Raw genomic sequence first — 55,542 nt, forward strand, 5'->3', positions numbered from 1 at the left:
AGGCCATGTCGAATTCCAGATCCAGCTGGTCGACGCTGACGGTGCCCATCACCTCGCGCGAGACTTGCGCGCGCGTCCGCTCGTGACTGCTGCCGATCCGCATCTTCGTGTAGGCCGAGTTCAGCATGGCCTCGGTCGCACCGAGATCCTCGCTGTCGAAGACGAATGTGTCCATGCTTCCCGCCTCGGCCGGGCCCGCTGCGGGCGATTGCATCGGATGGGCCGTCCACGGCGGCTCGGTACGCGAACGTGCCGGGACGGAGACCACCACAGTAGTCCGATTCTGGTGCGGCCGTGCCGGAAGCGCGGCCGAATCACCGGGGCGAACCGGCCGCCCGTCAGGGTTGCGGGTTGTCCGGCGGTGCCGGACGCGGGAGGTCGGGGCGAGCGGTCAGGGCTTCGTCGTCGTCGGCAAGCGGTTCGGGATCGCGCCATTCTTCGGCGCGGCTCGACAGGTTGCCCTGCAACGCGCCGTGCAGCTCGTGCGCGAGTTGGTCGTCGCGCTTGGGCCCGTGCTTGCTGTTTCCGCGTTCCATCGTGTCCTCCTTTCGCGTGATCAGCGGTGCCGAGGCGATGCTTCGGCACTCTCGTTCTCCGTGGCGAATACCCGGAGCCGCATCGCCGCTTCGGTCTGTGTGACGGCGAAGGCGGAAGCCGCACCGGCGCGGACGAATTCGGCCGCGGAGGCGACCGCGTACCGCACCGATTTCTCCGTACCGGCTCCGTCGGCCATCGCGACGGTGGCTGCCGAGGCGAACCGGTCGCCCGCCCCGCAGGTGTCCGCGTTCGCCGCCGCGCGGCGCTCGACCGGAACCGGGACGGGCACGCTGTCGGGCCGTCCATGGCAGTACAACACCGCGCCGTCCGCGCCGAGTGTCACCGCGACGGCCCTGGCCGCCCACCGATCGGTCAGCGTCCGCGCGCGGCCGCCGAATTCCGTGCCGCCGGGCGCGAATCGTTCGGCCTCGTCCCGGTTCGGCGTGACCAGGGCGGCGCCGCGCACCGGCTCCGGACCTCGGGGATGCGGGTCCCAGACCACCGGCGCCTCGCGGGCCCGCGCCTCGACGAGGGCGCGGATCTCCGGGTGCGCCGCTGCGCCGCGGCCGTAGTCGGCGATCAGCACGGCACGGGCCGATCCGATGGCGGTCCGCACATCGTCGTCGAGGGGCTCGTCGGTGACGCGCCCGTCCCCGGAGTCGAGCCGGGTGATCGGAGCGGGGACGCTGTCCACGCTCGGCCCCGCGCACGGGCCCACCGCCCGCACGCGCTCCTTGCACACCGTGCTGCCCGCGAACGGCAAGCGAGCGAGACGAATCCCCTTGGGCAGCAACGCGCGCAGCCGTTCACCCGCCGAGTCGTCGGCGAAACCGGCGACGAGCACGACATCCTCGAGGTCGCTGGCGCCGAGTAGTGCGGCAAGTCCCGCCCCGCCCGGACGAAACGACCGAGCGGTCACGTCCACCACCGGGACCGGGGCATCCGGGCTGTGCCGGTCGGCGCGGCCGACCACCTCGATGTCGAGCAGCGCGTCGCCGACCACGACCAGCGGGGCTCCGGAGATCACGAATCCGCCTCGAACGCGGCCTCCACCGCCGCGCACAGCGAATGCACCAGCACCAAGTGCATTTCCTGCACGGTGGCGACGGTGTCGGCTTCGATCGGTATCGCGTCGTCGCACAGCGCGGCGAGCGTGTTGGGCGAGGGTCCGGTCATCGCCCAGGTCGCCAGGCCGATCTCGTGTCCGGCCTTGGCGGCCGCGATGACGTTGGCGCTCGAGCCGCTGGTGGACATGGCGATCAGGACGTCGCCGGGGCGGCCGTGGGCACGCAGTTGCCTGGCGAACATCTCGTCGGGTCCGTAGTCGTTGAGTATCGCGGTGAGACTGGAGGTTTCGGCGTGCAGCGAGATGGCAGACAGCGGTCGGCGGTCGTCGCGGAACCGGCCGGTCAGCTCGGCGGTCAGGTGTTGCGCCTCCGCGGCGCTGCCGCCGTTGCCGCACGCGAACAAGCGCCCGCCGCGGTCGTAGACGGCGGCGAGCTGCTCGCCCCAGGCCAGCACCCGCGCGACCGCGGGCCGAAGATTGCGACCGAGGGCCGCGACGAGCGCGTCGAAGTGCTCCTCCAGTTCCACCGTAACCGGGCTGTTCTGCCGATACTCTGCGCTGCTCACGACGGCCCCTTCCTTATCCGTGCACGCCCACCAGGACGAAGGTGATCGCGGCGGCGAGAGTTTCCGCAGGGTATGGCGGTTTCGACGCCCACCTTGTCTCGGTGATGCCCAGACCGACCACTTCGAAACAGTCCGGGAGGATCACCGGTCGGATCGTTCGCGGTGTGCTTGCTCCCAGCGGCGGATCTTCGTCAGGCGGTGCGTTCGGTGAGGTCGTCCCTGCCGAGCACGGTGCGCTCGATGGCTGCCAGCTTCCCCACGGCCGCGACGACGGCGTCGTCGGCGATGCCGTCCAGGCACGGATGGCCGGGCACCGGGCAGACCCTGGCGCGTGAGTCCGCACAAGGGGCTGTCTGGTCGCCGAGCACGATCGACGGCACGCCGTGCGGCGCCCAGCGCGGCGCCGGAACCACGGGAGCGAACAGCGAGACGACCGGTGTGCCCACGGCCGCCGCCAGATGCGCGGCCCCGGTGTTGGGCGCGACGACCACGCGGGCGTCGCGCAGCACCGCGGCCAGCATCGGTAGATCGGTCGCACCGCCCAGGTCCTCGGCGACCTCGCCCGCGACGGTCGCGGTCAGTTCCCGTTCCTTTGGTCCGCCCGTGACGAGCACCCGATGTCCCGCGCGGCGCAGCGCCGCGACGATCGACGCCGACCGGCGCGCCGACGGCCGCCGCGCACGGACCGCCGCGCCCGGATGGACGACCACGTAGCCGGGATCGCCCGTCAGAGTGCGTGCGTCCGGCAGGTCGGCGCGGATCCGCAACGATGTGTCGGCGGCCGGATAACCAGCCGCCCGAGCCAGGGATACGGCCCGGACCGGTTCGGGCAAATCCTCGTCCGGCCGGTGCCGCACGTCCAGCAGCGAGCCCGGATAGTCGGTGCTGATCGCGCAGATCCGGCCGACGCCCGCGGTGCGCAGCACCAGCGCGAGCGGCAGCGGCGACTGGTGGAACGAGGTGAAGATCAGCGCCTCGTCCACGGCGAGTGTCGCGATCGAGGAGCGAAGGCGCTCGATCGCGGTCGCGGTCACCGGCGGCGGATCGAAATCCACCCAGCCAGCATGGAATTCGAGCACCCGGTCCACGCCGGGCAGCAGTTCGGCGGCCGCCCGTCCGCGCGGCCCGGCCAGGAACGTCACCCGCTCCGCCCGTGCCGCGACGGCCCGGACGGCGGGGCCGGTGACGAGCACGTCGCCGACGCTGTCGAGCCGGGCCGCCAGTACATGCCCCGTCATGTTCGCACCGGAGCGCTCACGGCCACGACCGCTCCGTCGAATGGCACACGACCATCTCCCTGAGCTCGCAGCCGGGTGGCTGCGACATGGCGAACACCACGGTCGCGGCGACGTCCTCCGGCTTGTTGAGCTGGATGTCCGGCGGCGGAGCGTATTGGGCGGGCCTGCCGTCGAAGAAGGCGGTGTGCATGCCGCCGGGTATCAGCAGGGTGACGCCGACTTCGCCCGCGGTCTCGGCGGCCAGCGCCCTGGTCAGGCCGACCACGCCGAATTTCGAAGCGCAGTAGGCGGTCGCGTCGGGCAGCGCCTTGAGCCCGAGGGTGGAGGCGCAGGTGACGATGGTGCCGCGACTGGCACGCAACGCGGGCAGCGCGGCGCGGATGACCGCGGCGGTGCCGAGCAAGTTGACCCGCACCACGCGCTCCCACTCCTCGACCGCGACCTCGTCCAGCTTGCCGCACGCATCGGTGCCCGCGGCGGTGAACACAGCGTCCAGCCGCCCGCCCGTGCGCGCGACCAACGTCCGCACCGCCCGCTCGGCGTCCTCGGTGTACGCCAGATCCGCGTACTCCCAAGCGACGTCGGTTTCGGGTTTGTCACGGTCGATGACGAGGGCGACGCCGCCCGCGGCGCGTACTGCGTCGACGGTCGCGGCGCCGAGTCCGGACGCGCCGCCGGTGATCAGGACGGTGCCGAGTTCGTTCTTCGTCGGTTGATTCACCAGGGGTCCCTTCGGATGTCGATGACGGAGATCAACCGGCGGCCGCGAGCGTCGCGGTCGCCGCTTCGGGGATGACGCGGTGGTACACGGTCAGCGTCTCGTCGGCGACGCGATCCCAGGAGTATCGGCTGCGCGCCCGTTGATATCCGGCCACGCCCCAGGCGCGGCGCAACTCGTGGTCGGCCAGCAGCGGAGACAGCGCCCGCGCGACCGGGCCCGGCTCCGGCGGACCGACCAGGGTGCCGGTGACGCCGTCGACCACGGTGTCGAGCAGTCCGCCGACAGCGCTGGCGACCACCGGTTTGCCGCAGGCCATCGCCTCGAGCGGGACCATCCCGAACGGCTCGTACCAGGGCGTGCACACGACGACGTCCGCCGAACGCAGCAGCGCGGGCATGCTCTCGCGTGAGACCTGTCCGAGCAGGTGGACGCGCTCGGCGACGCCCGCGTCGACCGCGACCTGGCGCAGTCGCCGCGATTCCGCGCCGGTCGGGTCGTCGCCGTCGGCGGATCCGCCCGCGATCAGCAGTTCGGTGTCGGGCAGCTGGGCGAGCGCCTTGATGGTGGTGTCGAAACCTTTGCGCGGCACCAGTCTGCCCACCGACACCAGCCGCTGGCGGCCGTCACGCTCGTCGGCGGGGCCGTGCGGACCGAACCTGGCGAGGTCGACGCCGCACGGAACGACGGTGGCGCGCGCGTGCGGAAGTCCCATGCGGCTCAGCTCTTCGACTTCGTCGGTGCACGTGGCGATCACATGGTGGGCGCGAGTGGCGACCAGTCTTTCGAGCTCGAGGCGGGCGGGCGGGCTGGTGTCGGCCGCGCCCTGATACCGGCGCTTGACGGTGCCGAGCGCGTGGAAGGTCAGCACGACCGGGATGCGGAGTTCGCGGCTTGCCAGTTCGGCGGCGACGGCGGACATCCAGAAGTGCGCGTGCACCAGATCGGGCCGATTCACCGACCACTGCTCGCGCAGGAAGGTGGCGAATTCGCCGAGATGCGGCAGGATGTCGTCCTTCGGAATGGGTTTCGCCGGACCGGCGGGCACGTGCACGACCCGATAACCCGCGTCGGTGGTGATCGTGGTGTCGAGTGCCGGATCGTCGCGGCGGGTGTACACCGTGACGTCGTGGTCGCGTCGGGCGAACGCCGCCGCGAGCTCGCCGACGTGCACGTTCTGTCCGCCCGCGTCGACTCCGCCGAGCTGGGCGAGTGGACTGGCGTGCTCGGAAACCATGGCGATTCTCACGAGGTGCTCCCTTCCGTCGGCGCGAAGCGGAATGCTCGGCGTCGGGGCGCGGGCGAACTCGCTCGCCGCGCGCGGCGATGATCACGGTGGTGCCATGTGCGGCGCTTACCCGCTTTCCCTTCGGCCAATCGACGCTTCCTCGGAGCCGCCGGTCGGGGCGGGGCAGGTCGCCAGATGCGATCGTTCGAGGCCGTGCCCCGTTATCCGCGTGCGGACAAACCATCGCTCGGTGCGCGCGCACGGATTCGCTCGATCATCGCCGAGGTCGAGCGATCGGCGAGGTAGCCGAGCACCCTGACCTCGCCGCCGTAGGCCCGCACGATCGGTGACTCCGGCAGTGTCTCCGGCCGGTAGTCGCCGCCTTTGGCGTATATGTCGGGTTCGGTCGCGCGCAGCAGCTCGACCGGGGTGTCCTCGTCGAAGATCGTCACGTGATCGACGCAGCCGAGGGCGGCGAGCACCGCGCAGCGATCGCCTTCCGGGTTCACCGGGCGATCCGGACCCTTCAGCTCGCGGACGGTGCGGTCGGAGTTGACCGCCACCACCAGCACGTCGCCCAGGCGCTTGGCCTCGTCGAGGTAGGCGATGTGCCCGGCGTGCAGGACGTCGAAACAGCCGTTGGTGAACACGACTCGCGCCCCGGCCGCGCGGTGGCGCCGGAGCGCCTCGATCAGCCGGTCGCGCGGCAAGATCGCCCCGCCGGTGTCGACGATCGTCGCGTCGACCCGGTCCGCGGCCGCGGGGCCGAGTCCGTCGTCGTTCATGCGTCCTCCCGCCCGGTCGGTGATCGCCTTCGTGATTCCACGCGCCGCGCACGTCAAACACCGAGCGTCGAGCGGACCGGCATACCGCCGACAATCTAAACGGTTCGAATTGAGAGATTAAGCGAGGTCGCTTAACGTCGATTCATGAACGACAGGTGTTTCACAGCAGCCCCGACGGTCGAACGCGGGACTCGGTATGAACTACGCTGATGGCCCCATCACCCAGATCGCCTGGGTGACCGACGATATCGAGAAGGCGGAACGCTTCTTCGTCACGCATTTCGGCGTGCGGAAATGGGCGCGTATCCCCGACGTCGAATTCGGCCCGGACGCCTGCGTCTATCGCGGCCGCCCCGCCGATTTCACCGCGCACATCGCGCTGTCGTACCTCGACGACATCCAGCTCGAATTGATCCAGCCGGTCCGCGGCGAGAGCATCTACGCGGAGTTCCTCGCCCGCCGCGGTCCGGGATTGCATCACGTGTGCTTCGAGCCGGACGATTTCGACGCCGCCGTCGCCGCGGCCGAACGCGACGGGCTCACGGTGGTGCAGCGTGGGAACATGGCCGCGGATATGCGTTTCGCCTATGTCGACGGCGCCTCGGAAGGCGTGCCGTTCATCGAACTGGCCGAGATCGGCCCGACCATGCGGGCGTTCTTCGCCGAGGTGCGGCGCTCGGCGACCTGACTCAGAGTCGCCAGCCTTCGCGCACCGATCGGCGGCAGCGGGTCCGCTCGTCGCCCGCCGCGACGAACAGGGCGGTCAGCAAAGGAACTCCGTTCGACAGCGTTTCGCGGGGGAGGGGGCCGGTGGCGACGAGGGAAGCGAGGCCGTGTCCGATGGTCCAGCTCTGGGTGGCCAGCTCCAGCGGATCGAGGCCGGACCGGAACCGGCCCGCGTCCTTGGCGCGGTGCACGGTGGTCACCACGCGGTCCAGCGTCTCGTCGGCGGCGGCCGAATCCTCGAGCTCGAAGCCCGCGTCGAACATCACCCGATAGAGGTCCGGATTCTCGATGGCGTTGCGCAGGTAGGCGGCGCCGAGCGCCGCGAGATCGCGCACCGGATCGGCGGTCGCCGCCACCTCGGCGAGCCTGGCGGACAGCCGGGTGAAGCCCTCCTGCCGCAGGGCCCGCCACAGACCGTCCATGCCGTCGAAGTAGGTGTAGACGGCCATGGTCGACACACTCGTGCCCGCCACCAGCCCGCGCAAGGTGACCGGCTCCCGCCTGCGCAGCATCAGCGCGGCGCGTTCGAGCAGCATCGAGCGCACGTGCGGATTCTTGGTGCGGGCCATGGCGCAACAATACATAGCATTGTTATGGTTTGGCTGACAGCCGCACGCGCGGAACCGAAGAGGGAGGAGTGGCCATGGCCATCACGCTGGTCAACCCCGAGGGACTGCCCAAACCCGATGTGTACCGCCAGCTCTCGATCGCCCAGGGCAGCAGGCTGGTGTTCCTCGCCGGGCAGGTGGCCCGCGACGCCGAGGGCAACAAGGTGGGGGAGGGGGATTTCGCCGCGCAGGTCGAGCAGGCGTATCTCAACGTGGGCACCGCGCTCGCCGAGATCGGCGGCTCGTTCGACGACGTCGCGAAGCTGACCATCTACGTGGTGGACTGGAACGAGGAGAAGTACCCGCTGCTCGGCGAAGGTGTGGCGCGCGCGGCCGCGAAGCTCGGCGTCGATCCGGTCAAGCCGATCACCCTGCTCGGTGTCGCCGCGTTGGGCGAGCCCGACCTGATGGTCGAGGTCGAGGCCACCGCCGTCCTCGACTGAGGCCTGGGCTCAAAGACGCTGCCCGTGAGCGGACTTCACCGCGTCCACGAGCATGGCGAGAGCATGCTCGATGGTCTGGTCGAGGACCCGATCGGGCCCGCCGTCGAACTGACGGTGCTCGGCACGGACCTCGCTCTCGGTGGCGACGGCGAACCAGACCGAGCCCGCCGGTTCGCCATCCTGCGGATCGGGGCCGCCGACGCCGGTGACCGCGACGCCGGCGAAGGCGTCCATGAGCGCGCGGACGCCGGTCGCCATCGCCCGCGCGGCAGTCTCGGAGACCACCGGCACATCGGGTACGTCGAGCACCCTGCGCTTGATCTCCGGGCGGTAGGCGACCACACCGCCGCGGAACCAGGTGCCCGAGTCCGGCGCGGCGCCGAGCGAGGAAGACAGCCGGCCGCAGGTCAGCGATTCCGCGACCGCGAGGGTGATGTCACGGTCGAGCGCCAATTCGGCGAGCTCGGTGGCTCGCTCGTCTGCTTGCGTCACCGGTCTTCCTCCTCCGTCGGGTCCGTTTCGACGTTACCGGCGCACGCTCGCCTCGGCCATCGATCCGGTCGCTGTTTCGATCGCGGTGGATCGGGAAATCGGCGTGCACTGGCTGCTCGTAGGGGGCGGCTCGGACCCGGAGGTGATGCCGATGACGCCTGCACGGTCGGGAACGGCGAGCTGGTCGCGCGGGAGGGTGGCGTGGTTCGACGCACCGAAAGGGTTCGGTTTCATCGAACCCGCGTCGGATCCACGCGCATTGGTGTACGTAGACTATTCGAGTATCGAGATGGTCGGCTATCGCACCCTCGTGGAGGGGCAGCCGGTCGCGTTCATCCGATCGCGGGAGCGGCCCGAGGCCGTTGTCGTGCGTGTGCTGGCCGAGGGCGTCCGCAAGGGACGAGTGGCGGCCTGAACACGGTCGCGGGCGGGTCGGCGGTTGCCGCCGACCCGCCCGCGACCGTGTGCGATATCCACTGCGGCAAGGAATGCGGAGCGACGTGGCCGACCCGGCGGCACGTCGGTATATCCGGTCGGGCACCTCGGCAGATCCGGTCGATCGCTTCGCGTCAGGGGCGGGCCGGTCCGCCGGACGTGGTCCTCGCCGTTGAGGTCCGTCGTCGCCGTTGACGATGCCGGTAGTGGACAGCCTGTCCCTGTCGTCGTGCCGGGCCGCTGACCAGGCCCTCATCCTGCGCCAGTTGCCGACATAGGGGTCATACCCCGTGCGCGGCAAACGAATCGCGCGCGAGGCACGTTGTCAATGCGCGCAGTCCGGCGGAGTGTCCGGTAGGTCCTCGGCGCGCCGGAAGCCGATCGCCATGGCGATCAGCAGATCCTGGGACTCCGCGGACAGATCGCAGGCGGCGCGGGTCAGCCTGCGCAGCTTCGCGTCGAGCAACTGTTCGACGATCCCGCGGTCGCCGGGGTGGTCGGCGCCGGATGTGCTCGCCAGCAAACCGACCGGGCAGGTGTCGAAGAAGTCGGCGAGCGCGCGCACCGTGCGGACGGTCGGCGGCGTGCGCGTGCCGTTGCGCAAGCGCGCCACATACCGTGGCGAGATGGGATGACCCGCCGCGGTGAGCGCGCGGGCCACCTCCGCGTTGCTGTAGCGCCGACGGAACCCCGGCGGTCGGGCGCTGTCGAACAGCCGGTTCAACCGCTCGGCGAACTCCGATGCCTCGCTGGCGGAGACGCGAGCCCGGTCGCTGATCTCGATGCGGCCAACCAACTCTGGATACCTCCGGTGAGTGTTCCTCCTGGTAGCGGCTGTGGCGCTCGGGATGGTACTCAGCGAAGACCGGTGCCCGGGGCCGACACGCCGCGCCGCCGGGCCCGTCCTGATCTCACCGCGGTGTGTGCTCTCAGCTCGGCGTCGGCGGCTCGCCGACCTTGCGGGTCGGGTCGATGACGGCGAACACCTCGCCCTGCTGCCCTTGCAGCACACCCATCCTGCCGAACGGACTGTCGTCGGGACCGGCCAGCACCGTGGCTCCGAGTTCGGCCGCTTTGGCCAGCGACGCGTCGGCGTCGTCCACCTGGAACCACACCAGCCAGTGCGGCGGCGCCTCGACCTGCCGGCCTTTCGTGTCGTCGTTGATGCCGCCGACGACTTCTCCGCCCGACGGGAGGGTGAAGGTCGCGTAGTCGAAGTTCTGGCCGTCGCCGATCTCCTGGTAGTCGTAGCCGAACACCGCCTCGTAGAACCGCTGCGCATCCCGGTAGCCGGGGGTATGCAGCTCGTTCCAGCAGTACGCGCCGTGCTCGTTGTAGATACGGGCGCCGGTGTGGGCCTTGGACTCCCACACGCCGAAGGCGGCCCCCGTCGGGTCGGTGGCGACGAACATGCGGCCGAACTCGAGCACGTCGAACGGCGGCATCATGACGGTGCCGCCCGCTGCGGTCACCTTCCGCGCCATCTCGTCCGCGCTGTCGGCGGCGAAGTAGGTCGTCCACACCGAGGGCATCGCCATGTTCTCCGGCTTGGGTCCGATGCCCGCCGCCGACGATCCCTTGCGCGAGGCCATCAGATAGCCGCCGGCTTCCGGCGGGGAGTCGTCGATCTCCCAGCCGAACAGCGCCGAGTAGAACTCACTGGCCCGGCCGGGGTCGTCGACCTGGCAGTCGACCCAGCACGGCGTGCCCTGCGGCCAAGCGGTGTCCCGAGTAGGCATATCCGTTCCTCCTACCTGATCGAAGATCGCGAGTGGATGTTCAGCATTGCCTTGGCAACCGTCGATCAACCACGGTAGACCTATCCGTCGCGGCGGCTGGCACGAATGCCAGGGAGATCACCGAGACAGGCTGCGGCGGTTGCCGGGCGCCGAGGCGAGCCGACGGCTCACGCGGGCAGTTCCAAGCCGCGCGCCAGCACCGGCCACGAGGCCTTCAGCGCGTCGAGCCAGTAACCCCAGGAATGCGTTCCCGTCGGCGGGAAGTCGTAGGTCGCCGGTATGCCGAGCGAGTTCAGCTTGGCCTGCAGATTGTGGCTGCAGTAGTTGACGCCCGCCTCGATCACACCGCCGGTGAGCACCTGACTCGCCAGCCCGTCCAGGCCGGGCAGCGCGTACGGGCCGTTGAGCATGTCGTAGCGGCCGGGCAGGCCGCTGCCGCTGGAGATGAAAAGCTCCACTCCGCGCAGCTTCTCGGCGTTCACGTACGGGTCGTTGGCCGCCCACATCGGATCGTCCTGGGGGCCGTACATGTTGTCGGTGTTGCCGCCGCCCCACACTCCGACGGACAGGTTGACGAAGGAATATCCGATCGGATCGCTGATCTGCGCGCACCCGCTGTAGGCCGCCGCCGCGCGAAACAGTCCGGGCGCGGCGATCGGCAGTTGCAGCACCGAGGTGCCCGAAGTCGACAGTCCGGCAATGGCATTGAGTCCGTTGGTACCCAGGGCGCCGTCGATCACCGGCGGCAGCTCCTCGGTGAAGAAGGTCTTCCACTTGTGCACGCCGAGCACCGGATCCGGCGCCCGCCAATCGGTGTAGTAACTCCACGCGCCACCGATCGGCTGAATCACGTTGACGTCCTTGGTGCCGAGGAACTGCAGCGCCTCCGGGGTGCGGTGATCCCAGTTCGCGGTGCCCTCGCCGCCGTCGGCGCCGGAGAGCAGATACAGCGTCGGGCGCGGCTCCGAGGTGTCGGCCGGGCGCTGCACGGTGATGGTGATCGGACGGCCCATCGCCGCCGAGTAGACGCTCAGCGTCAGGTTGCGGTCGTCCTCGATGGTGAAATCGACGATGCGCGAACCATCCGGCGCCACGGGACGCGCGAGCAGGGCGCCGCTCGCCATGATCGGATCGCTGGTCTCGGCGCGCGCCGCGCCAGGGAAGAGCGTGGTGAGTATCGCCGCGGCGGCCGCCGCCAGCGCGATCGCGGGCCTGCCGAGCGCTGGCCGCTCCATGGTGTACCTCCGTGACTCGTTCGGGTCCGTCGCACACTGCCAGGCACACCGTACTGGGTCGGCAATCCCTCGGCTATCGCGACGCGGCCGTTCCGCACGTCCCGTGAGTCAGGGCCCGGTCAGGCAATCCACGAACAGCGCGGTGGCCGACCGGGTGTCGTCGCCGCGCCAGGCGACGGCCAGCTCGGCGGGCTCGAGTCCGTCGACCGGGCGAAATACCAAGCCGGGCCGTCGATAGAGGTCGGCGTTGCCCGCCGCGACCAGGGCGACGCCCAGCCCGGAGACGATCGCCTCGAATGTCTCGTCCGCCCCGGAGGCCTCGGCGCCGACGCGGACCGGGTGCCCGTCGCGCGCGTCGATCGCCAGCCAGTGATCGCGCAGCGGCCCGGCGGCGCGCGGCAGCGCGACGAACGGTTCGTCGAGCAGATCGGTGAACGCGACCGTCGGGTGGTCGGCGAGCGGGTGCCCCTCGGGAAGCATCACGCCGCGCGATTCGCGACGCAGGACCCGGGTGCGCAGTCCGTCGAGCGGGATCGGCAGCCAGACGATGCCGACATCGCTGGAGGCGTCGGCGAGCCCCGCCGTCGGATCGGACCAGCCGACCAGGCGCAGCGAGACGGTCCAGTCCGGCGCCGCCGCACGGAACCGGGAGATGGCGCGGCGCTGCAGATCCCGCCCCACCGCGGTCTGCATGCCGACCACCAGGGTCCGCGGGCGGCCGATCGCCTGGGCGCGCGGGTAGGCGCGGTCCCAGAGCTCCAGCATCTCGCGTGCGGTCGGCAGCAACTCGGCGCCCTGCGCGGTGAGCGTGACGCCGCGCGGCGTGCGTTCGAAGAGTTCGAAGCCGAGGCGGCGCTCCAGCGCTCGGATCTGTTTGGACAGCGCGGGTTGCGAGACGAAGACCCGCGCCGCGGCCCTGGTGAAGTTGGCCTCCTCCGCCACCGCGATCAGGTAGCGCAGATCCCGCAGGTCGACGTCCATAACGTTTGGTTATACCAACATGACTTGGACGGCAGGGTGCACTTCGGCGAGAGTGGTGCCATGACCAAGATCCCCGTGCGCCATCTCGGCGAAATCCCGGTTTCCGCAGTCGGTTTCGGCGCGATGGTGCTCTCGCCCGGCATGTACGGAGCGATCGACGACGACCGCGCCCTCGCCGCGCTGCGCCACGCCGTCGACCACGGCGCCACGCTCATCGACACCAGCGACGGCTACGGCGCCGACGGCCACAACGAACAACTGATCGGGCGCGCGATCCGCGGTCGCCGCGACGAACTCACCATCGCCACCAAATTCGGCTTCCGCGTTCCGGAAGGCGCCGCGGCGCACACGTTCCCGGTCGGCTTCGCGTTCGGCGAGCTCGCCGTCAACGCCGAGCCGCGTTACGTGCGCGGATACGCCGAGCAGAGCCTGCGCAACCTCGGCACCGACGTGATCGATCTGTACTACCCGCATTTCCCCGATCCCGAGGTGCCGATCGAGGAGACCGCGGGCGCGGTAGGCGAACTGGTGGCCGACGGCCTCGTGCGCTACCTCGGCCTGTCCAACGTCACCGCCGAACAGTTGCGGCGCGCGCACGCGGCGCACCCGGTCCAGGTGGTGCAGGCGGAATGGTCGATGTGGCGTCCGATCGACCCCGAATTGCTCGCGGCGGCTCGGGAATTGGGCGTCGGCGTTGTCGCGTGGAGTCCGCTGGGCGCGGGTTTCCTCACCGGAACGGTCGATCGGGTCGGCGCCGACGATTTCCGCGCCAACTTGCCCCGTTTCGACGCCGCCAATCTCGCCGCGAACAACGACTCCTACGCCGCGCTGCAGGCAATCGCGACCGAACTCGGCATCAGCCGAAGCCAATTGGCGCTCGCCTGGCTGCTGCACCAGGATCCGCACGTGGTGCCGATTCCGGGCAGTCGCACCCCCGCGCACATCGAGGACAACCTGTTCGCGGCGAATATCGGCCTGCACGCCGACACCCTGCGTCGCATCGAGCAGGTGCTCGACGGCGCGGAGGCGGTGGGGGCGACGTTGCTGGAGAGCTGACTCGGCGGGGAACCGGTGCGCGTCGATCTGTCCCGATCCGGACGGATCGACGCGTCCCGACAAGCCCTCTGTCGGAACTGGAGTCGGCGAATCCGCGTGATCGGTTTCCGCCTCCGCTATACAGTGTGTCGCGCACGGCGCGCCGCCCGAATCCGCGACGCGGCAAATCTATAGTTTTGCTCGCAACGATGCATCGACTATGAATGTGGGGTGCTGTTCACACTCGTGATCACTTGCCTGCCATCGGATCTCCACGGTCGGAGGTCGATTTGACCATAGAGCACCCCATCGAGGACGAGGTCACGCAGCTGGCGCGGCGGGTCGAAAAGGCCCGCGGACGGCTGGCCTATCAGTTCGACCCGGCTCTCACCGAGGCGCTGTCCGAGGACGAACTACACGCCGAACGCGAACTCGCCGAGCGAATTCGCGAACAGGATCGTGGGCAGCGTTGGAAAGAGGTGCAGGCCGCAGCGGTCGCCTCCGACCGCGCGCGGCACACGGCGGAGGAAATCGCGAAGGCCGATATGCGAGATTTGTTGCTCGCCCGCAAGGCGATCGCCGCGCAGCGGCGCGAATCCAGTCCGCACGCCAAGCTCGCCTCGCTGTACCGGCACCGCGCCTGGTCGCTACGCGCGCTGGCGGGCGTTGTCGGCGCGGGCATGCTGTGGTCCGCGGTGAACGTGCAGCACAACATCGCCCCCGGCGGCCCGAGCGACCCGCTCTACTGGTTCAGCTATCTGCTGGAAGGGATGATCAGCGTCTGTCTGATCATCATCATGATCGGCACCAACAAGGTGGCCGAGTGGGGCGTCATCGACAATCGCCGCCAAGTCGCCGCCGCCGAAATGGCGCTGCTCGCGTTGACCGTCGGCCTCAACACCTACCCGTACCTGCGCTCCGGCCAGTGGTATGAAGTGGCCGTGCACGCCATCGCCCCCGTGATGATCGGTGTGGCCCTGCTGATTCACGATGCCGCGAGCGCGCGGTACGGCCTCGCCATCCACCGGGCCACCGAGCAAGTGCGCGATCTGCCCGATCCGGCCGAACAGATGCGGGCCAGCTTGTCCGCGTTGGTCCGGCGCGAGAGTCTCGCCGTAGTCGCGGAGCGACCGGTGCCCGCGCCGCGACCCGAGCCGGAAGTCGTCGAGGAGCACTACGCGGAGGTCGAGGTCGAGGAGATCGACGCTCCGGAGGTCGCGCCCGAGGACGTGCCGCCCGCGCCGGCCGAGAAGCGCCGCGCGCCCGCCGAACCCGCGCAGCCCGCCACGAACGGCACCAACGGTAAGGCCCCCGAGAAGGCCGAGCCGAGGCAGGCCGAAAAGCCCGCGGCGGCGGTCGCGGTGGACAAGCCGGTCGTCGAGCCCGCCCCGGCGCGCACGCCGGAGCCGGTGGCCGCCAAAGTAGTCGTCCGCCAGACGCCCCCGCCGCCGCCGACCAAGCCGATCGAGATCGACAAGCCCGTCGCGGCGCGCCCGGCCGCCGAGAGCTCGTCGATCAAGATGAGCACGAAGGACTCCCGCATCGCGAAGGACTCGCGCAACGCGAAAGACTCGCGCAACGCCAAGGACTCCCGCAAGGCGGCTCCGCCGGATCCGGACGGCGCCTACCACGAGGTGGTTCGCTCGTCGGGGATCTACGACACCGGGCAGTTCCGCATCGCCGAGGCGCTCGAACAGGAACTCGCCGAGATGCAGGAGGCGCGCAGGCGGGCGCGCACCGGCAGGCAGCGCTGACCGCTCAGTTCGGGCTCGCGGCCGGGGTGAGCGAACCGCGCAGCCGCTGATCGAGCTCGTCGCGATAGAACTCGAGGAAGCCGTCCGGATCCGGTCCGGCGTTCTGCAACACGAGATGGTCGAATCCCGCGTCGGTGTAGGCGCGGACGGCTTCCACGTAGCGTTCCGGGTCGGAGCCGCAGGTGAAGTGGTCGCGGATGTCCTCCTCGCGGACCGTGGCGCTCGCGGCGGCGAAGTTGACCGGGTTGGGTAGCTCGCTCATGACCTTCCATCCGGTGAGCGCCCAGCGGGTCGTCTCCAGCGCCGCCTGCGCACCGGTGTGTTCGTCGGGCGCCCAGGCCAGCGGCACCTCGGCGTAGCGCGGCCCGTCGCCGCCGTGCTCGCGGTACTGCCGGACGATCGAGGGGTCGGCGTCGGTGGCGAACAGGCCGTCGCCGAGTTCGGCGGCCAGCTCGGCCGATGCGGCCCCGCCCGCCGCGACCGCGATCGCCGGAAGCCGCTCGGGCAGGTCGAAGATCCTGGCGTCCGAGAGATGCAGGTACTTGCCCGAATACGACTGATAGCCGCCGCTCCAGAGCAACCGGATGATCTCGAGCGCTTCGCGCAGCATCTCGTGGCGCACCCGCACCGAGTCCGGGAACTCGAGGCCGACGATGTGCTCGTTGAGCCGTTCGCCCGACCCGACGCCGAGCGTGAAGCGTCCGTCGGAGATCAGCGCCATGGTGGCGGCGGCCTGGGCCACGATCGCGGGGTGGTAGCGCAGGATCGGACAGGTGACGCCGGTGGCCAGGCCGATGCGGTCGGTACGCGCCGCGATGGCGCCGAGCACCGTCCAGGCGAACGGCGAGTGGCCCTGGTTGTCCAGCCAGGGATGGAAGTGGTCGCTGATCTCGACGAAGTCGAAACCCGCGCGCTCGGCTTGCACGGCCTGGCGGATCAGTTCGGCGGGACCGAAACCCTCTGCCGCCAGCTTGTATCCGATCTGCATCGCTACCTCCTTGCCGGGTGGTGTCGCCGGTCGATCACCGACCGGCTACCCCCGCCCGCCTCCGGCAAACGACAGCGCGAGTCCACCCGCCAGTGGAATGTGCTCCAGGTTTGCCGGGCGCACGGCCGGGTAGATCCGCATCGTCGCACGTCACCGCAGATCCGCCGGGAGGTCCGATGTACGGTCTCGCGCAATGGACACCGGGGCTCGGCGGCCCGGACCTGGTGTGGTTCGCCATGGCGTATCCGCGCCGACCTCGGCCTCTGCCAGCTCGGGGACCTTGCACGCACCGGGGGGCCGCGTGATCGGTTACTACATCCACCACCACGGCTCGGGACATCTCGTCCGCGCTCGCCGCATCAGCGCCTGTCTAGCGCAGCCGGTCACGGCGCTGTCCTCGCTGGCACTCTCCGACGACGAGATCTTCGACGACGTCGTGCGCCTGCCCGTCGGCAACCTCCCCGCGACGGTCCGCGATCCCACCGCGTCGGGCGTTCTGCACTGGGCGCCGCGACACGATCGCGGTCAGGCCGAGCGGATGGCGGCGGTCGCGGCGTGGCTCGCGGCGACGCGGCCGGACGCGCTGGTGGTGGACGTGTCGGTGGAGGTGGCGCTGCTGGCCCGCCTGCACGGGGTTCCCGTCGTCTACATGGCGCTGCCCGGCGCCCGTACCGATCCCGCCCACCAGCTGGTGCACCGCATCGCCGAACGCCTGATCGCGGCGTGGCCGCGCGAACTCTACGATCCGTCGTGGCTGCGCCCGTACACGGACAAGACCCGCTATGTCGGCGGCATCACCCGATTCGACGGCCGCCCCCCGCTGTTCGCGGCACGCGACGACCGCCCGACGGTGCTGGTCGTCGGCGGCGCGGGCGGTGCGGCGTTCACGGCGGGGATGGTGCGCGCCTGCGCCCTGCGTCACCATCAATATCGTTGGCGCACAATCGCATTGGGTGACTGGGTGGACGACCCGTGGCCGGAGCTGTGCCGGGCCGACGTGATCGTGACGCACGCCGGGCAGGGTGCGATCGCCGATGTCGCTGCCGCGGGCAAACCCGCCGTGGTGGTGCCCGCGCCGCGCCCGTTCGACGAACAACTGGCCACCGCGCGCGCACTCGCGTCGGCGGGCATGGCGCTGACGCTCGACCGCTGGCCCGATATCGAGGACTGGCCCGGCTTGCTCGCCCGAGCCCGCGAGCTGGACACCGGACGCTGGCGCGCGTGGCAGACCCGTGGCGCCGGGGTGCGCGCGGCCGCGGCGATCGCCGAGGTCGTCGCCGAGCGGCTGCGGTCCGCCTCGTGAGAACCGCCTCCGCGGCCTGATCGACCAGGAGCCAGGCGGGCTCACTCGGAAGCCGGGCGATAACCCGGCGCGAGCGGGGTAAACCACCAGCATGACAGCGACCATGGTCCCGAAAGCCCAGCCCATGCCCGAGCCGCGCGGCGAGCTGTCCGCGGCGGTGGTCGAACTCCTGCACGGCACGCCGGGACAGTCCGTACCGGGGGCCGGGTCGACGGACCCGTTCGACGAGGATCTGCTTCTCGCCCTGCACACCTGCTACGAGTTGCACTACTACGGGTTCGCGGAGGTTCATCCCGGCTGGGAGTGGGACCCCGGCCTGCTCGGGTTGCGTGCCGAGATGGAACAGCGGCTGCTGCGCGGGCTGCGCGACGCCGTCCCCGGCGGGACCGATCTGGAAGGGGAACTCGAACAGCTGCTCGTGACACCGGTCGAGGCGAGCGGGCCGAGCCAGTTCCTGCTCGATCGCGGCGAGTGGTGGCAGATGCGCGAGTACCTGGTGCACCGCTCGCTCTACCACCACAAAGAGGCCGATCCGTACGCATGGGCCATTCCGCGGCTGCGCGGTCAGGCTAAAGCGTCGCTGGTCGCGGTCGAGTTCGACGAGTTCGGCGGCGGGCGCGGCGAACGGGTGCACGCCGAGCTGTACGCGAAGCTGATGGCCGCGGCGGGCCTGAATCCGGACTATCTGCACTATCTGGACGTGATTCCGGCGCCGATGTTCGCCCTGATGGACACGATCTCGCTGTTCGGACTGCACCGTGAATTGCGCGGGGCGCTCGTCGGTCATTTCGCGACCGTGGAGATCAGCTCGCCGCCGGGGGCGCGGCGGATGGTGGAGGCGCTGCGCCGCCTCGACGCCGATCCCGCCTGCACGCTGTTCTACCGCGAGCACGTCGAAGCCGACGCGGTGCACGAACAGGTCATGCGCCGCGACGTGATCGGCGACCTGCTCGCCAAGGAGCCCGAGTTGACCGAATCGGTGGTGTTCGGCATTCAGGCCACGAACCTGCTGGAAGACCGGTTCGCCGAGCATGTGCTGGGCTGCTGGGAGGCGGGACGCGGTTCGCTGCGCGACGGTGAGCCGGGTTCTGCCGGACCGCACGATTAATTCGGCTCATTCCGGCTATCCGGCGTACGTGATGTTGATTCGCCCGCCCTGGGTCTACCGCCCGCAAACGGATACCTGGTTGTTGGCCATGGCGCTGTCCGAGGCGGGCATTCCGCGCGGTGGGCACGTGCTGGACGTGTGCACGGGAAGCGGGGCGTTGGCCATCGCGGCCGCGCGCGGTGGCGCCAGGGCGGTCACCGCCGTGGATATCTCCCGCTCCGCGGCGGCGTCGGCGTGGCTGAACTGTCGGATCCGGGGGATCGGGGCCGAGGTGATCCGCGGCGACTTCAGCCGCGCGCTGCGCGGACGCCGCTTCGATCTCGTTCTCGCCAATCCGCCCTACGTCCCAGCGCCCGCGGGCGCTGGCCACCACGGGGCGGCGCGCGCGTGGAACGCGGGTGTGTCCGGGCGCGGTGCGCTCGACCGGCTGTGCCGGATGATGCCGGATCTGCTGAAACCCCGAGGCGCGGCGCTGGTCGTGCACTCGATGCTGTCCGATCCGGACAGCACGCTGATTCAATTACGTGACACCGGTTTGAAAGCCGCGATCGTGGCCCGCCACACCGTTCCCTTCGGGCCAGTGCTGCGCGGGCGCGCCGACTGGCTCGCTTCGATCGGACTCATCGAACCCGGCCAGGACAAGGAAGATCTGGTGGTGATCCGTGCCGATCGAATCCGAAAATGAGCGCAGGCGAGTCACTTTCACCGACGACGGGCCCGTTCTCGTCGAGGGTCCGGTGGAGCTCGTGACCGCCGACGGGAAGACGATCCGCTGCGACCGCTTCCAGGTCGCAATCTGCCTGTGCCGCCGTTCCAAGACCTATCCCTTGTGTGACACCAGCCACCGCAAGCACCGCCGCGCCACCGCCTGAGGACGGATCCCGACAGCGACGCACCGACAGGAGGAACCATGGGTCAACAGGTCGGCGACTACGTCGTGCGACGACTGCGCGAATGGGGTGTCCAGCAGGTCTTCGGATATCCCGGTGACGGCATCAACGGCTTGGTCGCCGCATTCGGGCGAGCCGACGACGACCCCGCGTTCATCCAGGCCAGGCACGAGGAGATGTCGGCGTTCGAGGCCACCGGCTACGCCAAGTTCAGCGGCAACGCCGGTGTCTGCACCGCCACCTCGGGGCCGGGCGCGATCCATCTGCTGAACGGCCTCTACGACGCCAAACTCGATCACGTGCCGGTGGTGGCGATCGTCGGGCAAACCGCGCGCAGCGCGATGGGCGGCAGCTACCAGCAGGAAGTGGATCTGCAAAACCTGTTCCAGGACGTCGCCGAGTACGTGGTCGAGGTCAATGTCGCCAGTCAGTTGCCCAACGCGCTCGACCGCGCCTTCCGCGTCGCCATCACGCGGCGCGCGCCGACGGCGGTGATCATCCCCTCCGATCTCCAGGAGGAGGAGTACGAGCCACCCGAGCACGCCTTCAAGCAGGTGCCCTCCAGCCCGCCGGGCGCGCTGCCGCCCGCGCGAGTGATCCCTGCGAGTGACCAGATCCGGCGCGCCGCGGAGATCCTCGACGCCGGATCGCGGGTCGCGATCCTGATCGGCCAGGGCGCGCGCTCGGCCGCCGCGGAGGTCGTGGAGATCGCCGACCGCACCGGCGCGGGCGTGGCGAAGGCGCTGCTCGGCAAGGACGTGCTCCCCGACGATCTGCCGTTCGTCACCGGGCCGATCGGATTGCTCGGCAGCAGGCCGAGTTACGAGCTGATGCGCGATTGCGACACCCTGCTCATCGTCGGCTCCAGCTTCCCCTACTCGCAGTTCCTGCCCGAGTTCGGTCAGGCGCGTGCGGTGCAGATCGATATCGACGGCACGATGATCGGCATGCGGTACCCCACCGAGGTGAATCTGGTGGGCGACGCGAAATCCACATTGGCCGAGCTGATTCCGCTGATCCAGCGCAAGACCGATCGGTCGTGGCGGGAGAAGGTGGAGAAGAACGTGGCCCGCTGGTGGGAGACGCTCGAACGGCAGTCGATGCTGGACGCGCAGCCGCTCAACCCCATGCGCGTGGTCTGGGAACTGTCCCAACGCATTCCCGAGAACGCCATAGTCACGGCGGATTCGGGCTCCTCGACCAACTGGTATGCCCGGTGCCTGCGCTTCCGCGGCCAGATGCGTGGCTCGCTGTCCGGGACGCTCGCGACGATGGGTCCTGGCGTCCCGTACGCCATCGGCGCGAAGTTCGCCCACCCGGACCGGCCCGCGATCGCGCTGGTCGGCGACGGCGCGATGCAGATGAACGGGCTCGCCGAGCTGCTCACCATCGCCCGCTACCGGCGCCGCTGGTCGGATCCGCGGCTGATCGTCTGCGTCTTCCACAACAACGACCTCAACCAGGTCACCTGGGAGCTGCGCGCGATGGGCGGCGCGCCGAAATTCGAGGAGTCGCAATCGCTTCCGGAGGTCTCCTACGCGGAGGTCGCCCGGGTCATGGGGTTGGCCGCGATCACCGTCGAGGCGCCAGAGGATCTGGGCCCCGCCTGGGATCGCGCGCTGAACGCCGACTGTCCGGTGGTGCTCGACGTGCTGTGCGATCCCGAGGTGCCGCCCATCCCGCCGCACGCCACCTGGGAGCAGTTGAAGGACACCGCCGAAGCCGTACTGCGCGGTGATCCCGATGCCAGGCGCTTCATCACCCAGGGCATGAAAGCCAAAGCGCAGGAATTCATCAGGAGGAGTTGAGCAATGGGTTTTCCGGAGCAGCAGCAAGAGGTCCCCGGCGTCCAGGCCAGGATGACGCCGGTGCCGGACTGCGGCGAGGACAGCTACCGCGGTTCGGGCAAGCTCACCGGCAAGGCGGCGGTGATCACCGGCGCCGACAGCGGCATCGGGCGCGCGGTGGCGATCGCGTTCGCCAGGGAAGGCGCCGATGTGCTGATCTCCTATCTCGACGAGGACGAGGACGCGAAGCAGGTCGCCGATCTGGTGACCCAGGCGGGCCGCAAGGCCGTGCTGGTGGCGGGCGATCTCGCCGATCCCGCGCACTGCCGCGCCGTCATCGATCGCGCCGTACAGGAGTTCGGCAAGGTGGATGTGCTGGTGAGCAACGCGGCCTACCAGATGACCCACGAGACCCTCGAGGAGATCTCCGACGAGGAGTTCGACCACACCTTCAAGCTGAACGTCGGCGCGTACTTCTATCTCGTGAAAGCCGCACTGCCGCATATGCCTTCGGGCTCGTCGATCATCGGCAGCTCGTCGGTGAACTCGGACATGCCCTCGCCGACGCTGGCGCCCTACGCGGCGACCAAGGCGGCCATCGCGAACTTCTCCGCCAGCCTGGCGCAGTTGTTGGGGGAGCGCGGGATTCGGGTCAACAGCGTCGCGCCGGGACCGATCTGGACGCCGCTGATCCCCTCGACCATGCCGGTGGAGAAGGTCACGAAGTTCGGTGACGACACGCCGCTGGGGCGTGCGGGTCAACCCGCCGAACTCGCGGCGGCCTACGTGCTGCTCGCCTCCGACGACGGCAGCTACATCTCGGGCGCGCGGCTCGCGGTGACGGGCGGTCGGCCCATCCTCTGATTCGTGCGGGGCGGTTCGTCGGCCCAGGTGAGACCGATTTCTTTGCGATCACGTTTCGATAACGGGGTCGCGGGTATCCGATCAGTGTCGAATTCAGTGGGAAACGAGGGACATCGGATGAAGCAGGAATCGACCGTGGGCGCCGCGGACGACACCGCCCGTACGGACTCGTACGACAACGTCGAGCCGTGGTTCGAGAAGCTGGCGAGCCTGGACGAGAACGACCCGCACCGGCATCGGCTGCGGGAGGACATCGTCCGGATGTGCCTGCCGCTGGCCGAACACATCGCGCGTCGCTTCGCGGGCCGCGGCGAGGCGTTCGACGACCTGCACCAAATCGCCCGCCTCGGGTTGGTGCAGGCCGTGGATCGCTTCGACGTCTCCCGCGGCAGTTCCTTCCTGTCGTTCGCGGTGCCGACCGTGATGGGGGAGGTGCGGCGGCACTTCCGCGACCGCACCTGGTCGGTGCGGGTCCCGCGGCGGCTCAAAGAGATTCAGCAGCTGATCGGCCCCGCCACCGACACGCTCGCGCAGCGGCTCGGCCGTATGCCCACCGCCCGCGAACTCGCCGCCGAACTCGATGTGGAACTCACCGAGATCACCCAGGCACTGGTCGCGAGCAACGGCTACCAGGCGAGCTCACTGGACGCCACGCCGCGCGACAACGACGACGACAGCTCGCCGCGCGCCGCGGTCGACACCCTCGGCGCGGAGGAACCCTGCTACCGGCTGCTGGAGGACGCGATGGCCGTGCGTCCGCTGCTCGCCGAACTGCCGGAGCGTGAACGTCAGGTGCTCGTCATGCGGTTCTTCGAGAACCGGACCCAGGCCCAGATCGCCGAGCGCCTCGGGGTGTCGCAGATGCAGATCTCGCGCATCCTCGCCAAGACGTTGAAGACGTTGCGCGACCGGGCACTCGGCGACGACACCGAGCATCTGGCGGCCTGACCTTCGGCCGCTTTGGCTCGGTGCAGCTGCCCGCCGTAGCTCGGGTAGATCGTCGGCGCCGGTGACCCGGTGTACGAGAGCGCGGCTCGATCACTACTCGGCGGGTAGACGACAACCCACGACCGCGGTGATCGTCATCGACCGGGCGTCCGCGAAGATCGACAGCTCGGTGTCGCTGTCCCACCGCGCGCCGTCGCCGCCCTCGAAGGTGACGTGCCGGTCGGGTGACAAGCTACCGCCCGGCAGCATGTCCGTCGCGCCGATGGACACGGCCAGCGCGCGCGCCGTCTCCTGGAATCCCAGCCACGCCGCCGCGGGCAGCGAACCCTCGGTGCGGTAGCGCGGCAGGACCACGCGCCGGCCGCCGGTGTGCGCGTAAGGCCCGTAGCAGGGCCCGATCGCGCGGTCTTCGGTCTGGCGCCAGCGCAGCGCGGGTTCGAGCGCCGAGGCGGCGGCCACGATCTGTTCGACGACCGACGCGACCTGTTGTTCGGCGACCTCGGAAGACGGCAATTCGGTCAATTCGGCTGAGACCGCCGCGATCTCGTCGGCGGAAGGCGGTGGGGCGGGCTCGCCGAGCAGAGTCGCGCAGCCGCCGACCGTCAGGCCGATGACCGCCAGTGCGGCGATCGCACGCAGTGCGGCGGGCTGCTGCCACCGTCCAGTCGTCATCGTCTCCCCATGCTTTCCGCGGTCGCGCCGATCGTGAGCGTGCTTCCCGCGCAATCCTATTCGCGACCGGCGCCGCCCAGGCGCGGATCGCGACGCGCCGCGACTATGGCCGCCACCCCGCGAGACTCTGTTTTAGATGTCGATTCCCGAGACATCCGTCGAGGTTTTGGATAGTTTGGCCCTCGTTCAGTGAAGATCTGGCAAACACTATCCCCGGCCCGGCGGCGGAGGTTCGCGCGTCGCACGCGGCCGACGAGAAGGGGTGTGCGGTGACGGGGACATTCCAGGCGGACGAACACATCGGTCGCCCGGCGCAGGGCAGGGAGGGGCCGAGCACGTGGTGACCATCGCGCAGTTGCGGGCCGTCTTGGCGATACTGCACATCGACCCGGACGCGGTGGACCCGCCCTTCGACGGACCGAGGGACGCCGCCGCGGAGCGGGCGCTGCTGGTCGGTCTGCTGCGACACGTGGTCGGCGGCGAACCGCGCCATGCCATTCCGGTGGCCGAGGACCCGGCCGAACGGATGTGCGCCGACGCCGCGGAGCTGCACGACCGCATCGGCGCGATGGCCGAGGACGCGACCGCCGAGCCCGCGCCGGTATTGCTCGCCGCGGCCACTCGGTCGGCCGACGCCACGACGGCGTTGCTGGAGCTGAGCCGCAACCCCGCGGGCAGCGACTCCGAAATCCGTTGGCGGCGTGCGCTGACCGATCTGGGGCAGGCTTATCACCTGCTCAACGACGAATACGTCGGCCGGTCGAACACCACGACGGCCCCGCTACGCTGAGGGGCCGCGCCGGGTCGTTTCCGGGAGGGTCGCTCGTCAGACGGGACGGGCCACGCGACGGTCGCGCCACACGAGAACGGGTTCCACCACACGCGCCGCTATCGGGCCGAGCACCGCCATCAGCAGCACGTACGTCGTCGCCAGCGCCGCGAACTCGGTCGGCACCGCGCCCGCGGTGACCGCCAATCCCGCGATGACGATGGAGAACTCGCCGTGCGCGACCAACGCCGTGCCCGCGCGCGCCCGCCCGTACCGCGAGGTGCCCGCGCGTTTGGCGGCCCACCAGCCGGTGGCGACCTTGGTGGCCGTGGTGACCACGGCGAGCAGGCAGGCCCAGCCCAGCACCGGGGGAATGGTCGACGGATCCGTGCTCAGCCCGAACAGCACGAAGAACAGCGCGGCGAACAAGTCGCGCAACGGCTCCAGGATCTTGGTGGCGTTGTGCGCCGTCGAATCCGAGATCGCGATACCGAGCAGGAACGCCCCCACCGCGGCCGAGACCTGGAGCGCGGACGCGAGACCCGCGACGAGCAGCGCCGAGCCGAGCAGCTTGAGCAGGAAGATCTCGCGATCGTCGCTGTCCACGATCATCGAGACGTAGCGCCCGTAGCGCAGCGCGACCACGAGCACGACCGTGACGGCGAGCAGGGCGATTCCGACGGTGGTGAGACCGGCCAGGAACCCCGCGCTCGCGAGCACCGCCGTCAGCACCGGCAGGTAACCGGCCATCACCAGGTCCTCGAACACCAGGATGGACAGAATCGTGGGGGTCTCCCGGTTGCCTAGCCTGCCCAGGTCGTTGAGCACCTTGGCGACGATGCCCGACGAGGAGATGTAGGTGACGCCCGCCATCGCGATGGCGCCGGTCAGACCCCAGCCCAGGAAGAGCGCGACGAGCACGCCGGGGGTGGCGTTGAGCACGATGTCGACCACACCGGCCGCCCAGGATCGGCGCAGGCCGGTGACGAGTTCGGCGGCAGTGTATTCCAGCCCGAGCAGCAGCAGCAGAAGGACGACGCCGATCTCGCTGGCCAGATGGATGAACGAATCGACATGGTCCAGTTCGACGAGACCGCCTGTGCCGAACATCAAACCGCCGACCAGGTAGAACGGGATCGGCGACATGCCGATGCGCGCGGCGATGCGGCCGAGCAGGCCGAGGCCGAAGAAGACCGCGCCCAGCTGGATCAAGGAGAGCGCGGTTTCGTGTGCCACCACGCCTCAGCCGTCCGTGAGGATGATGGCGGCGGCCGCTAGACCGTCCGCGGTGCCGACGACGATCAGGACGTCGAAGGCGGCGAACGCGAATTCCGGTCCCGGCGAGGCGATCACGTGCCCGGCGCGCACGAGCGCGACGATGGACGTCTTGGTACGCGTCCGCATCGCGGTGTCGCCGAGCGGCCTGCCGTCGTAGGGCGAGCCCGGGCGAACGGTGAGCTGCCGGGTGATCACCCCGTCGAATGCGCGGTGCTCGTCTTGCAATTGAGCGACCACCTGCGGTGCGCCGAGCAAGTTGGCGAGCAGCGACGCTTCGCGCCGGGTGAGCGAGATCTGGTCGGTGACGTCGGGGTTGTCGGGCTTGCTGACGATCAGGTCCAAAGTGCCGTCGCGGTGGTCGATCACGCCGACGCGTCGGTTGTTCTTCAACGGAAAATCTTTGCGGACACCAATACCCGGCAAGGGTGTTACCTCTACGTTCACGACTCCACCCTATCCGGACAATTCGGGCTCGTTCCGCGTCGCGTGAACGGTCGCCGGAGGGCGGCGGCGAATCAGGGGCGATCGGACAGCGCGTCGCGCACCGTGCGATAGCGGTCGCCGAGTCCGTCCAACAGCGCACGCAGCCCCACCTCGAAGGCGTCCTCGTCGATGCGATGTTGCCGATCGGCGAGCAGATGGGCTTCACTGAGGTGCGGGTAGTCGCCGCCGTAGACCGTCGCGTCGGCGGGGAATCCCGCGGCGAACGACGCGAGCGCGGAGCCGGTGATGAAATAGCGCATCAGTGCGCCGACTTTGGTCGCCTCGCGGCGCGGCCAGCCCGCCGCGACCAAGCCACCGAACACCGCGTCGGCGATCCGCAGCGCGTTGGGGCGATGCCCGGGGCCGCCCGCGAGCGCGGGGACGATGTTCGGGTGGGCGGCCATGGCGGCGCGGTAGGAGTAGGCCCAATCCCACAGTGCCGTACGCCAATCCGGGTTCTCCGGGCCGAGCGCGGCGAACATTCCGGTGTCGACCTCGCCGAGCACCGTGTCGGCGATGGCATCGATGAGTTCGTCCTTGGTGCCGACGTGGTTGTACAGCGACGGTCCCTGAACACCGAGTTCGGCGGCGATGCGCCTGGTGGACACCGCCGCCATGCCCTCGGCGTCGAGCAGTGCCAGTGCGGTGGCCACGATGCGCGCTCGGTTGAGCAGTGGGTGGCGGGGTCGGGCCACGGTTTGCCTCCTTGTCCTGTCGCAGCATTGTCGCAGGAGACAAAAACTTGCGCTGCTAGTTTATCGGCCTTACGGTCGCCTTGGAAACTTTCACCGCTAGTTTTGGAGTGTGATTCCATGCGGGTCGCCTCTCTTGCACGAGTCAGACATAGACCTATAGGCCGACTGCGGGGTGTCGTCGCGGCAGCCGTCGTGGCGGGCGTGACGGTTCTCGGCGCGACCCACGCCATCGGTCCCGCGGCGGCCGCGCCCGAGCCCACCGTGGGCGTGTCGGTCGAGCAGCAGCTCGCCGATCTGGTCCGCGCCGGGCTGCGGCCCGCGCCGGACGGCAGGCAGCCGCAGCCCATCGTGGACACCGGAAGCAGCTCGGGCAGCGGCTCGGGTTCGGCCGGGCGCAGCCACGCCTCCCGGGTGGCGGGTGAGGGGCCCGAGGTGTCGGCGTTCCTCGCGGCTTTCGCCCACGGCCTCAGCCATCCCGACGCGGCCCCCGCAGGTGCGAACCAGCCGAATTGTCGTCCCAGTGCGGAACATCCGCGCCCGGTGGTGCTGGTGCACGGCACCTGGCTGAACGCCTACGACACCTTCGCGTACCTGTCGCCGCGGGTCGCCCGCGCCGGGTACTGCGTCTTCACCTTCAACTTCGGCCGCGCGAGCCTGTTCGAGGGCGGCGGCCTCGGACCGCTCCTGCCCGGCCGCTACGGCGTCGGCCCGATGGAGGATTCGGCCCGTCAGCTTCGCGAGTACGTCGACACCGTGCTGGCCGCCACCGGCGCCGAGAAGGTCGACATCATCGCGCATTCCCAGGGCGGACCGGTCTCGAGCCAGTACCTGAAATTCGAAGGCGGCGCGGACAAGGTCGGCAAGCTCATCTCTTTCGGCGGCACCAACCACGGCACCTCGCTGATGGGCATGGCGACACTGGGACGGCTCATCACCAACCTGGGCATCCCCATCCTCGGCTTCTACCGGCCACTGATCGGCGCGGCCAACATCCAGCAGGTCGTCGGTTCGGAGTTCTACGCCCACCTGAACCGGGACGGCGACACCGTGCCGGGCATCGAGTACACCGCGATCGGCACCAGGCACGACCAGATCTCGAACCCGTTCGAATGGACCTTCCTGCAACCGGGTCCGGACGCCCCGGTGCAGAACATCGCGCTGCAGGACGGCTGCGAGCAGGACATGTCCGATCACCTGACGCTGATGTACTCGCCGCGCGCCGCGGCCATCGCGTTGCGCGCCCTGGACCCGCAGGCGTCCATCGAGCTGACGTGCGCGTTCAACCCGTGGATGATCGGCGGCGGCGGTTCGCTCTGACCGGTCGGTGACGCACCGGGATCGGGCGGACAGTGCGGTGCCACCGCGCCGTCGTGTGCCCGGAACGACAGAAGGGACGCCCGGCCGGATGGCGGGGCGTCCCCTTTCGGTTCGATACCGGGTCAGCAGCTGGTCGGCACCGGATCACCGCGGAAGCGCGACTCGACATAGTTCCACGCGTCGGCGAATCCGGCGGCGGCCGCGGTCATGTGCTCCGCGATGTCGTAGGTCACCAGCTTCACCGGGGCGCCCGCCTTGCAGTAGCGATCGGCGACCTCGGCGACCGAGTCGAACGGCGTCAGCGTGTCGTAGCGGCCCTGCCACAGATAGGTCGGCACGGTCGGCACGCCTTCGTAGTGGCGCAAGCTGTTCTCGTGCAGCACTTCTCGCGCCTCGGGGCTGTCCATCAGGCTCTTGGACGCGGCCATCTGGTCGGCGCTGCGGAAGGCGCCGTGGAAGAGCAGGAAGCGGCGGCAGGCGTCGTGGGTGAACTCGCGGAACCACAGGCCGTTCGGGTTCAGCTGATCCGAGATCGGCAGCCGCTCAGGGTATTCCCGCTCCAACCCCATCGCGGCGGCGAAGGCCAGGCCGAAACCGGGGTGCGGTTCGAAGCCGAGGCCGAGCGCCATCTGCTCGAGATCGGCGGGGATGCCACCGGCGACGGCGGCGGTCAGCTTCAGGTCGGGCGCGTAGGTCGGCTGGAGTGCGGCAGCCCACGCGGTGGCCATGCCGCCGCCCGAGTAGCCCGCGATCGCGACCTGCGAAGAGCCGAGGCCGAGTTCGGCGACCTTCTGCACCGCCTTCACACTGTCCAGCGTGACCATGCCGCTGAGCTTGGCCGCGCCGTAGGCGACGGTCGGGCCGAGGTAGTCCGGCAGGGAGACGGCCCAGCCGCGGCCGATCGGCAGCAACGCGCCCGGCGCGTCCTGGAGTTCGCCGTTGAACAGCGAGCGCGACGGATTACACCGGGAGCCAAGGGAATTGATCAATGCCTGGTAGGAGACCAGGGGCGGGTTGCTCACTCCGATGGGGAGCAGGACAGTGGTGATGCCCATGATGGGATTGCCACCGGAATTGGTGGAGCGGAAGGCCACCTGCCAGCCTTCGGTGCCGACGTAGAGGCCGGTGTCGATCTTGCGTGTCCGGACGACGTCGCCGGGCTGCAACGCGGCCAGTTCGGCGGGCGCGCTGTAGAACGGGTCCGGATCGGGTTCGGGATAAAGGGGATCGGCCTGCGCCGGGGCGCACAGGACGCCTAGGGACAGGATGCTCGAGACGAGGATCAATATTCGAGTCGTGACTCTGGACACGGTCTTTCTTTCGTCCATTGGGCATCGCCGATGGACGACCGTGGGATGAGGGGCCGCGGCGGACATCGGTGACGTATTTGACAAGGTGGGAACGACGCAGTGGAGCGACTTCGGTCACCGCGTGAAGCGCGGTCGAAATGGAATGGGTCGCTGGAGACGCGTGCACGCCATCGCCCCTCGCGGCGGATGGTCGTGCGAGGCTTGGCGCACCTCCTTCGTCTCCGTGGCTGCCCGAGGCCGCAGGCGACGGCCACTATCCGCGGCGAACATATCGCAACCAAGATCGAATCGAGGATAACGACACACCGAACTTGGTGATTCTCACAATGGGACGGTAGATCCGTGATGCGATTTCACAGGGGTGATGCTGTCCGTGTTTCCGGTCGCGACCTGCGGGTATGGGTCGAAGATCGTTGCGCCCGAGGAGAATTCGAACCCAACATAGCCTCGTCGATGTCTGCTTCGAACCGGCCGTGATCAGCGGGAACAATCATGCTCGGGGGAGTGCCCCCGCTCGGAACGAGCGGTAGCGATCATCCAGCATCGGGGATTCGCCCGCGTCCCGCGGAAGTGACCATCATCGTTGTCATGGCGACGATCGGGAAGAACAGCAACCAGGCGTTCGGTATCCACCATGCCGGGTCGAATTCGCAGCGCACCAGGTAGAAGTTCAGGGCCATCAGTCCCGCGGCGGCCGTCGCGGTCAGCGAGACGAGCATCATCCGCTCGGCCAGCGCGGGCTGCCTGCCTGCGACGGCCAGGCTCGCGAGTCCGATGCCTATGGCGGCGAGGTCGAGCCCGAGGAACGACCAGTTCCATTGGCGCAGAAAAGGATCGGTACCGACGCTGAGCGCGCCGAGCGCTGTCGCGACCCAGTACGCGAGGAAACCGAGATCGGTCCAGAGCATGATCCGCTTGGTGCGGGCGAAGCGGGCGTCGGCCATGGGAAATGCCTCCTGCGGCGGGCCATCCGGAGCGGGGCGGGCGCGGGGAGGTGCCCCGTGGCGAGCATAGTCGAGGCCGGACGCGGCGGCGCGCCGTCACCGATCTTGCTCGGTGACGGCGCCCCGCGAATGTCGGTCAGGGCGTGGAGAAGCCGATCAGTGCGCCGATGCCCGCGCCGATCGGAACGGTGACCAGCGCGCCGACACCGCCGAGGAAGAAGCCGAGCACCGCGCCGATACCCGCGCCGATGAGCGCGCCGACCACGGCGTTGTGCTGCTTGCGCGCGACCGTCTCGTCGTAATCGACCAGCTGGCGCAGGTGCTGCGTCGTCGCGGCCGGGGCGCCGACCGGCGTCAGGGTGAGGGTCCGGCCCGCGTCGGTGATGCGCGGCGTCAGGCCGAAGGTCTGGCCGTGGGCGGTGAAGCCCATCGGCAGGGTCGCGACGATGCGGCCCGAGGCGTCGGCGAGGGTGACCGTCCGCGCGTCACCGGCGAGCGTGAACGCGCCGCCCTCGACGGTGGTGACGATGCCGCTGCCGTCCGAGGTCGGCCCGGCGGTGTAGCCGATGCCCTGGTCGGCGCCGCGCACGGACACCTCGGCGGCTGGACCGGTGGGCTGGGCGTTGACGGCGCCCGCGGATATGCCGATGGCCCCGATCGCGAGCAGGGCGGAAGCGGCGAATTGATTGACTCTCATCGTGTTTCCCTACGTGTGTCGTTCGGGCAAGACAGCCGATGCGTCCCCAAGAGGCCGGTTCTCGGCCGTACTCATTCTCGCGTCCCACCGTGCGAAACGGGCGGTTTTGCGAAATCTCCACTCGCGAAACGCTTTTGCTGCGCCGGGTGAACGGTGTAGACCAACGACCACGGTCCGGTCGGCGTCTCCGGTGCGGGCACCGGAAGTGGCCCGGCGCCTTCGCTCAGAACTTCGGCGGCGACCTGCGCGAAGCGCGGCGCGGCGGGGTGCGGCGAGGTGTCGGGCCACACGGCGCCGACGCGCAGCCGCAGCGGCCGGTCGACGAGGGGACGCCAGGCCACCCTCGGCTCGCGTCGGGCCAGCGCCTCCCGGGTGAGCGCGACACCGTTGCCCGAAAGCACAAGGCCGAGCAGGAATTCGGGATTGCGGGCATGCCGGACCAGGCCCGGAACGAATCCGTGTGTGTGGCACACCTCGAGCAATTCGTCGTGCCAGCCGGGAGCGGTGGCCCGAGGGAAGAGGATCAGCTCGTGTCCGGCGAGGTCGGCGAGACTCACCTCGTGCAGTCGGGCCAGCGGCGAGGTGCGGGGCAGCGCGACGCCGAGGGGTAGTTCGGCGGTCGGCCCGTATCGCAGGTCGGGCGCGTCGACCGGATGCTCGACCAGTCCGACGTCGAGTTCGGCGGTGGCGAGCAGACGGAGCTGTTCGGCGGTCGTGAGTTCGTGCAGGTCCACGGTGAGTCCGGCGGCATGCTCGGCGAGTTCGCGAAGCAGGCGGTGCAGCACGGCGGCGGGTGTGTCCGGTGGGACACCCGCACGCAGCGTTCCCAGACTGCCGTCGCCCGCCTTGCGCGCCACCGTGCGCAACCGCTGTTCCGCCGCGAGCAGTGCGCGCGCCTCCTCGATCAGCAGCTGCCCCGCGGTCGTCAGCTGCACGGCCCGCCGAGAGCGGTCGAACAGCGCGACGCCGAGTTCGCGTTCCAGCCGCTGGATGGACTGGCTCAGCGGCGGCTGCGCGATGCCGAGGACCTCGGCCGCCCTGCCGAAATGCATCTCCTCGGCCACCACCAGAAAATGGCGCAGGTGTCGCGTGAGATCCATCGGCCGACGATATGCGATCGGATATCGGGCGCTCGGGCGCGGGCCGGTCGATGGGCGCTGTCGGACGACGTTCGTCATCGGCCCCGCGCAGGGCCGGAGCGAATGCGTAGCGTGGCCGCTGTGTCACCCGAGGAGCGCATCCGTGAGATCTTTGCCGAGCTGCCGGTGCGCGGCCGGTTCCATGCCGTCGACCTGGCCGACGGACGCGAGATCGGCGTCGACGCCGACGACCAGGTGGTGATCGCCTCCATCTTCAAAATTTTGCTGATCCTGGAATTCAGCAGGCAGGTCGACGCGGGTCAGCTCGACCCGACCGAACGCGTGCTGGTGCGCGCCGCGGACCGGCTCGGCGGCTGGGGCACCGCGGGCTGCGCCGACGACGTGGAGATGTCGCTGCGCGATCTGGCCTACTTCACCATGTCGGTCAGCGACAACACGGCCGCCGACCTGCTGCTGTGCCGGATCGGACCGGACACGCCCGCGCTGCTCGCCGCCGAGCTGGGGCTCGGCGCGACCCGGGTGATCGGCGGACCGCGCCAGCTGCTGGAGACGATGTTCGCCGACGCGGGCGCGCGCACCGCCGCCGAATTCGCCGCGATCTTCCCGAGCCTGCCCAGGGAGCGGGTGGCGGACATGCGGGTCTTCCGTCCGGAACACACCACCTCCAGCACCGCGCGGGAGATCACCCGGCTACTCGGCATGATCTGGCGCGATGAGGCGGGCAGTCCGGCGGCCTGCGCCGCTACCCGAGATCTGTTGCGGCGCCAGATGTTCTGGACCCGGCTGGCGGCCGCGTTCCCGGACGAGGTGCTGGTCGCCTCGAAGACCGGCACGCTGCCCGGACTGCACATGGAGGCGGGCGTCCTGGAGTACCCGGACGGCGGGCGCTACGCCGTGGCGGTGTTCGCGCGCAGCGACGAGCTCGCCACTCGACGCATCGACGTCGACCTGGCCATGGCGCGATCGGCGCGGCTCGCCGTCGACGCTCTCCGCGATAGTTCTGACCAGGTCTGATATCCGATCGCGTATCGGCATGGCGGGTTTTCGATCTTGGACGTGACCCGCGGCGGCCTGCTTGTCTCGTCGCCATGACATCTCCACGGATCAACCGACGCACCCTGTTCCGCACCACCGCCGCGGGCGCCGGAGTCGCGGCCGTCGGCGCGGCGGGCGCGGGCGCGTTCCTTTCGAGCCGGGATTCCGGCGAACCCGTCCGCCTGCCCGGTGCTGGGAACGCGGAATTCCGCTGGCTCGGCGTCTCGGGCTGGCGCGTCGACATCGGCGGCGACACGCTGCTCATCGACCCGTACCTGAGCAGATATCCGGTCGGTCTCGCCGCGGGCGCCTTCGACGCGAACGCGCCGCTGCGGGTCGATCCCGCGGCGATCGATCCGCACATCGGCAACCCGAAGTACGTGTTCGTCACGCACACCCACTGGGACCACTTCAACGACGTGCCGCACATCGCCGCGCGCAGCGGCGCACGAGTCTTCGGCACCCTGACGACCTATCACGTGGCGCAGGCCTGTGACGTGCCGTCCGATCAGCTGAGCGTGGTGCGCGGCGGCGAGGTGCTCGACTTCGGGGGCTACACCGTGGAGATCGTCGGTTCGCTGCACAGCCGGACCGGCCGGTATTCGCTCACCTTCCCCGGCGTGCGGACCAGCCGTCCCGAGCGCCCCGCGACCATCGCCGATCTGCCCGAGGGCGACACGCTGGCGTTCCTGCTGCGCGTCGACGGCGGGCCGTCGGTGTTCTTCATGGGCGCAAGCGATTTCGTCGAACGCAACCTGACGGGCGCCGCGCCCGACGTCGCCATGATCGCGGTCAACAGCAGCGACGCCACGCACGACTACGCCGCGCGGCTGATGCGCGCGCTGGATCACCCGCGCACAGTGGTTCCGGTGCACTGGGACGATTTCGAATCCCCGCTGGCCAACCCGCCGCGCACCGACGACGAGAGCGCACAGCGCCGCGACGCGCTGATCGCCGCGGTGCGCGCGGCGAGCCCGGAGACGGAGGTGATCGTGCCCGAATATCTGACGCCGTACCGGTTCGGCTGATCGAAGGAGGCGAGGCCGAAGCCGGTTTCGGCGCGCGGCGAACGGGAATGACGGCAGCGAAGTCAGGTAGCCGTTGTCCCGATGGAGGAGTCACCGATGAGCACCGACGCGATCGTGCTGTTGCGCGAGGATCACAAGGCGATCCGCAAACTGTTCCGCGAGTTCGAGAAAGCGGGGTCGGACGCGCACACCACCAAGGCGCGAGTGGTCGACAAGATCATCGAGGCGCTGACCGTGCACACCTATCTCGAGAACGAGTGCATGTATCCCGAAGTGCGCAAGCTCGTCCCCGAACTCGAGGACGACATCCTCGAGTCCTACGAGGAGCACCACGTGGCCGACGTGCTCGTCATGGAGCTGGCCGCCATGAAGCCCGAAGACGAGCACTTCACCGCCAAGGCCACCGTGCTCATCGAGAACGTCGACCACCACATCGACGAAGAGGAGAACGAGTGGTTCCCGCAGGTGCGCGAACACCTCGGCCGCAAGCAGTTGCAGGAACTCGGCGCGCGGATGATCGAGCTGCGCAAGAAGGCGCCCACCTCGCCCGCCCAGCCCTCGGCGCTGAAGAAGGCCGTCGACGCCGTCGTCTCGTGATCGGAGTGTGACGGCAGGGCGGTCGGGTATGCCGCGAGCATGGCTACTACAGCTCCGCTTCCCGAAGAACGTGCGGGCGCGCCGCTGCGCGCCGTGGTGACCGGGTCGGACTCCGGTATCGGCGCGGCGGTGGCCGTCGCGCTGGCCGGTGGCGGCGCCGACGTGGGCATCACTTTTCACACCGACGCCGAGGGCGCCGAACGGACCGCCGAGGAGGCGCGCGAGCGCGGCGTCTCGGCGGCCGTGCGACAGCTCGACCTCGGCGACCTGCCCACCTCCGCTGCGGTCATCGATGAGCTGGCCGACGAACTCGGCGGCTTGGACGTCCTGGTCAACTGCGCGGGGACGGGTTCCGCGCAGAAGGCCATGGACATGGACTTCGACACCTGGCGCCACGTGCTCTCGGTCGATCTGGACGGTGCGTTCCTGTGTTCGCAGCGCGCCGCCAAGCACATGATCGAGGGCGGGCACGGCGGCCGCGTCATCAACATCACCAGCGTGCACGAGCACGCGCCGCTGGTCGGCGCGGCGCCGTACTGCGCGGCCAAGGCGGGGCTGGGCGCGTTGACCAAGGTGCTGGCTCTGGAACTCGCCGAATACGACATCACGGTGAATTCCGTGGCGCCGGGGGAGATTTCGACGCCGATGACAGGTCAGGAGGATGTGGACCCGCGCTCGCAGCCACGACCCGGCGTGCCGCTCGGCCGTCCTGGCCACGCGCGGGAGGTCGCGTCCGTCGTCGCTTTCCTGGCCACACCCGCCGCGGGATACGTGACCGGCGCGTCGTTCGTGGTGGACGGCGGGATGCTGCTGATGGGACCGCAGGCCAGCGTGATGCTCGACGACGAGAAGTGGCGGCAGGTCTGAACCCGGGTGTGCCGAGCACCCGGCGTCGATTCAACCGGCTACCCGGCGCCGATCATCCGGCGCGGCGGCGCAGCAGGCGGATGACGGCGCGCTCGGTCAGCTCCCTGCGCTCGTCCTCCGACTCGCGGCGCGCGGCCCGCCGCAGCGCGTCGGAGATCGTGACGCCGTCCTCGAACGCCTCGACCACCCGCGGATCGATGTACGCGCTGCGTGCGACCGCGGGTGTGTTGCCGAGTTCCGCCGCGACGCGCTCGGTCACCGCGCGCTCGACGCGTTTGCGGCCGCGCTGCGAGGACGGCGGATCGGCCTGTCCGAAGCCGACGGCCGCCAGTACGGTGCCCTGCCAGGTGCGCAGATCCTTCGCGCTGCACTCGCATTCGGTGAGTTCGCGGAAGCGGGCGTTGATGTCGTCGGCGTGCAGTTCGCCGTAGCCCGTCTTGTCTCGGTAGGTCAGCAGCCGCTTCGACGGGGTACGACTGCGCCGCACGGTCTGCACCACCTTGGCCAATCGCGCGTCGCAGAGGCGGGCCTGTCGCCGGATGCCGCCCTTGGCGGTGAAATCGAACACCAGCTCGTCGCCGTGCAGTTCCACGTTCTCCTTCAGCAGCGTGGCCACGCCGCGCGTCCCGTTCTCCTCGGCGTACTCCTCGCCGCCGATGCGGAAGACCCCGCGGTCCAGCAGTCCGATGGCGAGCGCCTCCAGCCGGTGCCGATCGAGGCCGCGGCGGTCGAGGTCCGCGCCGAGCCGCTCCCGGAGCTGCGGCAGCCGGGCCGCCAGCTCGAGTACGCGGTCGAACTTCTCCTCGTCGCGTTCGCGCCGCCACTGCTCGTGGTACAGGTACTGCCTGCGGCCGGCCGCGTCCACGCCGACCGCCTGGATGTGTCCGTTCGGGTAGGGGCAGATCCACACTTTCCGCCATGCGGGCGGGATGACCAGGGCGAGAATGCGTTCCAGTTCTTCCCGGTCGGACACCGGCTCGCCTTCGGCAGTGAGATAGGAGAAGCCGCGGCCGCGGCCGATCCGGCGCAGGCCGGGGCCGTACGGTGTACTGCGTCGCAATCGCATGCGACCGACCTCCCTCGGCTGCCCCGGGCGCGTTCGCCGCGCCCGCCCTTCCGATCTACCCCGTTCGGCGCTCGGCAAAAGTGCGATCGGCTACTGTCTAGCTGCTCGTGTCCGGCCGGAAGCACCCCCGTCGGTGCGGCCTCGTGTGCGCCGAACGCGCGCCTGTCCCGCCCTGCAGGACCCGGTATGCGATTTCGCAGGCCGAATTGTTCATGAAACCGACTTCAGCCCATAAGATCTCGGCCATGACAAAACTCGCACACCGCCGGATCACCCTCCTCGCCGGAGCCGCCATCGCCGCCGTGCTCCCCGTGGTGGGGGCCGGGTACGCCGCCGCGGACCCCGCCACCGACGCCTACCTGCATGCGGCGAAGGAGGCCTGTGAGTCCGCGGGCTACCAGCTGAACACGAGCCTGGCGGCCGCGGGCTTCCGTTCGCCGAAGGCGCCGTGCGTGGATCCGCGCACGCTGGCGGTCGTGCGGGTGCCCGTCGCTGACGGCACGGCGTGCTCGATCCTGGACGGCGTCGTCACCCGCGAGGGCACCGCCTTCGACGGGGTGTGCAGGTAACCGTTCCGCCCCTCGCTTACCACGGCCCTCCGCTGCCCAGCGCGCGGAGGGCCGTTGTCGTCCTTCGATCCGCATCGGTCACAGCGAGCCTCGCACGGATACCGAATCGGTTGCGGCCCAACCTTTCTCTCTACCGCGTGCCGCACCCGCCGTTCACCCGCGGTCAGGTGAGGCGGTGTTCTTCGATCGGTGTGCTCAGGATCGTTCCGTTGAGGTCGAGGTAGAGCAGGCGTTCGGTGACGGAGAGCGTGATCGTGTTGCGACGGTCGATGACGGGGACGGCGGCGTCGATGAAAGCGCGGTCGAAGCTGTAGAGGGGGATGTCGGCGGCGCGGTGGATGCGCTTGCCGGTGAGTTGAGCGAGCACCTTGGCGGGGTCGCGGTGGGTGTAGATGGCGACGCGTTCGGCCGATTTGCTGCCGCGGTGCACGCGGTCCGCGTCGGGTGCGCCGACTTCGATCCATGCGGTGCGGCGGCCGGTGAGGTCGCGCACCAGCACGGCGGGCTCGTCGGTGGAGGACACGCCGCCGTCGCTGAAGGCGATGCCCTCCTCGTACTCGAGGCAGTAGGCCAGTAGCCGCGTCAGCATGAACTCGGCCGTTTCCGACGGGTGGCGCGCCACCCGCAACTCCAGCTCCTCGTAGACGCCGCGATCGACATCGGCCAGATGAACGGTGAACGTGTGCAGTGTCGCGCTGAGAGCCATAGGAGCAACAGCTTAGCGACGGGTGCTATCGGCGGGGCAATAGACTTTCGCCGTGGCGGATCGGCGGACCCATGGCGTGGCGGAGCTGGCGCACCTGCGGACCTTCCTCGCCGTGTACCGCGCGGGGTCGATCACGGCGGGCGCCGCGCAGGTCGGGCTGTCGCAGCCGACGGTGACCACGCAATTGCAGATTCTCGAGCGGCGGCTGGGTCGTCCGCTGTTCGATCGGCTGCCGCGCGGCGTGGCGGCGACGGCCGCGGCGCACGAGCTGGCCGCTCGGTTGGCGGGACCGATGGACGAGCTGGAAGCGATCGCGGGCGGCGCCGAGCCGGAGGCCGCGCTGCCCGAACCGCCGGTGCTGCTGGCCGGGCCCGCCGAACTGCTTGCCGCCATGGTGGTGCCCGCGTTGGCGCCGCTCGTGGCCGACGGCGTCCGGCTGACACTCACCGCGGGCCTCACCGACGACCTGCTCGCCGGTCTGCGGGCCGGAACCTACGACCTGGTCGTGGCGACCACCCGCCCGCGCGGGCGCACAGTGCTCGCCGAACCGCTCGCCGACGAGGAATTCGTCCTCGTCGCCGCCCCCGCCGTGGCGCGGCGCGTCGACACCGCGCGGCTGCGCGCCGGAGATCCCACGGCGCTGGCCGGGCTGCCGCTGCTCAGCTACGCCGCCGACCTGCCGATCCTGCGCCGCTACTGGCGCCACGTCTTCGACACCCGCCTCACGGCCGAGCCCGCGTTGATCGTCGGCGATCTGCGCGCGGTGCTCGCGGGGGTGGTCGCGGGCGCGGGCGTCAGCGTGGTGCCGCGCTACCTTTGTGCGCGCGAACTCGCTTCCGGTGCGGTGACGGCGCTGCTCGAACCGGAGGACCCGCCGATCAACACCGCCTTCTTGGCCCGGCGTCCCGGAAGTTCGCCGCGTCGCCACGTCGAACGGGTGCGCCGCCATCTGCTGCTCGCCGCGCGGGACTGGTGATCTCGCGCCGACGTATGTGGGTCAGGAGGGCTCGCCGAGTTGCTCGACCACATCGAGCAACTCGGCGAGCGCCGGGCTCAGCGCACCGTCGGAGCCGACCAGAACATCGGTGCCGTCAGCGGTTTCGATCGTCAGGCGATAGGTCGCGGCATCGGGTGCGCGAAACGTCCGCAGTGCGGTGTCGTCCGCGCTGACCGCCGCCGCGACGGCACGCGCCAGCCGATCGGCGTCGGCCGCCGCGAGCGCGGCGGAGTCGACGATCGTCGGCCGGGCGGGCAGGCCGGGGACGTGCCCACCCGACGTGGTCAGCGTGACTTTCACGGCAACCACGCCCGATCAGCGCCGCTCGTGGGAGATCAGGTCGACCCGGTCGCACAGCTGCTTGATCTGCGCTGTCAGATCGGCGATCTGATCCACCGCCGCGCCGTTGCCCACGTCCCGGCGCTCCGCGACGTCGACCCCGACCTGCGCCCACGCGGACCGCACCGCATCCTGCTCCCTGCTGCCCGCGCCGCACAGGCGCCCGGCCCCGGCTACGGCCAGCTCGGCGAACTCCTGGAATTCCGTCCGGCCGTGGGCGTTCCGCAACGCTTCGTACCAGATGTGCCCCGGCGCCTCCCACGCGTAGCCGCCGATTTCGACGGCGGCCAGGTAGAACGCCTTGTTGGGGATCCCGGAGTTGATGTGCACGCCTCCCCAGTCACCGTCCTCGGAGACGGGCAGATCGGCGTAGTCGTCCATGTGGCCCGGCTGCGGATCCTTGCCGAACAACGCTTCGTTCCACGCCGTGCCCGGCGCTTTCATGGAGCGCAACGCGTCGGCCGCGACAGCGGGGGTGAAGACGTCCGCGCCGATCAGCCAATCCGCTCGGTCGGCGGTCTGTTTCGCGTTCCACTGCTTCACCAGCGAGCCGAACACGTCGGACATCGACTCGTTGAGCGCACCGGGCTGGCTCTCGTAGACGAGATCCGCGGTGAACTGGGTGACGCCGTGCGCGAGTTCGTGGGCGATCACATCGAGCGACTTGGTGAAATCGGTGAACACCCGGTCGTCGCCGTCGCCGAAGATCATCCGGCTGCCGTCCCACAGCGCGTTGTTGTATCGGCGACCGTAGTGCACGTAGCCGTGCAGCTGCATGCCGCGGTCGTCGATCGACTTACGTTGCAGCACTTCGGAGAAGAACGAGCGCGTCGTGCCGAGACCGTCGAAGGCTCGGTTCACCGACGCGTCGGCGACCGCCGCGCCGGATTCGCCGCGGACCTGGCGGGCCGCGGCGAGATTGCGGGACGAACGGCAGTCGAAGACGGTACGGGCGGCGTCGGTGGGCGGAGCCGCGAGGGGCAACACCGCGGTCAGGCGACGCTCGGTACGCATGCGCGTGTCCGAGACGAGGGTTTCGATCGCGGCGCCGCGGACGTCGGGATTCGGGCTCTGGAGCAGAAGATCCAGCAGATAGGGCGGGATGATGCAGTTGCGGCGTGTGGTCACGATCGTTTCCCTTCGTTGCTAAAAGGACTGCTTGTCAGGGGAATTCGGTACGAGCACGGTTGATCAGGTTCGGGATGTAGGAACCTCCGCTCGCGTAGTTGCGTCCGCTGTCGTGCGAGCTCTGCACGGCGACGGCGTGCGGAACCCCGTCCCACCAGGCGAAGAACGGGCCGCCGGACTGGCCGACCGCGACATCGCCCCAGTGGTGCATCTCCTGGTTCGAGTCGGCCTGCGAGTTGTGGCCGTCGAGGGAAATGCTGCTCTGCCAGGTGGGGCGCAGCCCGCCGAAGTCGGCGGGATAGCCGACGTGGCTCCACCATGTCTGGCCGTCCCACGCGTCGGTGTACGACTTGGACCCCAGCCACCCGGTCCGGTCACCGATCCGCCAGTTCAGCACGACCACGACGTAGTCGTGGCGCCGCTCGTCCTCGTCGAGACCGCCGGTGACTTTGCGGTGGTAGTAGGTCCGGATCGCGTGCGCCTTGCCGAACGGCCCGGGCTCGCGATCGAAGAACGCGGGCACGAACTCCAGCCAGCCCACCGATCCGTCGTTGTTCCAGACCATCACGTGCGAAACGGTCAGCAGGTGCCTCGGACCGACCATGACGCCGGAACCGGCACCGTTACCGGTGGTCACCCGGCCGTTGCAGCCCCACGGGTAGGCGGTGTCCCACAGCACCTGGCGGTTCTCGGGGAGGAAGACCGTCGTCGGACGGGGCGCGTCGAGCGACGGGTTCGCCGGGGCGGTGGGGAAGCGGGTCGCCCGCACCTCCTCGGGCATCGGCTCGGGAACCGAGCGCACCGCAAGGTGCTTGGGCACCCCGGCGTCGGTGCTGACGCGCGGCAACTCGGCGGTGGCGCGTGCGATGGCCGATTCCAGGTCGGCGAGCTGTTCGGGCGTCGCGACCTTGCCGTCGAGTTCGCGTTCCAGGCGCTTTTCTTCGCGCGCCACGATCTCGGCGTCCGGGGGATCGACTCGCTCCGCGGGCACCGCGGGCGGGATGGCACGGGCGCCGATCCGGCTCGGCCGGTAGCTGATTCGGACCTCGGTCGCGGGTTGCTCCGTCGGGGCGCCCGCGTCGAAGCCGCGGACGACGACCGAGGATTGCTCGATGTCGGCGCCGTCGGCCGGGACGTCGACAGTCGTCTCGAAGACGAGGCCGTCCGCGGGCTCGGCCTCGCGATCGGGCGGCGTCGCGGCGAGTTGCTCGGGAGTGCTGGGTGGGTCGGTGAAACGAAGACTGCGCGGCATGTCGGGCCCCTGAATCGAAAGATTGGAATTCGCGCTCCCCGGAGGGCGTGCGATTAGAAGTCTCCGCCGGTGCGCCCTGCGCGCCACGCGTAGGCGACTACGCCAAAACCGCGTCCGCACTACTCACGTCGCGGCGATTTCGGTCCCGCGACGCGAGTGAAATCGTCTGGTTCTTCGGGCGAGAAAGTGTCACTCTTAACCGGTGACACAACCTCCGGATATTCAGGCGGCGGGACAAGATCCGTCCTCGGACACATTGGACGCCGCCGTGTTCAAGGTGGCGGGCGTGGTCGTGCTCGGCGCGATCATGTCGATCCTCGACATCACCGTCGTGACCGTCGCGCTGCCTACCTTCCAGATCGAGTTCGGCACCAGCTACGCGATCGCCGCGTGGACCATGACCGGCTACACCCTGGCACTCGCCACCGTCATCCCGCTCACCGGATGGGCGGCGGACCGGTTCGGCACCAAACGCCTCTACATGGCCGCGCTGACGTTCTTCGTGCTCGGTTCGCTGCTGTGCAGTACGGCGTGGAACATCGAGTCGCTGATCGCCTTCCGCGTCATCCAGGGCATCGGCGGCGGCATGCTGATGCCGCTCGGCATGACGATCATGACCCACGCGGCGGGCCCGCAGCGGGTCGGTCGGGTGATGGCGGTGCTCGGCGTGCCGATGCTGCTCGGCCCGATCGGCGGCCCGATCCTCGGCGGCTGGCTGATCGACGCGTTCAGCTGGCACTGGATCTTCCTGATCAACCTGCCGATCGGCATCGTCGCGCTGGCGCTGGCCTACCTCGTGTTCCCGGCCGACGAGCCGGAGCCCTCGGAGTCGTTCGACTTCCTCGGCATGCTGCTCGCCTCGCCGGGTCTGGCGCTGTTCCTCTACGGCGTCTCCACGATTCCGGAGGCGGGCACGGTCACCGCGAAGAAGGTGCTGATTCCGGCCGCGATCGGCCTCGTGCTGTTGGTGGCGTTCGTCTTCCACGCGCTGCGCACCAAGCATCCGCTCATCGACCTGCACCTGTTCCGCAACAAGGCGCTGACCGCCTCGGTGCTGACCATGGTGCTGTTCGCCATCGCCTTCTTCGGCGCGGGTCTGCTGCTGCCGAGCTACCTGCAGCAGGTGCGCGGTGAGTCGGCGCTCGCGGCGGGTCTGCTGATCGCGCCGCAGGGTCTCGGCGCCATGCTCACCATGCCGATCGCGGGCCGGTTCGTCGACAAGTACGGTCCCGGCAAGATCGTCATGATGGGCATCGTGCTGCTCGCGGTCGGCACCGCCTTCTTCACCCAGCTCGAGGCGGACACGTCGTACGTGATCATGTGCCTGGCGCTGCTCGTGATGGGTCTCGGCATGGGCTGCACCATGATGCCGATCATGACCGCCGCCATCCAGACGCTGACCCACCAGCAGGTGGCGCGCGGTTCGACGCTGATGAACATCATCAACCAGACCGCGGGCTCGATCGGCACCGCGACCATGTCGGTGGTGCTGACCAACCTGCTGAAGGACCAGACCCTGGCGGGCCCGGCGATCGCCGCGAATTCCGATCCGGCCATCGCGCAGCAGCTCGGACCGGAGGCCATCGCCACCGGCCTGGACCAGGCCGCGCAGGCGTTCAGCGACACCTACATCGTCGCGCTGGTCCTCATCGTGCTGACCCTGGTCCCGGCGTTCTTCCTGCCGCGGACCAAACCGGCGAACACCCAGGACGCCGACGCGAAGGTGCTCGTGCACTGAGTCCGGCGTCAGGGCGACAGATTCGGGTCCGCGGCGAATACGCCGTGGACCCGAATCGTTTCGCTCCGGCCGTGATCGGGCAGCGGTTACGCGTAGAGCGCGACGAACTTGTCCAGCGAGCGCTCGATGTCGCCCTTCACCGCGCGCGCCACGCCCGAGCCGATCGGGCCGAACAGCGGCGCCCCGCCGAGTTCGATGTCGACGGTCACCTCGGATCCAGATCCCTTGGGGGCGACCAGAAGTCCCAGCGAGAACTTGGTGCCGCCCTTGCCCGCGCCGCTGAGCACCAGCTTGCGCGGCGGCTCCGCGGTCTTGACCTTCCACGTCACGCGGTTGCGCATGCCCTTGACCGACGCGACGCCGACCAGCTCGGTTCCCACCGTCAGCGTCTCCGGCACCTCGCCGCGCCACGACTCGTGCATGGTCAGCCACTTGTCCAGCTCGGCGAGGTTGGAGGTGTGCGACCACGCCTCTTCCGGGCTGATCGGGACGTCGACGGAGACCTTGAGCTTTGCCATGCCGCGCATGGTATCCGGTACCGGCGGTTCGACCTGACTCCGATCGCGGTGGCGATCTGTGAGCCCTGTCACGTCGGAATAGGCGACGCCGCAGCGGAGTTACTATGGTTGCCAAGTCAACCAATTAGTCCGAGGAGGCCTCGTGCAGTTCGGAGTCTTCACCGTCGGTGACGTCACCGCGGATCCCACGAACGGCCGCACCCCCAGCGAGGCCGAGCGGATCAAGGCGATGGTGACGATCGCGCAGAAGGCCGAGGAAGTGGGCCTGGACGTGTTCGCGACCGGCGAGCACCACAACCCGCCGTTCGTGCCGTCCTCGCCGACCACCATGCTCGGCTACATCGCCGGGCGCACCGACCGCATCCAGCTGTCCACCGCGACCACGCTGATCACCACCAACGATCCCGTCAAGATCGCCGAAGACTTCGCGATGCTGCAGCACCTGGCCGACGGTCGCGTCGACCTGATGCTCGGCCGCGGCAACACCGGACCCGTGTATCCCTGGTTCGGCAAGGACATTCGCGACGGCATCGCGCTCGCCATCGAGAACTACCATCTGCTGCACCGGCTCTGGCGCGAGGACGTGGTGGACTGGGAGGGCAAGTTTCGCACGCCGCTGCAGTCCTTCACCTCGACCCCGCGCCCGCTCGACGACGTGCCGCCGTTCGTCTGGCACGGATCCATCCGCAGTCCTGAGATCGCCGAACAGGCCGCTTACTACGGCGACGGCTTCTTCGCCAACAACATCTTCTGGCCGAAGGAGCACTTCCAGCGGCTGATCGAGCTGTACCGCGGCCGCTACGAGCACTACGGGCACGGCGCCGCCGACCAGGCCATCGTCGGTCTCGGTGGACAGGTGTTCATGCGCAAGAACTCCCAGGACGCGGTGCGCGAATTCCGCCCGTACTTCGACAACGCGCCGGTCTACGGCCACGGCCCCTCGCTGGAGGAGTTCACCGAACAGACCCCGCTCACCGTCGGCAGCCCGCAGCAGGTCGTCGACAAGACGCTGACCTTCCGCGAGCACTTCGGCGACTATCAGCGCCAGCTGTTCCTGATCGACCACGCCGGGCTGCCGCTGAAAACCGTTCTGGAGCAACTGGACCTGCTCGGCGAGGAGGTGGTTCCGGTGCTGCGCAAGGAATTCGCCGCGCGCAAGCCCGCGCACGTGCCGGACGCACCGACGCACGCGTCACTGCTCGCCGCGCGCACCGCGACCGAGCCCGTCTCGTGACCGCGGGACGCCTGCCGGGCTGACCGGAGGAAAGCCGCGCACCGGCCGGGTGCGCAAGAACACCGGGTGACGCCGAGGACGTCGCACCCGACCGCCGCACTAGTTGAAATTTCTACCAACCGAAGGAGAACATCATGACCACCGCAATCGCCAAGGGACTGACCGCGGGCACCTGGGTCATCGACCCCACCCACTCGACCGTCGGCTTCTCGGTACGCCACCTGATGGTGAGCAAGGTCCGCGGCCGGTTCACCGACTTCGAGGGCAAGCTCGTCATCGGCGAGAACGGCGCCGCGTCGGCCGAGGCCGAGATCCGGGTGAACTCGCTGACCACCGACAACGAACAGCGCGACGCCCACCTGCGCACCGCCGACTTCTTCCACGCCGAGCAGTTCCCGCTGATGACTTTCAAGTCGACCGGATTCCGGGTGAACGGCGAGGAATTCGTCGTCGACGGCGAGTTCACCATCCGCGGCAACACCAAGCCGGTCTCGCTGAACGTGGAGTTCCTCGGCGTGAACCCCGGCATGGGCAACGGCCCGGTCGCCGGCTTCGAGGCCAAGACCGTCGTCTCCCGCCGCGAGTTCGGCCTCGACATCGATATGCCGCTGCCGGATGGTGGCGCGGTCATCGGCGACAAGGTGACTCTCACGCTGGAGATCGAGGCCGGTCTCCAGAGCTAGGTCGAGGTCTGCCCCGGCCGGTGGGCGGCGATCAGGGCGCGCGCCATCTCGCGAGCGCGGCGCGCGGCCTGTCGATCGCCCTCCGCCGCGGAGACGATCGAGCCCTTCATCAAGATGTGCCATGACCTGGCGAACTCGTCGGGTTCGCGGAGACCAGCGCTGTGCGCGCGGGCCCGCACCACACCGCGGATGTTGTCCAGGTGTTCGATGCTCGCGCGCCCAGCCGGATGCTCGGCGCCCATCTCCAGCAGCACGTTGATGAACGTGCACGCGTCGAAATCCGGGCCGTTGAACCACTCGTCGAAGACATCGAAGATGGCGAGCAACCGCTCTTCGGGAGTCTGCCCGAGTAGTCGGGAACGCTCCTCGACGAAACCGAAGGTCCACAGCTTCTCCCTGCGCCGCAGGACGGCGAGCACCAGATCGTCCTTGGTGCGGAAGTGCCGGTAGAGCGTCGCCTTGGCGATGCCCGCGCGAGCGATCACCTCGTCGATGCCGACATCCCGGATGCCGCGGCGAGTGAACAGCGAGTAGGCGGCGGCGAGGATCCTTTCCCGCGCAGCGGAAGTGGAATCCGTCTCGGCCGTCATGGAGCCAGCGTAACCGCTGGACAGACGGGCTTCGGCACCGGTGGCGGCCCGGCGGCAGCCGCCACGGCGCCCGACCGTGCGCGCCGCGACGTCGGTCGCGGAGCGGTTCCCTGGCACCGTTGCGAATTCGGCGAACAATGGCAGCCCGACTGTTCGATTTCACTCCGAACAGCCACTTCTCGGCGGCCGCAATGAACTGCGCTGCTTGGGTTTTCCTGTGCCCGTTTGGATTTTGCTACGAATTGCGAAGCCGGTCATCAGGATCCGTCGTGACTTCGCTGTGATGCTGCTAGGGTGGGCGAGTCGTCGGGTTCTGGGCGTGTCGGACTGGCTCCGGTCGGTCGGTGATCGATTCGCTGATCGCCTGCGCTGCGGGCACTGTGAGGTGAGCGGTGAGCCTCCGGTGGTGCTTGTCCGCGAGCGCCAGATCCTCCGACGCGCAATGGATCCGATCAGGCGTCACACGATCGGTGTCGTTCGGAAAGACAAGACGGAGATCTGTGGTGGCAGGGTGCGGGTTCGGACGGGGACCTTAACGGGGGCGGTGCATCGGGGGGAGGCTCGATCCCGTCAACGACGAGAGAACTGATGAATCTGGATATCGCCGTACTACTTCCATGGATCCTCGCCACGGTGCTTGTCGTCGCGGTCGGGTACACGATCGCCGCGCTGCGCCGAGAGCGGGCCAGAGCCGAGTCTTTGCTGGAGGACCAGCGCAAACGTGACGAGGCGCTGGAGCGTTTCGCCGGGCAGACCATGCCGGCGATCACCGACGCCGTCCGGCGCTACGAGCCGCCGACCAGCACGATCGAAGTGCCTACGGGACTGCAGAATTCGCGACTGGCCCAGTGCCTGCAGTGGATCGGCGATCGCTACGCCGACGACTTGCGCCTCGTGCAGTCCGAGTCGAGGGAACGGACGATGGTCGACGCCGAGGCACACGCCAGGCAGGCGATCAACGCCGCCGAGGAGGCGGTGCGCGCCGAGGTCGGAGCCGCCGCCCGCGACGCGACCAGTGGCGCGGTCCGCTCCTTCGGCACCTCCGTGGTGAGCCTCGGCGCCGACGTCAGCCAGGTGGTCAGCGCCGCGCTGCGCCAGCACCGCAACGACGACGTCTACGCCACGCTCACCCGGATCGACCACACCGTCCAGCAGATGATCCGCCAGGCGCAGTCCTACGTGATCGTCTGTGGCGGCCTGCCCGGCAGGCGCTGGCCCGCGCAGTCGCTCACCGACGTGGTCGGCGGCGCCACCGGCCGCGTGCGCGACTACCTGCGGGTGCGCACCACCCAGCTGGACCGCGTGGTCGTCAGCCGAGCGGTGGAACCGCTCGTGCACACCCTGGCCACCCTGCTCGACAACGCGCTGCGCTACTCGCCGCCGACCTCCTTCGTGGACGTCAGCTTCCAGGAGGGACACCACGGCGTCACCGTCATCATCGACGACGCGGGCGTGCGGATGAACGCCGAGCAGATGGAGGAGGCCAGGCAGGTGCTCGCCAACGAGCGCCCGGTCGACATCCACCAGCTCGGTCCGTCGCCGAAGGTCGGTTTCCCCGGTGTCGCCGCCCTCGCGCGTCGCTACGGGTTCACGGTCTACATCGACGGGCCCAACGCCTACGGAGGCATGCGCGCGATGGTGTACATCCCCGAGGCCCTGCTCGCCGCACCGAGCGGGGGCGACAAGACGACGACGGCCGCCACCCCGGTCGAGGCTCCCGCGCCCGCACCCGCGCCCCAACCGGCGCCCGCGCCGCGCGAAAAGGAGCCGGAGGACAGCGCGTTCGCGGTGCACGAGATCACCGAGGGCGGCCTGCCGAAGCGGCGCCGCCGCGAGGTGGCGCCCGCGATCGGCACGCGCGCAAGGACTTCCGGCGAGCCCGCGAGGCCGGATATCGCCGCCGCATGGCACACAGGTTCCAAGAGCGGCCGCGCCGCCGCCGCCGAACACACGGAAGGGATGACACCTTGATGGGCACACCGACTACCACCGTGGCCGACAGCAGCAACAAGCTCGGCTGGCTACTCGAGGATCTCAGCATTCCAGGCGTCCGGTTCGCGGTATTGCTGTCCGATGACGGGCTGCGGATCGCGCACTCGAAGGGCATCGCCCGCGACGACGCCGAACGCTTCGCCGCGGCCGCCTCCGGCCTGCGGTCTCTGGGCAAGGCGCTAGGCGAGTTCTGCGGCGGACCGGAAACGGGCCTACGTCAGAACATGACCGAATACGACGACGGGATGATCTTCATCACCGCCGCCGGGGAGGGCGCCCTGCTCGGCGTCTCGACCACCGCGGACATCGACGTCAGCCTCATCGCGCACCGGATGAACGAACTGGCCGGGCGCGTCGGGCACGAACTCGGCAGCCAATCGCGGCAGAGGACAGACAGCGGCCTGTCATGACCAGGTCCCGCCGCGACCCCGACCTGGTTCGGGCTTATGTGCGCACCGGCGGGCGTTCGCGTGCCACTCGCGAACTGGATCTGGTCACGCTCGTCGTCGCGGCGCTGGCTCCCGCGCCCGGCGCGAGCCCGGACGCACGCCGCGTGATGAACCTGTGCAGCGGTCGCGGCGTGCTGTCCATCGCCGAGATCGCGGCCTATCTGGACCTGCCGCCGTCCGTGGTGAAGATCGTCGTATCGGATCTCATGGACGGCGGCCATCTCACCACGCCAACCCCGGCCGAGAACCTGCCGGAGATAGCCCTTTTGGAGGAGGTACTGAATGGGCTCCGCGCTCTCTCGGCCTGAACGAGTCGTCGACTATGTGCCGGAGACCGTGACCCGATCGGTCAAATTGCTGGTGGCAGGCAATTTCGGTGTCGGCAAGACGACCTTCGTCAGCAGCATCTCGGAGATCAAGCCGCTGCGTACCGAGGAGACCATCACCGAGGCGAGCATCGGCGTCGACGACATGGCCGGTCTGCCCGGCAAGACGCAGACCACCGTCGCGATGGACTTCGGCCGTATCACGCTGAATCCGCAACTGGCACTGTATCTTTTCGGTACACCGGGTCAGCAGCGCTTCGTGCCGCTGTGGGAGGAGCTGGCCCGCGGCGCGCTCGGCGCCCTGGTGCTGGTCGACACCCGGCGCATCGAGAAGGCCGACGAGGTGCTCTCGGTGCTGGAGGAACGCGGCGTGCCGTATTCGGTGGCGGTCAACCAGTTCGAGGGCGCCAAGCAGTACCCCCTCGACGAGGTCCGCGACGCGTTGGATCTCGCCGAGGGCACACCACTGACCACGTTGGACGCGCGGCATCGAGGCACGTGTCTGCAATCGCTCATCACACTCGTCGAATTCCTGTTCCACCGTCTGGAGTCCCGACTTTGACAATGCCTCCGCACACGGCGCCCGCGGGTGTCTGCCCCGTTCCGCACGGTTCGCCGATCGACACCGACGGCCCGCGGGTGCCGCTGTACACCGAGGAGTTCGCCGCCGACCCGCACCGCGTCTACCGGCAGATGCGCCGGCAGTTCGGCTCGCTCGCGCCGGTCGATCTGGCGCCCGGCATCCCGGCCACCCTGGTGATCGGGTACCACACCGCGCTGCGAATCCTCAACGATCCCGAGCACTTTCCGGCCGATCCGCGGGCCTGGCAGCAGAACGTTCCCGGCGAATGCCCGATCCTGCCGATGCTGGAATGGCGCCCCAACGCGCTGCGCAGCGCCGGTCTCGAGCACACGCGCTACCGGCAGGCCAACCTCGCGGCGATCGCCGAGGTGGATCTGCACGCCATGCACGCCACGATCGAGCGGGTCGCCGTCCCGCTGATCAACGCCTTCTGCGCCGACGGGGCGGCGGACCTGATCAGCCAGTACGCCTTCCCGCTCGCGTTCGCCGTGCTCAACGAGATGCTCGGCTGCCCGGCCGATATCGGCCAGCAGGTGGCCACCGGCATGGCCGCCATCTTCGAGGGCGTGAACGCGGACAAGGGCAACGCCATGCTCACCGACGCCCTGCTCGAGCTGACCACCCGCAAACGAAACGAGCCCGGCGACGACATCGTCTCCCGGCTGCTCGGCCACGCGGCCGGACTCGACGACGTGGAGATGATCCACCAGCTGGTCACCCTCTACGGCGCGGGCATCGAGCCGGAGCAAAACCTGATCGTGAACACGCTGCTGCTCATGCTCACCGACGACCGCTTCGCCGGAAACCTGTTGGGCGGCAGCCTGTCCACCCGCGACGCGCTGGACGAGGTGCTGTTCACCGACCCGCCGATGGCCAACTACTGCGTCTCGTATCCGAAGCAGCCCATCCTGATCGACGGCGCCTGGCTGCCCGCGCACCAGCCGGTGGTGATCAGCATGTCGGCGTGCAACAACGATCCGGCGATCGACGCGGGCGACTACACCGACAACCGTTCGCATCTGGCGTGGAGCGCGGGTCCGCACGCCTGCCCGGCGAAGTCGGCGGCCTATCTGATCGCGCAGGACGCGATCGACCAGCTGCTCGACGCGCTGCCCGAGATGCGGCTCGCGGTGCCCGTCGATCAGTTGACCTACCGCCCTGGGCCTTTCCATCGAGCTCTGGTGTCCCTTCCGGTCACCTTCCCGAAATCCCCTCCGCTGAACCTGTATTAAGGAGAGTGCCCCGATGGACAGTCAGCCCCTTGTCCTCGATCCCACCGGCGCCGATATCCAGGGTGAGTCCGCGCGTATCCGTGCCCGCGGGCCGGTCGTGCTCGTCGAGTTGCCCGGTGGTGTGCGGGCGTGGTCGGTGACCGATGCCGAACTGTTGAAGAAGCTGCTCGTCGACCCCCGAGTGTCCAAGGACGCGCGCCAGCACTGGCCCCCGTTCATCAACGGCGAGATCCCGCAGGACTGGCCGTTGTTCCTATGGGTCGCCGTGAACAACATGTTCACCGCGTACGGCGCCGACCACCGGCGGCTACGCAAACTGGTGGCGCCCGCGTTCACCCATCGCCGCACCGAGGCCATGCGCCCGCGCATCGAGGCCATCACCGCGGCGCTGCTCGACGAGCTCGCCGCCGCCCCGGCCGGTGAACCGGTGGACCTGCGCGAGGGTTTCGCGTATCCGCTGCCGATCCAGGTGATCTCGGAACTGATGGGCGTGCCGGAGGCGCTGAACGCCGGACTGCGCACCTGTGTGGACGGCATCTTCGACACCTCGCTCACTCCCGAGCAGTCGCAGGCCAACTACATGGAGATGTACCGGATCCTCGGTGAACTCGTCGCCTACCGGCGCGAGCACCCCGGCGACGACATGACCAGCCTGCTCATCTCGCACCGCGACGAGGAGGACGGCGCCCAGCTCACCGAGCAGGAGCTGATCGACACGCTGCTGCTCGTCATCAGCGCGGGCCACGAGACCACGGTGAACCTGCTCGACCAGGCCATCTTCGCGCTGCTGACCCGGCCGGAGCAGCGCGCCGACGTGGTCGAGGAGCGGGCCGCGTGGAGCGATCTGATCGAGGAGGCGCTGCGGTTCGAGGCTCCGGTCGCGCACCTGCCGCTGCGTTTCGCGGTCGACGACATCGAACTCGACGGTGCGCGGATCGCCAAGGGCGAGCCGATCCTGGCGTCCTACGTGGCGGCCAACCGGGATCCGAAGCTGCACGGCGACACCGCCGACGAATTCGACGTGCACCGCGCCACCAAGGAGCACCTCGCCTTCGGTTACGGCGCGCACCACTGCCTGGGCGCTCCGCTGGCCCGCATGGAGGCCGCCGTCTCGCTGCCCGCGATCTTCGCGCGGTTCCCGAAGATGGAACTGGCCGCCGAGCCGGGGGAACTGGGCTCGGTGCCCAGCTTCATCTCCAACGGCCACCGCCGCCTGCCGGTTCATCTGAACCCGTAACCGGGTGGGGGAGGGCCGCTTCGGCGACCCTCCCCGCGTTCAGAGCTGGGTGATGAGGCCCGCGATCAGCGTGAGCGCGGGCAGCGTCCCCTGGATCAGGGCGGCTTTGACGAAACGCCGGTCGTTCGCCACCAAGACGCCCGCCGCGGCGATCATCGAACCGCAACCGATCAGCAGCAGCGCCCAGCCCGCCTGCGGGAGCGTGGGCAGCAGCAGCGCGCCGATCAACGTGCCGATCGCGAGGAACAGGTTGTACCAGCCCTGGTTGAAGGCCCAGGGCTGGACGGCCCCCAGATCCTCGCGCTCGACGTAGAACGTCCCCGCGTACACCTTCGGCTCGGCGAATCGCAGCGATTCGAGCACGAAGATGTAGCCGTGCAGCAGCGCCGCGAGCACGGCGAGTATCTGGACGGTGAGCAACTGCCCCTCCTCGGTGGGCGCCGATGCGGCGACGCGATGTACCGGATGTAGTCGAGCCTTGTGCTTCCAGCACCGTAGCGCCGGTACGGCGAACGTCCCACCGACGCGCCGTCGCGCCACGCGCGCGGTTCACGACTCGCCAGGTTCGTTCCAGTTGTAGGTGAGTTCGGCGGCCCGCGACCAGCGGCGGTACTCCCGATCTCGGCGCTCGTCCGGCATGGTCGGCAGCCACCGGCTCGCGGTGCGGCGGTTGCTGCGCAGACCCGTCATATCGGGCCACAGCCCGACGGCGAGACCCGCCGCGTATGCCGCGCCGAGGGACACCGTCTCGGAGAACAGCGGCCGCTCCACCGGCACGCCCAGCGCGTCCGAGATCTGTTGCATGAGCAGATTGTTCGAGGTCATGCCGCCGTCGACGCGCAGTTCGGTGAGGGCGTAGCCGGTGTCGGCGTTCATCGCGTCGACCACCTCCCTGGTCTGCCACGCGGTGGCCTCGAGCACCGCGCGGGCCAGATGCCCCTTGGTGATGTAGGAGGTGAGCCCCGCGATCACGCCGCGGGCCTCGGATCGCCAGCGCGGCGCGAACAGGCCGGAGAACGCGGGCACCACGTAGCAGCCGCCGTTGTCCTCGACAGTGCTTGCGAGCGTTTCGATCTCGGGCGCGGCGTCGATGAGCCCGAGCCGGTCGCGCAGCCACTGCACCAGCGTCCCGGTGGCGGCCATCGAACCTTCCAGCGCGTAGCTGGCGGGTTCGCCGTCGATCCGGAACGCCACCGTGGTGAGCAGCCCGTGCGTGGAGCGCACCGGCGTGGTCCCGGTGTTGCTGAGCAGGAAACTGCCGGTGCCGTAGGTGCATTTGGCCTCGCCCGCGGCGAAGCAGGTCTGACCGAACAGCGCCGCCTGCTGGTCGCCGAGCGCGGCCGCGATCGGGATGCCCGCCGCCGTGTGGCCGTATACCTCGGCGTTGGACCGTATTTCGGGCAGCATCGCCCGCGGGATGCCGAAGAAGTCGAGTAGCCGGTCGTCCCAGTCCAGGGTGGCGAGGTTCATCAACATGGTGCGCCCGGCGTTGGTGACATCGGTGACGTGCACACCGCCGCGCGGGCCGCCGGTGAGGTTCCAGATCAGCCAGCTGTCCATCGTGCCGAACAGCACCGAACCCTTTTCGGCGCGTTCGCGCAGCCGCTCGTCGCGGTCGAGTAGCCACCGGATGCGCGGGGCCGCGAAGTAACTCAGCAGCGGCAATCCGCAGCGCCGGACCACCTCCTCGGCCTCTGGCCTGCGCGCGAGCCGGGCGACGAGTTCCTCGGTGCGGGTGTCCTGCCAGACGATCGCGTTGCCGACAGGCGCGCCGGTCTCCCTGTCCCACAGCACCGTCGTCTCGCGCTGGTTGGCGATGCCGATCGCCACCACCTGGTCGGCGGCGACGCCCGCCTTGGCGATCACCCGATCGACCAGCGTCGCGACATTGCGGCGGATCTCCGCGGCGTCGTGCTCGACCCGGCCCGCCGCCGGATACAGCTGTCGGTGCTCGCGCTGGGCGATCGAAACCAGTTGTCCCGCAGCGTCGTACAGGATGGAGCGGCTCGACGTCGTGCCCTGGTCGATGGCCATCACGTAGCGGTTGCGGCCCCGTTCGGCGCTCATGCCTGCGCCTCGCTGGCGCTCGGCTCCGGCATGCGCGAGGCGCGCTGGCACACGATTCGCTCGCTCATGGGCGCACCCGTGGACGGTCGGCGCCCAGGTCGCGGGAGATGGCGCCCGCGGTCGCGCGCACCAGCTCGACGAGTTTGGGACGGACGCCGGGATCGGTCACCCGGTCTACGGCGCCGACAACGCCGAGCGCGCCGACCACCCGTCCGCCCGCGTCGCGCAGCGGCGCCGCCACCGACGCTCGCTCGAAGGCGAACTCGGCGACGTCCTCGGCGTGGCCCTGCGCGCGCACCCGCGCGATCTCGGCGTGCACGGCGCGCGGGGCGGTCACCGTGCGCCGGGTGTAGGCGGGCAGCGGCGCGCTCGCGACGCGTTCGGTCAAACCCGGTGTGTAGGCGAGCAATACCTTGCCGAGCGCGGTCGCGTGCAGGGGGAGTTCGATGCCGACGCGCAGGGTCTGCTCGGTGCCGTCGGGCCGGAACACGTGGTGCACGATCGACACGCCCTCGCCGCGCAGCGCGCCGATCCGCACCGACTCGCCGGACCGCGCGGCCAGGGTGTCGG

Annotated in this window: 62 protein-coding genes (2 of these 62 only partly in view); 29 read left to right on the plus strand and 33 right to left on the minus strand. The window is 69.5% G+C overall.

Annotated features, from left to right (window positions below):
• The 8 genes from T333_RS20765 to rfaE2 form a co-directional block, all read right to left on the minus strand.
• Positions 1–175: the start of a helix-turn-helix transcriptional regulator gene (locus T333_RS20765; RefSeq protein ID WP_357256370.1), read on the minus strand. Its footprint begins 779 nt before the window's first position; 175 of the gene's 954 nt are visible here — the first part of the coding sequence; the start codon lies at positions 173–175; its stop codon lies beyond the left edge, outside the window.
• Positions 176–338: 163 nt separating this feature from the next.
• Positions 339–536 (minus strand): hypothetical protein, encoded by a 198-nt coding sequence (locus T333_RS20770; protein ID WP_355003016.1) that lies wholly within the window; start codon positions 534–536, stop codon positions 339–341.
• Positions 537–556: 20 nt separating this feature from the next.
• On the minus strand, positions 557–1,564 hold the full coding sequence (locus T333_RS20775; RefSeq protein ID WP_357256371.1) for a PfkB family carbohydrate kinase: 1,008 nt from the start codon (positions 1,562–1,564) through the stop codon (positions 557–559).
• Positions 1,561–2,169, minus strand: a complete 609-nt coding sequence (locus T333_RS20780; protein WP_496425532.1) for a D-sedoheptulose-7-phosphate isomerase — start codon at positions 2,167–2,169, stop codon at positions 1,561–1,563. The genes T333_RS20775 and T333_RS20780 overlap by 4 nt, the downstream gene beginning before the upstream one ends.
• 191 nt (positions 2,170–2,360) lie before the next feature.
• Positions 2,361–3,407 (minus strand): glycosyltransferase family 9 protein, encoded by a 1,047-nt coding sequence (locus T333_RS20785; RefSeq protein WP_496425533.1) that lies wholly within the window; start codon positions 3,405–3,407, stop codon positions 2,361–2,363.
• A gap of 16 nt (positions 3,408–3,423) precedes the next feature.
• On the minus strand, positions 3,424–4,128 hold the full coding sequence (locus T333_RS20790; protein ID WP_357256373.1) for an SDR family oxidoreductase: 705 nt from the start codon (positions 4,126–4,128) through the stop codon (positions 3,424–3,426).
• Between the two features lie 31 nt (positions 4,129–4,159).
• Positions 4,160–5,374: a glycosyltransferase gene (locus T333_RS20795; RefSeq protein ID WP_496425534.1), complete on the minus strand. Its 1,215-nt coding sequence runs from the start codon at positions 5,372–5,374 to the stop codon at positions 4,160–4,162.
• A gap of 200 nt (positions 5,375–5,574) precedes the next feature.
• Positions 5,575–6,138, minus strand: a complete 564-nt coding sequence (gene rfaE2 / locus T333_RS20800; RefSeq protein WP_496425535.1) for a D-glycero-beta-D-manno-heptose 1-phosphate adenylyltransferase — start codon at positions 6,136–6,138, stop codon at positions 5,575–5,577.
• A 196-nt stretch (positions 6,139–6,334) separates the two neighbouring features.
• Between rfaE2 and T333_RS20805 the strand changes: the two genes are divergently transcribed.
• Positions 6,335–6,826: a VOC family protein gene (locus T333_RS20805; RefSeq protein ID WP_357256376.1), complete on the plus strand. Its 492-nt coding sequence runs from the start codon at positions 6,335–6,337 to the stop codon at positions 6,824–6,826.
• A gap of 1 nt (position 6,827) precedes the next feature.
• On the opposite strand, the gene T333_RS20810 is transcribed toward T333_RS20805, so the two are convergent.
• Positions 6,828–7,433, minus strand: coding sequence for a TetR/AcrR family transcriptional regulator (locus T333_RS20810; RefSeq protein WP_496425536.1), 606 nt, complete (start codon positions 7,431–7,433; stop codon positions 6,828–6,830).
• Positions 7,434–7,507: 74 nt separating this feature from the next.
• On the opposite strand from T333_RS20810, the gene T333_RS20815 reads away from it, so the two are divergent.
• Positions 7,508–7,915: a RidA family protein gene (locus T333_RS20815; protein WP_355003008.1), complete on the plus strand. Its 408-nt coding sequence runs from the start codon at positions 7,508–7,510 to the stop codon at positions 7,913–7,915.
• 9 nt (positions 7,916–7,924) lie between these two features.
• On the opposite strand, the gene T333_RS20820 is transcribed toward T333_RS20815, so the two are convergent.
• Positions 7,925–8,407, minus strand: a complete 483-nt coding sequence (locus T333_RS20820; RefSeq protein ID WP_496425537.1) for a CinA family protein — start codon at positions 8,405–8,407, stop codon at positions 7,925–7,927.
• Between the two features lie 151 nt (positions 8,408–8,558).
• On the opposite strand from T333_RS20820, the gene T333_RS20825 reads away from it, so the two are divergent.
• Positions 8,559–8,822 (plus strand): cold shock domain-containing protein, encoded by a 264-nt coding sequence (locus T333_RS20825; RefSeq protein ID WP_067779444.1) that lies wholly within the window; start codon positions 8,559–8,561, stop codon positions 8,820–8,822.
• A 345-nt stretch (positions 8,823–9,167) separates the two neighbouring features.
• Here the strand turns inward: T333_RS20825 and T333_RS20830 are convergent, their stop codons facing one another.
• From T333_RS20830 to T333_RS20845, 4 genes are all read right to left on the minus strand, one after another.
• A complete protein-coding gene (locus tag T333_RS20830; protein WP_357256378.1) occupies positions 9,168–9,638 on the minus strand; it encodes a transcriptional regulator in 471 nt (156 codons plus the stop codon).
• 133 nt (positions 9,639–9,771) lie between these two features.
• Positions 9,772–10,581 (minus strand): VOC family protein, encoded by an 810-nt coding sequence (locus T333_RS20835; protein ID WP_355003005.1) that lies wholly within the window; start codon positions 10,579–10,581, stop codon positions 9,772–9,774.
• A 167-nt stretch (positions 10,582–10,748) separates the two neighbouring features.
• A complete protein-coding gene (locus tag T333_RS20840) occupies positions 10,749–11,816 on the minus strand; it encodes an alpha/beta hydrolase (protein WP_357256379.1) in 1,068 nt (355 codons plus the stop codon).
• Between the two features lie 108 nt (positions 11,817–11,924).
• Positions 11,925–12,797, minus strand: coding sequence for a LysR family transcriptional regulator (locus tag T333_RS20845; RefSeq protein ID WP_496425538.1), 873 nt, complete (start codon positions 12,795–12,797; stop codon positions 11,925–11,927).
• 60 nt (positions 12,798–12,857) lie between these two features.
• Between T333_RS20845 and T333_RS20850 the strand changes: the two genes are divergently transcribed.
• Both T333_RS20850 and T333_RS20855 read left to right on the plus strand, forming a co-directional pair.
• The gene (locus tag T333_RS20850; protein ID WP_355003002.1) at positions 12,858–13,853 is read left to right on the plus strand and encodes an aldo/keto reductase; all 996 of its coding nucleotides are present in this window, start codon (positions 12,858–12,860) and stop codon (positions 13,851–13,853) included.
• A gap of 269 nt (positions 13,854–14,122) precedes the next feature.
• The gene (locus T333_RS20855) at positions 14,123–15,586 is read left to right on the plus strand and encodes a hypothetical protein (protein WP_496425539.1); all 1,464 of its coding nucleotides are present in this window, start codon (positions 14,123–14,125) and stop codon (positions 15,584–15,586) included.
• 4 nt (positions 15,587–15,590) lie between these two features.
• Here the strand turns inward: T333_RS20855 and T333_RS20860 are convergent, their stop codons facing one another.
• A complete protein-coding gene (locus T333_RS20860) occupies positions 15,591–16,574 on the minus strand; it encodes a TIGR03557 family F420-dependent LLM class oxidoreductase (protein ID WP_496425540.1) in 984 nt (327 codons plus the stop codon).
• A gap of 301 nt (positions 16,575–16,875) precedes the next feature.
• Here T333_RS20860 and T333_RS20865 point away from each other — a divergent pair, with 301 nt between their 5' ends.
• From T333_RS20865 to T333_RS20895, 7 genes are all read left to right on the plus strand, one after another.
• Positions 16,876–17,877 carry a glycosyltransferase gene (locus tag T333_RS20865; protein WP_496425541.1) on the plus strand — a complete coding sequence of 334 codons (1,002 nt, stop codon included), beginning with the start codon at positions 16,876–16,878 and terminating at the stop codon, positions 17,875–17,877.
• 91 nt (positions 17,878–17,968) lie between these two features.
• A complete protein-coding gene (locus tag T333_RS20870) occupies positions 17,969–18,985 on the plus strand; it encodes an iron-containing redox enzyme family protein (protein WP_496425542.1) in 1,017 nt (338 codons plus the stop codon).
• Positions 18,954–19,670, plus strand: coding sequence for a HemK2/MTQ2 family protein methyltransferase (locus T333_RS20875; protein ID WP_357256383.1), 717 nt, complete (start codon positions 18,954–18,956; stop codon positions 19,668–19,670). The genes T333_RS20870 and T333_RS20875 overlap by 32 nt, the downstream gene beginning before the upstream one ends.
• Positions 19,648–19,857: a CDGSH iron-sulfur domain-containing protein gene (locus T333_RS20880; RefSeq protein ID WP_496425543.1), complete on the plus strand. Its 210-nt coding sequence runs from the start codon at positions 19,648–19,650 to the stop codon at positions 19,855–19,857. The genes T333_RS20875 and T333_RS20880 overlap by 23 nt, the downstream gene beginning before the upstream one ends.
• Before the next feature lie 38 nt (positions 19,858–19,895).
• On the plus strand, positions 19,896–21,683 hold the full coding sequence (locus tag T333_RS20885; protein ID WP_357256384.1) for a thiamine pyrophosphate-requiring protein: 1,788 nt from the start codon (positions 19,896–19,898) through the stop codon (positions 21,681–21,683).
• Between the two features lie 3 nt (positions 21,684–21,686).
• A complete protein-coding gene (locus tag T333_RS20890; protein WP_355002994.1) occupies positions 21,687–22,526 on the plus strand; it encodes a glucose 1-dehydrogenase in 840 nt (279 codons plus the stop codon).
• A 117-nt stretch (positions 22,527–22,643) separates the two neighbouring features.
• Positions 22,644–23,474, plus strand: a complete 831-nt coding sequence (locus T333_RS20895; RefSeq protein ID WP_355002993.1) for an RNA polymerase sigma factor SigF — start codon at positions 22,644–22,646, stop codon at positions 23,472–23,474.
• A gap of 93 nt (positions 23,475–23,567) precedes the next feature.
• Here T333_RS20895 and T333_RS20900 read toward each other — a convergent pair whose 3' ends face one another.
• Positions 23,568–24,146 (minus strand): LppA family lipoprotein, encoded by a 579-nt coding sequence (locus T333_RS20900; RefSeq protein ID WP_496425544.1) that lies wholly within the window; start codon positions 24,144–24,146, stop codon positions 23,568–23,570.
• 337 nt (positions 24,147–24,483) lie between these two features.
• On the opposite strand from T333_RS20900, the gene T333_RS20905 reads away from it, so the two are divergent.
• The gene (locus T333_RS20905; RefSeq protein WP_355002991.1) at positions 24,484–24,936 is read left to right on the plus strand and encodes a hypothetical protein; all 453 of its coding nucleotides are present in this window, start codon (positions 24,484–24,486) and stop codon (positions 24,934–24,936) included.
• 36 nt (positions 24,937–24,972) lie between these two features.
• Here the strand turns inward: T333_RS20905 and T333_RS20910 are convergent, their stop codons facing one another.
• From T333_RS20910 to T333_RS20920, 3 genes are all read right to left on the minus strand, one after another.
• Complete coding sequence (locus T333_RS20910; RefSeq protein WP_355002990.1) at positions 24,973–26,154, minus strand: cation:proton antiporter; 1,182 nt, start codon at positions 26,152–26,154, stop codon at positions 24,973–24,975.
• Between the two features lie 3 nt (positions 26,155–26,157).
• Positions 26,158–26,637: a cation:proton antiporter regulatory subunit gene (locus T333_RS20915; protein WP_496425545.1), complete on the minus strand. Its 480-nt coding sequence runs from the start codon at positions 26,635–26,637 to the stop codon at positions 26,158–26,160.
• A 71-nt stretch (positions 26,638–26,708) separates the two neighbouring features.
• Positions 26,709–27,371 carry a TetR/AcrR family transcriptional regulator gene (locus T333_RS20920; protein ID WP_355002988.1) on the minus strand — a complete coding sequence of 221 codons (663 nt, stop codon included), beginning with the start codon at positions 27,369–27,371 and terminating at the stop codon, positions 26,709–26,711.
• Positions 27,372–27,563: 192 nt separating this feature from the next.
• Between T333_RS20920 and T333_RS20925 the strand changes: the two genes are divergently transcribed.
• The gene (locus T333_RS20925; protein ID WP_355002987.1) at positions 27,564–28,688 is read left to right on the plus strand and encodes an esterase/lipase family protein; all 1,125 of its coding nucleotides are present in this window, start codon (positions 27,564–27,566) and stop codon (positions 28,686–28,688) included.
• Between the two features lie 122 nt (positions 28,689–28,810).
• Here T333_RS20925 and T333_RS20930 read toward each other — a convergent pair whose 3' ends face one another.
• The 4 genes from T333_RS20930 to T333_RS20945 form a co-directional block, all read right to left on the minus strand.
• Positions 28,811–29,998: a lipase family protein gene (locus T333_RS20930; RefSeq protein ID WP_357256386.1), complete on the minus strand. Its 1,188-nt coding sequence runs from the start codon at positions 29,996–29,998 to the stop codon at positions 28,811–28,813.
• 533 nt (positions 29,999–30,531) lie between these two features.
• The gene (locus tag T333_RS20935; protein ID WP_355002985.1) at positions 30,532–30,942 is read right to left on the minus strand and encodes a DUF5360 family protein; all 411 of its coding nucleotides are present in this window, start codon (positions 30,940–30,942) and stop codon (positions 30,532–30,534) included.
• Positions 30,943–31,078: 136 nt separating this feature from the next.
• Complete coding sequence (locus tag T333_RS20940; protein ID WP_496425546.1) at positions 31,079–31,639, minus strand: DUF8020 domain-containing protein; 561 nt, start codon at positions 31,637–31,639, stop codon at positions 31,079–31,081.
• Between the two features lie 71 nt (positions 31,640–31,710).
• On the minus strand, positions 31,711–32,739 hold the full coding sequence (locus T333_RS20945; RefSeq protein ID WP_496425547.1) for a LysR family transcriptional regulator: 1,029 nt from the start codon (positions 32,737–32,739) through the stop codon (positions 31,711–31,713).
• A gap of 120 nt (positions 32,740–32,859) precedes the next feature.
• On the opposite strand from T333_RS20945, the gene T333_RS20950 reads away from it, so the two are divergent.
• From T333_RS20950 to T333_RS20965, 4 genes are all read left to right on the plus strand, one after another.
• On the plus strand, positions 32,860–33,753 hold the full coding sequence (locus T333_RS20950; RefSeq protein ID WP_355002982.1) for a serine hydrolase: 894 nt from the start codon (positions 32,860–32,862) through the stop codon (positions 33,751–33,753).
• Between the two features lie 74 nt (positions 33,754–33,827).
• Positions 33,828–34,802: an MBL fold metallo-hydrolase gene (locus tag T333_RS20955; RefSeq protein WP_496425548.1), complete on the plus strand. Its 975-nt coding sequence runs from the start codon at positions 33,828–33,830 to the stop codon at positions 34,800–34,802.
• Between the two features lie 96 nt (positions 34,803–34,898).
• Positions 34,899–35,399 (plus strand): hemerythrin domain-containing protein, encoded by a 501-nt coding sequence (locus T333_RS20960; protein ID WP_355002980.1) that lies wholly within the window; start codon positions 34,899–34,901, stop codon positions 35,397–35,399.
• A 39-nt stretch (positions 35,400–35,438) separates the two neighbouring features.
• Entirely contained in the window at positions 35,439–36,266 is an 828-nt protein-coding gene (locus tag T333_RS20965; RefSeq protein ID WP_496425549.1) for an SDR family oxidoreductase, read from the plus strand.
• Between the two features lie 52 nt (positions 36,267–36,318).
• Here T333_RS20965 and T333_RS20970 read toward each other — a convergent pair whose 3' ends face one another.
• Positions 36,319–37,332 (minus strand): DNA topoisomerase IB, encoded by a 1,014-nt coding sequence (locus T333_RS20970; protein ID WP_496425550.1) that lies wholly within the window; start codon positions 37,330–37,332, stop codon positions 36,319–36,321.
• 245 nt (positions 37,333–37,577) lie between these two features.
• On the opposite strand from T333_RS20970, the gene T333_RS20975 reads away from it, so the two are divergent.
• Positions 37,578–37,901: a hypothetical protein gene (locus T333_RS20975; protein WP_355002977.1), complete on the plus strand. Its 324-nt coding sequence runs from the start codon at positions 37,578–37,580 to the stop codon at positions 37,899–37,901.
• A 163-nt stretch (positions 37,902–38,064) separates the two neighbouring features.
• Here T333_RS20975 and T333_RS20980 read toward each other — a convergent pair whose 3' ends face one another.
• Positions 38,065–38,607, minus strand: coding sequence for a YaeQ family protein (locus tag T333_RS20980; protein WP_355002976.1), 543 nt, complete (start codon positions 38,605–38,607; stop codon positions 38,065–38,067).
• 52 nt (positions 38,608–38,659) lie between these two features.
• Here T333_RS20980 and T333_RS20985 point away from each other — a divergent pair, with 52 nt between their 5' ends.
• On the plus strand, positions 38,660–39,583 hold the full coding sequence (locus tag T333_RS20985; protein ID WP_496425551.1) for a LysR family transcriptional regulator: 924 nt from the start codon (positions 38,660–38,662) through the stop codon (positions 39,581–39,583).
• 21 nt (positions 39,584–39,604) lie between these two features.
• Here T333_RS20985 and T333_RS20990 read toward each other — a convergent pair whose 3' ends face one another.
• Genes T333_RS20990 through T333_RS21000 form a run of 3 tightly spaced genes read right to left on the minus strand, consistent with a single transcriptional unit; the run spans position 39,605 to position 42,323 of the window.
• Positions 39,605–39,913, minus strand: coding sequence for a protealysin inhibitor emfourin (locus T333_RS20990; protein WP_355002974.1), 309 nt, complete (start codon positions 39,911–39,913; stop codon positions 39,605–39,607).
• Between the two features lie 6 nt (positions 39,914–39,919).
• Entirely contained in the window at positions 39,920–41,071 is a 1,152-nt protein-coding gene (locus tag T333_RS20995) for a M4 family metallopeptidase (protein ID WP_357250027.1), read from the minus strand.
• A gap of 34 nt (positions 41,072–41,105) precedes the next feature.
• The gene (locus T333_RS21000) at positions 41,106–42,323 is read right to left on the minus strand and encodes a trypsin-like serine peptidase (protein ID WP_355002972.1); all 1,218 of its coding nucleotides are present in this window, start codon (positions 42,321–42,323) and stop codon (positions 41,106–41,108) included.
• A 202-nt stretch (positions 42,324–42,525) separates the two neighbouring features.
• Here T333_RS21000 and T333_RS21005 point away from each other — a divergent pair, with 202 nt between their 5' ends.
• A complete protein-coding gene (locus T333_RS21005; RefSeq protein WP_496425552.1) occupies positions 42,526–44,061 on the plus strand; it encodes a DHA2 family efflux MFS transporter permease subunit in 1,536 nt (511 codons plus the stop codon).
• Between the two features lie 86 nt (positions 44,062–44,147).
• On the opposite strand, the gene T333_RS21010 is transcribed toward T333_RS21005, so the two are convergent.
• Entirely contained in the window at positions 44,148–44,579 is a 432-nt protein-coding gene (locus tag T333_RS21010) for a type II toxin-antitoxin system Rv0910 family toxin (RefSeq protein ID WP_355002970.1), read from the minus strand.
• A 142-nt stretch (positions 44,580–44,721) separates the two neighbouring features.
• Here T333_RS21010 and T333_RS21015 point away from each other — a divergent pair, with 142 nt between their 5' ends.
• A complete protein-coding gene (locus T333_RS21015) occupies positions 44,722–45,813 on the plus strand; it encodes an LLM class flavin-dependent oxidoreductase (protein ID WP_496425553.1) in 1,092 nt (363 codons plus the stop codon).
• 134 nt (positions 45,814–45,947) lie between these two features.
• A complete protein-coding gene (locus T333_RS21020) occupies positions 45,948–46,496 on the plus strand; it encodes a YceI family protein (RefSeq protein ID WP_496425554.1) in 549 nt (182 codons plus the stop codon).
• Here the strand turns inward: T333_RS21020 and T333_RS21025 are convergent.
• A complete protein-coding gene (locus T333_RS21025; protein ID WP_496425555.1) occupies positions 46,493–47,086 on the minus strand; it encodes a TetR/AcrR family transcriptional regulator in 594 nt (197 codons plus the stop codon). The genes T333_RS21020 and T333_RS21025 overlap by 4 nt on opposite strands.
• Positions 47,087–47,674: 588 nt before the next feature.
• On the opposite strand from T333_RS21025, the gene T333_RS21030 reads away from it, so the two are divergent.
• The 6 genes from T333_RS21030 to T333_RS21055 are packed head-to-tail and all read left to right on the plus strand — an operon-like array spanning position 47,675 to position 52,905.
• On the plus strand, positions 47,675–49,057 hold the full coding sequence (locus tag T333_RS21030; RefSeq protein ID WP_496425556.1) for an ATP-binding protein: 1,383 nt from the start codon (positions 47,675–47,677) through the stop codon (positions 49,055–49,057).
• Positions 49,057–49,488, plus strand: a complete 432-nt coding sequence (locus tag T333_RS21035; protein WP_355002965.1) for a roadblock/LC7 domain-containing protein — start codon at positions 49,057–49,059, stop codon at positions 49,486–49,488. The genes T333_RS21030 and T333_RS21035 overlap by 1 nt, the downstream gene beginning before the upstream one ends.
• Positions 49,485–49,835 carry a DUF742 domain-containing protein gene (locus T333_RS21040; RefSeq protein ID WP_355002964.1) on the plus strand — a complete coding sequence of 117 codons (351 nt, stop codon included), beginning with the start codon at positions 49,485–49,487 and terminating at the stop codon, positions 49,833–49,835. The genes T333_RS21035 and T333_RS21040 overlap by 4 nt, the downstream gene beginning before the upstream one ends.
• A complete protein-coding gene (locus tag T333_RS21045; protein WP_355002963.1) occupies positions 49,810–50,415 on the plus strand; it encodes a GTP-binding protein in 606 nt (201 codons plus the stop codon). The genes T333_RS21040 and T333_RS21045 overlap by 26 nt, the downstream gene beginning before the upstream one ends.
• A 2-nt stretch (positions 50,416–50,417) precedes the next feature.
• Positions 50,418–51,668: a cytochrome P450 gene (locus T333_RS21050; protein ID WP_355002962.1), complete on the plus strand. Its 1,251-nt coding sequence runs from the start codon at positions 50,418–50,420 to the stop codon at positions 51,666–51,668.
• Between the two features lie 13 nt (positions 51,669–51,681).
• Positions 51,682–52,905, plus strand: coding sequence for a cytochrome P450 family protein (locus T333_RS21055; RefSeq protein ID WP_355002961.1), 1,224 nt, complete (start codon positions 51,682–51,684; stop codon positions 52,903–52,905).
• A 39-nt stretch (positions 52,906–52,944) separates the two neighbouring features.
• On the opposite strand, the gene T333_RS21060 is transcribed toward T333_RS21055, so the two are convergent.
• The 3 genes from T333_RS21060 to T333_RS21070 all read right to left on the minus strand — a co-directional run.
• Positions 52,945–53,325, minus strand: a complete 381-nt coding sequence (locus tag T333_RS21060) for a DUF1304 domain-containing protein (RefSeq protein WP_357250002.1) — start codon at positions 53,323–53,325, stop codon at positions 52,945–52,947.
• Between the two features lie 129 nt (positions 53,326–53,454).
• Positions 53,455–54,972, minus strand: a complete 1,518-nt coding sequence (glpK, locus tag T333_RS21065) for a glycerol kinase GlpK (RefSeq protein ID WP_357249999.1) — start codon at positions 54,970–54,972, stop codon at positions 53,455–53,457.
• A gap of 64 nt (positions 54,973–55,036) precedes the next feature.
• Positions 55,037–55,542, minus strand: the 3' portion of a protein-coding gene (locus tag T333_RS21070; protein WP_357249996.1) for an IclR family transcriptional regulator. The gene runs 268 nt beyond the window's last position; the window shows 506 of its 774 coding nt (coding positions 269–774); its start codon lies beyond the right edge, outside the window; its stop codon occupies positions 55,037–55,039.

The organism is Nocardia sp. CNS-044 (assembly GCF_059570515.1).

What these genes read in the sequence shown, in the direction of transcription:
- T333_RS20770 (WP_355003016.1), bottom strand. Translation starts at nt 536, where the DNA reads ATGGAACGCGGAAACAGCAAGCACGGGCCCAAGCGCGACGACCAACTC.
- T333_RS20785 (WP_496425533.1), bottom strand. Translation starts at nt 3,407, where the DNA reads ATGACGGGGCATGTACTGGCGGCCCGGCTCGACAGCGTCGGCGACGTG.
- rfaE2 (WP_496425535.1), bottom strand. Translation starts at nt 6,138, where the DNA reads ATGAACGACGACGGACTCGGCCCCGCGGCCGCGGACCGGGTCGACGCG.
- T333_RS20805 (WP_357256376.1), top strand. Translation starts at nt 6,335, where the DNA reads ATGAACTACGCTGATGGCCCCATCACCCAGATCGCCTGGGTGACCGAC.
- T333_RS20810 (WP_496425536.1), bottom strand. Translation starts at nt 7,433, where the DNA reads ATGGCCCGCACCAAGAATCCGCACGTGCGCTCGATGCTGCTCGAACGC.
- T333_RS20815 (WP_355003008.1), top strand. Translation starts at nt 7,508, where the DNA reads ATGGCCATCACGCTGGTCAACCCCGAGGGACTGCCCAAACCCGATGTG.
- T333_RS20825 (WP_067779444.1), top strand. Translation starts at nt 8,559, where the DNA reads ATGACGCCTGCACGGTCGGGAACGGCGAGCTGGTCGCGCGGGAGGGTG.
- T333_RS20835 (WP_355003005.1), bottom strand. Translation starts at nt 10,581, where the DNA reads ATGCCTACTCGGGACACCGCTTGGCCGCAGGGCACGCCGTGCTGGGTC.
- T333_RS20840 (WP_357256379.1), bottom strand. Translation starts at nt 11,816, where the DNA reads ATGGAGCGGCCAGCGCTCGGCAGGCCCGCGATCGCGCTGGCGGCGGCC.
- T333_RS20845 (WP_496425538.1), bottom strand. Translation starts at nt 12,797, where the DNA reads ATGGACGTCGACCTGCGGGATCTGCGCTACCTGATCGCGGTGGCGGAG.
- T333_RS20850 (WP_355003002.1), top strand. Translation starts at nt 12,858, where the DNA reads ATGACCAAGATCCCCGTGCGCCATCTCGGCGAAATCCCGGTTTCCGCA.
- T333_RS20860 (WP_496425540.1), bottom strand. Translation starts at nt 16,574, where the DNA reads ATGCAGATCGGATACAAGCTGGCGGCAGAGGGTTTCGGTCCCGCCGAA.
- T333_RS20870 (WP_496425542.1), top strand. Translation starts at nt 17,969, where the DNA reads ATGACAGCGACCATGGTCCCGAAAGCCCAGCCCATGCCCGAGCCGCGC.
- T333_RS20885 (WP_357256384.1), top strand. Translation starts at nt 19,896, where the DNA reads ATGGGTCAACAGGTCGGCGACTACGTCGTGCGACGACTGCGCGAATGG.
- T333_RS20890 (WP_355002994.1), top strand. Translation starts at nt 21,687, where the DNA reads ATGGGTTTTCCGGAGCAGCAGCAAGAGGTCCCCGGCGTCCAGGCCAGG.
- T333_RS20895 (WP_355002993.1), top strand. Translation starts at nt 22,644, where the DNA reads ATGAAGCAGGAATCGACCGTGGGCGCCGCGGACGACACCGCCCGTACG.
- T333_RS20900 (WP_496425544.1), bottom strand. Translation starts at nt 24,146, where the DNA reads ATGACGACTGGACGGTGGCAGCAGCCCGCCGCACTGCGTGCGATCGCC.
- T333_RS20935 (WP_355002985.1), bottom strand. Translation starts at nt 30,942, where the DNA reads ATGGCCGACGCCCGCTTCGCCCGCACCAAGCGGATCATGCTCTGGACC.
- T333_RS20940 (WP_496425546.1), bottom strand. Translation starts at nt 31,639, where the DNA reads ATGAGAGTCAATCAATTCGCCGCTTCCGCCCTGCTCGCGATCGGGGCC.
- T333_RS20945 (WP_496425547.1), bottom strand. Translation starts at nt 32,739, where the DNA reads ATGGATCTCACGCGACACCTGCGCCATTTTCTGGTGGTGGCCGAGGAG.
- T333_RS20955 (WP_496425548.1), top strand. Translation starts at nt 33,828, where the DNA reads ATGACATCTCCACGGATCAACCGACGCACCCTGTTCCGCACCACCGCC.
- T333_RS20960 (WP_355002980.1), top strand. Translation starts at nt 34,899, where the DNA reads ATGAGCACCGACGCGATCGTGCTGTTGCGCGAGGATCACAAGGCGATC.
- T333_RS20965 (WP_496425549.1), top strand. Translation starts at nt 35,439, where the DNA reads ATGGCTACTACAGCTCCGCTTCCCGAAGAACGTGCGGGCGCGCCGCTG.
- T333_RS20970 (WP_496425550.1), bottom strand. Translation starts at nt 37,332, where the DNA reads ATGCGATTGCGACGCAGTACACCGTACGGCCCCGGCCTGCGCCGGATC.
- T333_RS20975 (WP_355002977.1), top strand. Translation starts at nt 37,578, where the DNA reads ATGACAAAACTCGCACACCGCCGGATCACCCTCCTCGCCGGAGCCGCC.
- T333_RS20980 (WP_355002976.1), bottom strand. Translation starts at nt 38,607, where the DNA reads ATGGCTCTCAGCGCGACACTGCACACGTTCACCGTTCATCTGGCCGAT.
- T333_RS21000 (WP_355002972.1), bottom strand. Translation starts at nt 42,323, where the DNA reads ATGCCGCGCAGTCTTCGTTTCACCGACCCACCCAGCACTCCCGAGCAA.
- T333_RS21010 (WP_355002970.1), bottom strand. Translation starts at nt 44,579, where the DNA reads ATGGCAAAGCTCAAGGTCTCCGTCGACGTCCCGATCAGCCCGGAAGAG.
- T333_RS21020 (WP_496425554.1), top strand. Translation starts at nt 45,948, where the DNA reads ATGACCACCGCAATCGCCAAGGGACTGACCGCGGGCACCTGGGTCATC.
- T333_RS21025 (WP_496425555.1), bottom strand. Translation starts at nt 47,086, where the DNA reads ATGACGGCCGAGACGGATTCCACTTCCGCTGCGCGGGAAAGGATCCTC.
- T333_RS21030 (WP_496425556.1), top strand. Translation starts at nt 47,675, where the DNA reads ATGAATCTGGATATCGCCGTACTACTTCCATGGATCCTCGCCACGGTG.
- T333_RS21035 (WP_355002965.1), top strand. Translation starts at nt 49,057, where the DNA reads ATGGGCACACCGACTACCACCGTGGCCGACAGCAGCAACAAGCTCGGC.
- T333_RS21040 (WP_355002964.1), top strand. Translation starts at nt 49,485, where the DNA reads ATGACCAGGTCCCGCCGCGACCCCGACCTGGTTCGGGCTTATGTGCGC.
- T333_RS21045 (WP_355002963.1), top strand. Translation starts at nt 49,810, where the DNA reads ATGGGCTCCGCGCTCTCTCGGCCTGAACGAGTCGTCGACTATGTGCCG.
- T333_RS21050 (WP_355002962.1), top strand. Translation starts at nt 50,418, where the DNA reads ATGCCTCCGCACACGGCGCCCGCGGGTGTCTGCCCCGTTCCGCACGGT.
- T333_RS21055 (WP_355002961.1), top strand. Translation starts at nt 51,682, where the DNA reads ATGGACAGTCAGCCCCTTGTCCTCGATCCCACCGGCGCCGATATCCAG.
- glpK (WP_357249999.1), bottom strand. Translation starts at nt 54,972, where the DNA reads ATGAGCGCCGAACGGGGCCGCAACCGCTACGTGATGGCCATCGACCAG.